The following is a 57,671-nucleotide window of genomic DNA, read 5'->3' as shown; positions in this document are numbered from 1 at the left end:
ATATGAAGATGGTCCGCTTTTAGTTTGTCCGGAATGCGGGCATGAGTGGACGTTAGAATCTGAAAGTGAAGATGTGAAAGTGTATAAAGATGCTAACGGGAATATTTTAAATGATGGTGACACTGTTACTGTTATCAAAGATTTAAAAGTAAAAGGAAGCTCCTCGGTTTTGAAACAAGGTACTAAGGTGAAGAATATTCGTCTCGTGGATGCTGATCATGACATTGATTGTAAAATCGATGGCTTCGGACCAATGAAATTAAAATCAGAATTTGTTAAGAAAATCTAAATAATCTTTTTAAAAAGGCGTTCAACAAAATATTTGTTGAACGCCTTTTTGCTGTGATTAATGTTGAAAAGTGAGAAAATAGTAGGTCTTTTAACACGTTATGTCATGTAAATGTAATATTCATAAAGATACTTATGAATTTAGTAGCAAAAAATGTAAATAAATATATAGATAACAAATTTTAACATAATCTTATATATTCTGTAACTTTATTCCAATAATTAACATGTATACTTTATAATAGTTAAACTATTTTAGGGAGTGGATGAATTGAAAGCGGTTAACAAAAAGGTTTTATCTGTATTTATAGCGCTATGTTTGCTTATTGGTTTAAGTACCGGTTTTCTATCTCTTGAAAAAAAAGAACATGCCGAAGCGGCAGGAAAGAAAAAAACAGAAGTTAAAAATATCATTTTTATGGTGGGGGATGGAATGGGAGTCCCATTTTTAGCTGCTCACAGATATATGAAAGATAATCCAACCACAAAAATAATCGAAAACACAACATTTGATTCATATTTGGTAGGCATGCAAACTACATATGCGGATGATGAGGAGCAAAACATTACTGACTCTGCTTCAGCAGCAACAGCGATGTCTTCGGGTGTTAAAACATACAATGCAGCAATCGCTGTAGATGTTCATCAAAATGAAGTTAAAACGGTCCTGGAAGAAGCTAAAGCGCTTGGGAAATCAACCGGACTTGTAGCTACATCCGAATTAACACATGCAACACCAGCATCTTTTGGTGCCCATGATATTTCCAGACATAATATGGATCAGATTGCCGATGATTATTTTGATGAAATGATTAATGGAAAACATAAAGTGGATGTTATGTTAGGTGGCGGACTAAAGAATTTTGTACGCACTGATCGTGATCTAACAGAAGAATTCCAAAATAAAGGATATAGTTACGTTACAAATAAAAACGAAATGAGTTCGGATAAAAATAAACAGATTCTAGGGTTGTTTGCGGATGGTGGCCTTCCAAAAATGATCGATCGTACTAAAGAAATCCCATCATTAAAAGAAATGACAAATGTTGCAATAAATAAATTAAATAAAAATAAAGATGGATTTTTCTTATTGGTAGAAGGGTCGCAAATTGACTGGGCTGCGCATGATAACGATATTGTAGGTACAATGAGCGAAATGGAGGATTTTGAACAAGCATTTAAAGCTGTAATAGAATTTGCTAAAAAAGATAAGGAAACTTTGGTTGTCCTTACTTCAGACCATTCAACTGGTGGATATACTATGGGAGCAAACGGAGAATATAATTGGTTTCCTGAACCGGTCCAAAGCGCAAAAAGAACCCCAGACTTCATGGCAGCAGAAATAGCAGCCGGTAAATCTGTTGAAGAAACACTAAATAAGTATAGTGGCTTAGAACTAACGAGTGAAGAGCTAGATACGGTAGTGATAGCCGCTGAACCGATTGACGGTGTAAAAGACGTTACAAAAATTGATAATGCGATTGAGAACATTTATAATACACGTTCAAATTCAGGTTGGACAACAAGCGGACACACTGGGGACGATGTGGCAGTCTTTGCATATGGACCTAAAAAAGATAGATTTAGTGGTTTAATAGATAACACAGACCAAGCAAAATTTATTTTTGATATTCTAGAAGAAAACAGTCCATACCTACCGCTGACAATCGAAGATGTATCCAGTAAGTCTACCAAAATAAAAGGAATGACTGCACCTGGAGCTACCATTTCTGTTAAAGTAGGAAAAGAGACAATTGGTTCTGGAAAAGCTAATGAAAATGGAGAATTTATAATTAATATCAAGAATCAAAAGGCTGGTAAAGAATTAACAGTATTAGCGAAGAATAAAGATAAAAGCAGCAAGGTTGTTAAATTACTCGTAAAATAATTACAAAAAAGACATTGCGATTTTGTGCAATGTCTTTCTTGTTTTTAGGAATGTTTTTATATTAGCGTTTAATTAGTTGGTTAAAAGAAAAATTATTAAAAGGAGAATTCTCAAAAGAAGATTAGAGTTTATATTTTACATTCAAAGAAATAGTCATTATAATCTAAATGGAATGCTAATTTTTTAAAAGCTGCAGAGCAAGTGTGTGGCAGGTGGATTTTTGAATGTTTTGTTTTCGCCACCCATCCCTTTATAAGGGGTGGGTGTTTTTTATTTTGGCCAGCTTCAGGGCCTAGGAGCTCGGGACATAGCAAAGCCACTACGGGGATGAAACTCCCTCTGTGCCTTTGTCTTATACTCCTCGCGGGCCTACAGGATGTAGGTCATGAAGACGTTGCCACAGGACGTGGCGTTCTTAGTCTTCGTTCCTTGAGTTTTAGCTTTATATGCAATCTAGCTTCAACGGCTAGAAACTCAGGACATAAGCATAGCCTCTACGGGGGATGAACCTCCCCTTCGAGTCTCTTTCTTATGCTCCTCGTTTCTGAGCGAGCCGTTTCAGCTTTTTATTTTAGGAGGTTTTTATGGGGATTTGGAGATATGCTTTACTTGTTTTTTTAGGCGGTTGTTCGTATGGGGTGGTTTCTACTTTTGTGAAACTTGCCTTTGGGGAAGGGTTCACTCAGGGTGAAATTACAGGTAGTCAGTATTTGTTGGGTGCTGTTATGCTGTGGATTGTAGCATTATTTGTACCTAAGGTTAAGTTGTCAGGTAAGCAAATAATAATTTTATTAATCAGCGGCTTCCCAATGGGACTGACGGGAATCTTTTATAATAAATCGCTGACCTATGTAGATGCATCGTTTGCCATCATTTTGCTTTTGCAATTTACATGGATTAGTTTTGTATTACAATATATTTTCGATAAAAAGGCTCCTGGTAAGAAAAATATTATTGCCACTGTGATCATTTTATTAGGATCCATTCTTGCATCAGGTATCTTGGCAAGTAATGGCGAAGTTTCATTAGTGGGTATAGTTTGGGGACTCCTATCTGCGACATCATTTGCCTCTTTCATTGTAGTAAGTGGACGCAGCAATATCGAAATTCATCCTATTTATAAGAGTGCATTTATGACAACGGGGGCAGCGTTACTCATTTTAATCGTATTCCCGCCAGTATTCCTTCTAAATGGTACATTGATGGATGGCTTATTTATATATAGTATAGTTGCAGGTTTATGTGCTTCCTTAATTCCTCCTATATTCTTTAATATAGGTATGCCTAAGATAGGAAGTGGGCTCGGGACTATCTTAAGTGCTTCAGAATTGCCTATGGCTGTATTAATGTCTGCTCTTGTGCTTAATGAAGTAGTAACTGGAGCACAATGGATAGGCGTAATTATTATTTTATGCGGAATTGCTTATCCGAATATGAGGATGCGGTGGAACCGTGAAATTCAAAATGAACCGATTGAATTGTAATATTAATTTTTTGTACAATAAAGATTTACTTAGTTCAATTTAGAGGCTGCCGACAATGTCGACAGTCTTTTTTTTTGTAGATATCGCTTAGCACGAAAACTTCCGGGACTTTAAAGCAGGAGAACTTCCTCGGTGTCGTCAATTAAAATATGGTTTCATCCTGATTGCTTAATTTAATAAAAAAAGGGAAAAAAATAATAATTAGTATAGCAATTGTTCCGCTTAAATAACCCAACCCCAATATAAAACCTCTATCTTTAAAAGATACATATTGCTTGTTTTTGCAGCTTGGACAATCCTTTCCTTCCTTAGTAAAGCCGAGTGACCAAATGTCTTTAACTTTCCACTTGAAATTACAGTGTGTACACCTTGCCAACAATCCATCAACCCCATCTCTATTCTTTGTTGGATTACAGGGAATTTCTGTATTTCATTTTACCATCAAATCAAAATTATTGGGAAAGTAGGAAGGTTAGAAAATAACCGTATAAGATTATACCTGCGAGAAAGTAAAGGAAATAGACTTTTGCTCAAATAATAAAATAACCCAAACCTTTTTCAATATTCAAACATATATTTGAATGATAAGTAGAAGGGATATATAATATAATCAAACGAAGGTTTGAATGAAGAGGGTGAAATAATGAGTAAAAAGGATACATGTGATGTATATGGGTTTGATCAAACTAAGGTTGATCGCATAAGGACAGATATACAAAGAGAAAATTTGTCCAGCGTTGCTCAATTATTCAAAGCGCTAGCTGATGAGAATAGGGCGAAAATAGCGTATGCTTTATGCCAGGATGAAGAGCTATGTGTTTGTGATATAGCGAATATTATTGGTTCATCAGTTGCGACTGCTTCTCACCACCTAAGAACCCTTTATAAACAAGATATTGTTAAATATCGAAAAGAGGGCAAATTAGCTCTATATTCATTAGATGATGAACATATTAAACAAATCATCATGATTGCCTTAACGCACAAGAAAGAGGTGAAATCAAATGAGTGAACATGTAAAAACAGATCAAAAAACATACCGAATTGAAGGGCTGAGTTGTGCTAATTGTGCCAATATATTTGAAAACAATGTGAAGAATCTGGATGGAGTCAAAGAAGCTAAGGTAAATTTCGGAGCATCCAAGATTTATGTGCAAGGCTCAGCTACAATTGAAGATATAGAAAAAGCGGGTGCTTTTGAGCATTTAAAAATACGAGATGAAAAAGAGAAAAAAATCGAAAAGACTCCGTTTTGGAAACAGAAAGAAACCTACAAAGTTTATATCTCAGCTATATTAATAGTGATTAGCTGGTTTTTAGGCCAGATATATGGTGAAGATCAGATAATTCCTACAATTGGATATGGAGCAGCGATTTTAATAGGTGGTTATACCCTTTTTATAAACGGCCTGAAAAATTTAGGGAAATTAACCTTTGACATGAATACCTTGATGACCATTGCCATTATTGGTGCAGCGTTGATTGGGGAGTGGAGTGAAGGAGCTACTGTAGTTGTCCTTTTTGCCATTAGTGAAGCATTGGAGCGTTATTCAATGGATAAAGCGCGACAATCGATTGAATCTTTAATGGATATTGCTCCGAAAGAAGCCTTGATTAGACGTGGGCATCATGAAATTATGGTGGATGTCGAAAATATTGTGATCGGTGACGTCATGATCGTAAAGCCGGGACAAAAAATAGCAATGGACGGTAAAGTGATAAAAGGAACGTCAACTTTAAATCAGGCAGCCATTACGGGCGAAAGTGTTCCAGTTTTTAAAGCCATCGATGATGATGTGTATGCAGGTACATTAAATGAAGAAGGATTGCTCGAAGTAGAGGTTACAAAACGGGTAGAAGATACAACATTATCTAAAATCATTCATTTAGTAGAAGAGGCTCAAGCGGAAAAAGCTCCTTCACAAGCTTTTGTAGATAAATTTGCAAAGTATTACACCCCTGCGATCATCGTGGTTGCGTTCTTAATTGCCATTGTGCCTCCACTATTTTTCGGTGCAGAGTGGAGTGCTTGGATTTATCAAGGGTTGGCTGCTTTAGTGGTAGGCTGTCCGTGTGCTTTGGTCGTATCCACGCCGGTTGCTATTGTAACAGCCATTGGGAACGCTGCTAAAAATGGTGTTTTGATTAAAGGTGGTATTCATCTTGAAGAAGCTGGCCATTTAAATGCAATAGCCTTCGATAAAACAGGTACCCTTACAAAAGGTATCCCTACTGTAACAGATTTTATCGCCTTAGCTGAAAATAAAAATGAGTTATTCATGATTGCTGCTGCAATAGAAAATGGTTCACAGCATCCATTGGCCTCAGCGATAACAAAAAAAGCTGAAGAGATGGGTCTGAGTTATAAAGATATAATCGTGGATGAATTTCAATCCATTACAGGTAAGGGAATAAAGGCCAGTGTTAATAAAGAAACGTATTATGTAGGAAGCTTGCACTTATTTGAAGATTTGTTAATGGATCAGATTAAAACAGAGCAAAGGAATCAGATTCAGACACTTCAAACCCAAGGTAAAACGATGATGATTCTTGGTACGGAAAAAGAAATATTAGCAATCATTGCAGTGGCTGATGAAGTGAGGGAATCCTCTAAAGAGGTTATTAAGAAGCTTCATCAAATTGGAATACAAAAAACGATTATGCTCACAGGAGATAATGAAGGAACAGCAGCAGCAATTGGTCATGAAGTTGGTGTTTCAGATATAAAGGCTGACTTACTACCAGAGGATAAATTAAACTATATTAAAAATCTCCGTAAAAGTAATCTACGTGTAGCTATGATTGGAGATGGAATTAATGATGCTCCTGCGCTGGCTGCAGCTAATCTTGGAGTTGCTATGGGCGGTGCTGGAACAGACACAGCCTTGGAAACAGCTGATATAGCTTTAATGTCTGATGATTTAAGTAAATTGCCATATACAATTAAGTTAAGTCGTAAGGCGCTGACCATCATCAAACAAAACATCACCTTCTCATTGGCAATTAAAGCGATCGCCCTATTGTTAGTCATTCCAGGTTGGTTAACATTATGGATTGCTATCTTTGCTGATATGGGTGCGACGTTAATCGTAACATTAAATAGTTTAAGATTGTTGAGGGTGAAAGAATAGAGATGATGCAGGAAGCAATTTGCTTCCTGTTTTTTTATATAAAAGGATTTTGTAATTGATGTAGAGAAATTGTAAGAAGAAGGGGATTATATATTATGAATCAGATAAATAAAATTGAAGCAGTTTTTATTGATCGAGACGGAACAATAGGTGGAGATGATACGATTCATTATCCGGGTAAATTTGAGTGTTTTCCCTTTACGCATTCTTGTATCGAGCAGTTAAAAAGAAATAATATAAAAGTTTTCTCATTTACAAATCAGCCAGGGGTTTCTAGAGGAATGGCAACCGAGCAAGATTTTATCGATGAGTTAAAAGGCTTTGGTTTCGATAATGTTTTAATATGTCCTCATTCTCCGGAAGATGGATGTAAGTGCAGAAAGCCAGGGATAGGAATGTTATTGAAGGCTGCTTCTAAACATCTATTAAACTTAGAAAATTGCATTGTGATTGGGGATAGATGGAGTGATATGGCAGCAGCTAAACAGGCAAATTGTTTAAAAATACTTGTAAAAACGGGATCAGGACATGCAACATTATTGAAACATCAGAAAAAAATTAAGAGAATGACAATAGAGTATATTGCTGAAGATTTAAAGGATGCTGTGCAATGGATTTTCCAATCACTAATTAATCAAGAGGAGGATAAAATAGTTGGAAATTTATCAGGCCACTCTAAAGAATCGTGAAGGGGTTAGCCAATTATTTAATTCGTATCGAGAATTTTATCATCAACCAAGTGATTTTGATGGTGTAATGACTTTTATTAGTGAGCGCTTAGAAAAGAGGGATTCAATTATTTTTGTGGCTGTGAATCATAAAAGGTATGTGGGATTTATACAGCTTTACCCGTCGTTCTCCTCTATTGCCATGAAACGAACTTGGATACTTAATGATTTGTATGTTATACAAGAAGCAAGACGAGAGGGAATTGGACAGCTGTTAATGGATGCAGCTATTAACTTATGCACGGAAACGGGGGCAAAATCATTATCCCTTCAAACAGCACCTGACAATGAACAAGCGCGAAGACTGTATAAAAATAATGGTTTTACTTTAGATAATGAGTATGACTCATTTATTAGGTATTTTAGATATTAATGAACAGAATGATTAATGTAAAGGAGGATATTTTAGGTGGGGAATAAATATGCCTATTATTATACGACGCTAATAGGTAAAGTAGGAATCGCAGAAGATGGGATCGGGATTACAGATGTGTTTTTAGGTGAAAAGCCAATAGAAGCTGAGGAGAAGGAAACTCAGTTAATCAAAGAAACCGCCAAGCAACTAGAGGAATATTTTAAAGGGGAGCGGGAGCAATTTTCTGTAAAACTGAATCCTCATGGTACTCCATTTCAACAGAGTGTATGGAAGGAATTATTGCAGATTCCTTATGGAGAGACAAGAAGCTATAAACAGGTGGCAGAGAGGATAGGGAATCCTAGTGCTTCTCGAGCAGTAGGGATGGCAAATAATAAGAATCCGATTTTCATTATCGTTCCATGCCACCGTGTCATCGGTGCTACTGGAAAATTGGTCGGTTATGGGGGTGGACTTGATATAAAAGAAAAGCTTTTGGGACTGGAGTTTGAACGGATTACAAATTAAAGGTGATTCGAGCAGATCGCATTGATTCGTTTAGAATCAGTTTTATTTTGGCTTATAAATGGTCTTTGATAGTCTATAATGAAGTATATCTAATTGCATGAAAGAGACAATAAGGAGTCAGAAATGGAGAAACAATATTTTTTGATTGGTGAAGTGTCAAAGCTTACAAATACATCCGTTCAAACACTACGGTTTTACGATAAGATTGGCTTATTTAAACCTTCCTATACCGATCCTGATAACCAATACCGATATTATAGCAATACGCAGCTGTTTTATTTGGATATCATTAAATCACTGAAGCATGTCGGAGTCCCGTTGAGTGAGATAAAATCTGTATTACAGTTATCAGCGGGGGAGATGGCTGAATTTTTAGATGCGCAGGAAAGTAAAATTGAGCAGCAGCTGCGTCGGCTGGAGGATGTTAAGGCCATTCTGCGTTATAAGAAGAAGCAAATACTAAATCAACCCTCTCCTGAACAATTAGAAAAAGTGTATATAAAAAAATATGATAAACAGCGTATTCTTACTTATAATCAGGCACCTTCATCTGCCACTATTATTCCAGTAAAAGAATACGGCCATTTAATGAAAGTATTAGAAGACCATGGGACGGTATTTGATAGTGTCTATTGTGCGACGTATCCATTAAAAAAATATGATTCTATGCTAGATTGGCAATATACATCTATCTTTACACCAGTTCTCACGGACGAGGAAATCACGGTCTCAAATAAATATATGGAGATTGGTGAATTACCTGCCGGTGAATACGTATGTATTGCCTTCCATTCAGCAGAAGGAGTATATGAATCCTCTTATGAGACGCTTTATTCTTATATTATAAACAGAAAAATACCAACTGAAAAAATCGTCTATGAGTTGTATATGCCTTTTACCGATACGGCAGTCAATGAAGATGATTTTATCGTTGAATTGAAAGTACGAATAAAATCTACTTGACCCTATAGTAACTATAGGGTTTATTTTTATTAGTAGGAATTATAAACTAGTATACAAGAAAAGGAGTAAAACGATGTCAGGCAGCAAGAATCAGAATAAAGTACTTATCCTTTTATTAAGTAATATGTTTATTGCATTTTTAGGGATTGGCCTTGTAATACCAGTTATGCCTACACTTATGCGAGAACTTAACCTCGATGGCACGATTATGGGCTACCTCGTTTCAGCGTTTGCGGTCGCACAGCTCATTTTCTCACCATTTGCAGGAAAATGGGTGGATTTATACGGACGTAAGCGTATGATTATAATCGGTATGTTTTTATTTGGCATATCAGAGTTGATATTCGGTTTGGGAGAACAGGTATGGGTACTGTTCCTGTCCAGAATTTTAGGTGGAGTTAGTGCGGCATTTATTATGCCTGCAGTAACAGCATTTATCGCAGATATTACCACAATGAAGGAACGTCCAAGAGCATTGGGGTATTTATCAGCAGCAATTAATACAGGCTTTATCATTGGACCGGGAATTGGTGGTTTCTTAGCGGATATAGGTACGCGAGTGCCTTTTTATTTCGCCGCTGGACTAGGGATTTTCGCGGGAATCTTCTCCATTTTAATGTTGAAGGAACCTGAGCGCACAGTAGAAACGAATTCTTTAAAAGAAGTACCTGGCAAGAAAGGATATCATAAGCTATTTACGATTATTTACCTTATTCCGTTCCTAATTATCTTATCATCTTCACTTGGTCTATCTACCTTTGAATCTATGTATAGCTTATTCGTTGATCAAAAATATGGCTTCACTGCTAAAGATATAGCGATGCTCATTACGGTTAGTGCCATATTAGGAGTCATCGCACAAGTATTTTTATTCGAGAGAATTACAAGAGTAATCGGGGAAATATGGCTGGTTAAGCTATGTTTACTGGTAGGAGCTGTTTTTGCGTTCCTTTTAACAAGAGCATCCGCTTATTGGAGCGTGTTGGCGGTAACGTTTATGGTATTCCTTGCTTTTGACTTAATCAGACCGGCAATAACGACTTATCTATCTCGTATAGCCGGAAAAGATCAGGGATTTGTCAGTGGTATGAACTCAGCATTCACGAGTGTTGGGAATATTATCGGACCGGCAATTGGTGGGATTTTATTTGATATTGATCTCATCTACCCATATATTTTTGCGGCTATATTATTGGGAATTAGCTTGCTGATTTCCTTTGTATGGCGTGAAAGGACAACGGAAGTCCAGTCATAGATTGATTGTATTAGAGGCAAACCAGCTGTGTTTTTTTGCGCGGCTGGTTTTATTTTTAAAGTACTTACGGGCAATATCATTGTATTGATTTTCTTAAAACTCATTTTTCTATCTCCTTCAGCATATAATCGTGTAGTGAAGGAGGTCCGTCCAATAATCGGACAAGCATTTTTGGGGTATTATAAAGAGACATAGATAGTAATCGACGTTTCAGTTCAATCGTAAGATTAAGATATAAACTTTTTCAAACGTGATTCACAGAGAGTTTGTCCCTGAATAAAAGCTATACCCTGTCTATTAACCTGTAACCAGATTTATTAAATTCGCAAAGGAGTAAGCGATAGATGAAACTACAAATTCGATTAGCCAAGGATTCAGAAACCATGGAGATTATCGAACTATTAAAAGGGGCTGCGTCATGGCTCAAATCTGAGGAAATTGATCAATGGTCTTATTTATTGTCCGGAGGAGAGGATCTCGATATAGAGCGTGCTATTCTCAACAATGAGACCTATGTAGCAAAGTATGAAAATAATCTGATAGGGACCTTTACTTTATCATCTGTTCAAAGTGAATGGGATCTCGATTTATGGGGGAATCAAGAGGATAGTTCCTTATATTTACATCGCCTTGCTGTAAATAATGAATATAGAGGGCAGGGACTGGGGTGTGAAATAATTCGGTGGATTGAAGAGATATTTTCCGGTCGATATATGTATTTAAGACTAGATTGTGTGTCCAATAACCCCAGACTTAACCAGTTTTATCAGGATTGTAGATTCAAATTGGCTGGATCCACCGAAGAATTTAATAAATATGAAAAATGTATTTAAAAAGGTAAATCAAGAGGAAGCAGTAAAAAGGATTGATAATAAAAGATATTTAGATTTAAAAAAGTTTAAGTATCAAATGTTTGAAGAAATGGTTACGGAATACAGAAATGTTAAGTAATGAGTGAACGTATTAATAAGACATTTTTCTGGAAACTAGCCAACTAAAAAAGGACACCCAAATAGGCATCCTTTGAAAAGTTATTACTACCACGGAAATATGAGATAACACAAACATGCAATTATAGCTAAAACTAAGTTATAGAATATGTATTTATATTTTTTTTGTAGTACAGATATAATTGTTGAAATAATAGCAACTACCACTGCCATAGGAATAGTGAATAAAAATACGCCAAGAAAAAAAGTATCGATATAAACTAGAACAGTAAGTATGGCAGTGATGCTTGTCCATAGGATTGGATTTTTAAGCATAATTTAATCCTCCTCGTATAACTTGGTAATTATTATTTCAATATAATATAATATCGAAAACATTACTTCAATAGATTTTTGAAACCAATTTAAAGCTATTTCGTTATATACTACATACAATAATCTATACATAAACAGATATAGAAAAAGAAGGGCACCAATAAATAATAGGATTGAAAACATAATTATTATGCCCCCTTAACAGCAGAATCACTTCTCTTCGATATTCCATAGATGATACCGACAAGTCAGGAAAGAAAGGGAGTCAAATACGTATCGTGATTTACTCATAGGTTGCATAAATTTATCTGCTGAGTTGAGACCCTATAATGATAATAATGATAGACACCACCAGTAATTTGGAAATATACATCTATATGTTTTTCTTCCTAGCCTATATTATAGGAGAGGCTAAGGGCATTTATTTTACTTTCTCCTAGCTTTATGTTGATATTGTATAATGGAGATTACTATGATTGTCCAAAGAAGGAATATTATGATAGTGCTTTAAAGGTATTTCTGATTGGTCATAACACATAACTGATACATAGAAAGGATGGTCCAATTGGAGTCTTGGATAATGGACTTGATGAATCAATTTGGTTATTGGGGAGTGTTTCTCCTAATTGCTTTAGAAAATGTATTTCCTCCTATTCCGTCTGAAGTGATTTTAACGTTTGGAGGATATATGACACATGAAACTCAGTTAACGGTAGTTGGTGTCATATTGGTATCTACAATAGGTTCAGTTTCCGGTGCAATCATTTTATATTTCATTGGCCGATTGCTTGATGTCAGTCGTTTGGAAAAAATAATTGATCGGTATGGGAAGATCCTTCGTCTTACAAAAGAAGACATTTATAAGGCTGATGCCTGGTTTGATAAGTATGGTATTTGGACAGTCTTATTCTGCCGTCTAATTCCCTTAATTCGGAGCCTAATTTCTATTCCTGCAGGGATGTCCAATATGAATTTTCCATTATTCATTTTGTTTACAACAATAGGGACAGTTGTCTGGAATACCATCCTGGTCAACCTGGGAGCAAGTGTGGGAGAAAATTGGCATGAGATTGTAAACTATATGGACACTTTCTCAAATGTAATCTATGTCATACTCATTGTGCTATTTATCCTGTGTATTGTTTGGTATATTCGAAAAAGAAAAGAACGGAAGTAAACTTGAAAAGCCCTTATTCTCCAGATGAAATGGAGGACAAGGGCTTTTATTATTTGTTTGGCATATAGTTTGTTAAAAATGAACTAACTTTTTCTTCATACAATGCTGGATTTATATCATAGGCATTGCCATGCTCTGCTTTCGGTACTGAATAGAGGTCTTTTTCTGATGGAGTAGCCTCATAAAGCTCATGTACCATTTCAACTGGAACAAAGGTATCAGCTTCACCATGGATATAGAGGATGGGTAAATTTGTCTTCTTGACCTGCTCGATAGCTGAAGCTTCTCCAAAAGAGTACCCTGCCCGGATTTTTGTTAACAAACTAGTAGTTTGGATAATTGGGAAGCTTGGAAGATGATACATTCTTTTCAATTGATAGGATAGAACATCTTTGGCAGACGTATATCCGCAATCGGCAATAATTGCTTTTACTTGATTTGTCAGCTCTTCGCCGCTTGTCATTAAGACAGTAGATGCCCCCATCGAAACACCATGCAGGGCGATGTTTGAATCTTCTCCATTACGATCGATTATATAATCAATCCATTGAAGATAATCCTTGCGCTCTGGCCAACCAAAACCAATATAATCCCCTTCGCTAGCACCATGTCCACGCGCATCCGGCATAAGCACATTATAATTTAAAGTTTCATGATAATATTTTGCGTAGGCAGCCATATTCTTAGCCTTGCCTGCGTATCCATGCGCAATAATAACGGTTTGATTGGTTGGTTCATTAGCTTCCAAATAATAGCCTTTTAATTTCAGACCATCCATAGAAGTGATTGATACAGTCTCAAAGTTTGATTTGCTCATCCATGAAAGTGCCTGTTCCAGTAGAGAGTTGTCGGTTGAAACATCTAAATCTGGATTATCATCTAGAAAATCCTTATCAGAACGATAAACGGCTACTTTATAAAAGTAGAAGCTGGCTGCAGTCAGAATGGCTAGTATGAGTATGGTGATAATCGCAATCCACTTTTTCATAGTCCACATCCTTCTTCTAAATTGTCATAACAACTATCATACATCGAAAGATGACTTTTTGGTATAAGGTTTCTTTATCTATAATTACCTCAATTATCTATAATGCAGTAAGGATTATGTACCAGTGCGCGACTGAATAAGTGGAAGACCTGTTTGAAGGAAAAAATTGAACGTTATCACAGATAGTAGATGTTAAATTTTCCATAAATAAAATGTACAAACAACCTGTTAAAATATAGATATACAATTTACAAGTCAAATAGGATTTTATAAAGGAACTGACAATGACTCATACAGATAAATACCAACTACGACTTAAAGAATACTTAAAGCAAGCTGGCAATCCTTTGCTTATCAAATTACTCATCAATGGTTTAACAGTAGAAATGACATATCAAAATGGACTTCTTAATAAGGTAATCATGGTTGATCAAAACCATTTTGAAGTGGATGTAACTCAAGTAGTTCGAATCAGTGTAGATGTCCCTGACAAGATTTTGTTTAAGGGATTATTAAAGGTGAGGGCACATGTCATTCACACCTTCTCGGATTTTGAAAAGTTGAATCGAAATGGCCTGTATTTACATCATAAAGATTTAACGAAAAAAATACTCCAGCAGCAGATGGATTATGAGCAAAGAAAGCTAAGGGTCATTGTTTCAAATATTGTTGATATATTCGGCTTGGATAATGACAGTGGTTATAATGAGATTGAACAGGTAGAGTTTCTAAAGAATCAAGGATTTCACGTGGTCTATTATGAGCAAATTGAAAATAGTATTGAAGGAATTCATTTATTTTACGAGACTTTCATGGAGTATCACCGTCAAGAGATAGGCTATTCCGTATCAGGTCTGCAAATACTTTCTGCTGATTCACATGACTGCAACGAAGGGTTCATATTACCTTTTACATCTGATAAAGCAATTTTAACAGTTGATGATATTTGTCCTGAGGTAATTCCATCTGGAAGGATTGAGCCTATTGTCAGAATAAAAGCGATTGATCTAGCAGGAGAACGTTATTATTCCCTTCGGATGCATGGATTCTCTTTAATCAAGTTAATGGATATTCGAATTGGCGACCAGGTTTTGATGTCGGATGTACAAACTATTATAGGGGTGGAAATAGAAAAACGGACAGGTACAGAAACTTGCTTTGTCCTACCTGAATTTTGCCCCAATTGTGGGGATAAAGTAAAGAATGATGGTGAGCAACTATATTGTACAAATAGCGATTGCAGGAATAAACCGGTATTCAATCGAGAGCAGCATGGAATAAAAGGTAAGACTGTGGTTATAACTGGTACACTTTCAATAAGAAGATATGATTTCAGGAAATTAATTGAACAAGCTGGTGGAGTACTGGCGGGAGCGGTTACGAACCAAACAGATTACTTATTAATGGGGTCAAAAGGGGTAGGGACAGTCAAATATAGAAAGGCAAAATCTCTTAAAGTGCCTATCATAACGGAAGAACAATTTAGATTGATGATTGAATAGGTGAGGGACCAATGAAGCTCATTGGTCTCCTTTATTAATTTATGCGAAGGTTTGAGTGATTTTTCTGGAATAACCAAGAGTGTAAACGCGGATATAGGATAATTCCAGCTATTGATAAAGGCAACCATAATAGAGCATAGGGTACACAAATTTGTCCATAAAGATTAAAAGGAAGGGCACTATAATCCCATATAGATAGCTTTAGCCATATATTTAAAATAAGACCGGCGCATAGCTCTAGGAAGGTCACTAAAAGAGTACCTGCCAAAGCTTTCAGATACAGCGGGATCTTAATTAGAGTCAGGAACCCAAACAGAGTGAAGCAAATACCACCAAGCACCCCCATTGTCCAATGAGTATGTCCCCTCCATATTAGCTCTACTAACAAATAAAGAGCGCCGCCAATAATCCCAAGGTGTAAGGTTTTCATGAGAGTAAAAAACATTTGGACGCCTCCTGTGAAGAAGTTTATATAAGCTACAAGATTATTGGTCTTTTCGTGCTTCATCAGCTGTGTCCAAACGCGTAGAACCATTATTATGTAGTGCTTGATCACGGTCAGATTCAACGCGCTTGCTGTTTCTCAGCTTCTTTTCTTGTCGGTCTTTACCCATATTACTCACTCCTTTTCGTGGATTAAGCTTAGGGTAACCTTTCTTTGGTTTTTCATTACTATTTTTAAAGGGAAAATATACAAGTACAAGTTAGGAGAAATTGTAGGAATAGGAATCGCTAATTTTTATAAAAAAAGATAGGATTCTTGGGTTATCTCCAAGAATCCTATCCGAGGTAATTATTAAATAAATAATCCTACAATTGTAGCAGACAAGATAGATGCCATTGTAGCTACGATGAATAGTTTGAAACCAAATGCGCTTACTTCTTTTGCTTTTGCACCATTGATCGCTTGGATAGATCCGCTAATGATACCAATAGAAGAGAAGTTAGCAAATGAAATTAAGAATGTGGAAATAACAGCAACTGCTTTCTCAGACATGTCAGCCATTAAAGGTTGGAATTGTAAAATCGCAGCAAATTCGTTTGCTAACAATTTTGTACCCATTACAGATCCAGCTGTGATCATTTCGCTTGCTGGAATACCCATAATGAAAGCGATTGGAGATAAGAGATATCCTACAATTGTAGTCAAATCAACTCCAACAATTCCGCCAACAATACCATTTAAAAGTCCTAGGATTGCTAAATATGCAACTAGCATTACAGCAACAATTACGACTACTTTTCCACCGTCTAATGCTCCGGCACCAATGGCTTCAAATACATTTTTTGTTTGAACCATATCGTTAATATCGATTTCAGTATCTTCCTTCGTTGCTTTAACTGGTGTCATGATGGAAGTAATGATTAATGCACTAAACATATTAAGGAAAATAGCGATTAATACAAATTTCGCAGGCAGCATTGTCATATAGGATGCAATCAACGCTGCAGATACGCTTGCCATTGCTGATGTTGAAACAATAAATAGTCTGTTTGAATTTAGCTTACCAATTTGACTTTTAATTGCAAGAATTGCTTCTGATTGACCGAAAAATATAGAGTTAACAGCATTGAAGCTTTCTACTTGAGGTAAACCAGTGATTTTTGAAATAAGTCCGCCAATATATTTGATAATATAAGGAAGAATTTTGTAATGTGTAAGTACAGATAATAATGCAGATGTAAAAATAACGGGCATTAAGACATTTACAAAGAATGGAGAACCTCCTTCAGGAATCCATCCACCAATTACGAATTCGATACCTTCCTGGGAGTAACTTAATAATTTATTGAACGCTCCAGCCACTGCATCAACTACCTTTAAACCGACAGTTGTACCTAGTAATAAGAAAGTTAGAACTAACTGGAAGCCAATCATGATGGCAACAGCTTTAAAATTGATATTCTTTTTATCATTGGAAAATAAATAGGAAATTCCTATTAGCAATGCGATTCCGAGAATACCGAGAATAATGCTCATTAAAAAAACCTCTCAATCTTTTTATTAATTTACAATCATTTTGCTCAATGGCAATAAAAATAACCATCAGCCTTGAAGAATTATACTTATATAACAAACTGACTTACAAGGACATATGTCCCAATAAAGGCTTTAAAATAAATATAAAAATTTTCTAAAAAGTGAGACCGATAATGGAAAATACTTTGAATCATGTAAAAGAGGTAGAAGTCATTTATAATAAATTTATAAATAGCATCGAGGAGAGAGGGCATTACATGATTAAATTAATAGCAACAGATATGGACGGCACATTTTTAGATGATCATAACCAATTCCCTGAGGATTTTTATGAAGTTTTTTATAAATTAAAAAAGAAAGGGATTATTTTTGGAGCAGCCAGTGGACGTCAATATTATAATCTTGTAGAGAGATTTCATGATATAAAAGAACAAATGCTATTTATTGCTGAGAATGGAACATATGTTGTATATAAAGGGGAAGAGTTATATTCTCATACATTAAACCTTGAAGAGGCAAGAAAATTTATAAAAATAGCAAGAACCATTGAGGGAGTACATATCGTCCTTTGTGGGAAAAAAGCAGCCTATATTGAAAGGTCGGAACCAGAGGCACTTGCAGAAGTAAATAAATATTATGCCCGATGTGATTTGGTTGAAGATTTAATGCTTGTAGAAGATGAGATTTTAAAGGTAAGCCTTCTTGATTTCAAGGGGGCTGAGCAAAACAGTGCAACCTTCTTTACTTCATATAAAAAGGATTATCAAGTGACGATCGGTGGCTATTTTTGGATGGATATTATGAATGCGGGTGCCAATAAAGGCATCGCCATAAAGCGAGTACAAGAGCTTTTAAATATACACCAGAATGAAACAATGGTATTCGGTGATTATTTAAATGACCTTGAAATGATGCAAAGTGCTTATTATAGCTTTGCGATGGGAAATGCCCATGATCAAATAAAGGACATAGCCAGATTTGAAACAAAAACAAATAATCAGTCAGGCGTGATCGAAACGATTAAAGAACATATACTGATTGCATAATAATTTGATAGATTTAAAGTAGAGTGACTTTGGTAGAAAAGGTCACTCTTATTTTGGTTGGAAATGATTATATATTTACCATTTCAAATATAAAAGCTATACTTCTACTCGTAATTCGTGATGGAATAGGGAAGATTACTGACAAACGAAGGTTAAATAATTGAAGGTGAAACATCTGATGCAAAAAGCTGAAAGAGAGAAGTTCATTTTAAAGTATCTAAAAAAATATGATATGTGTGAGATTTTTTCTGGCATTGATTTAAATGATATTGATGTTGTGCAAATAAAAAAAGGACATTTGATTTGTTCTAAAGGCGATGAAATCAATGATATGTATTTTCTCGTTGAAGGAAAAGTTAAAATATATACCATTACGCCTGATGATAAACGCTTAATATTGCGGTTCCAAAAATCATTAGGAATTATTGGTGATATTGAATATATACAAGGTACGCTTGTACTTCATACGATTGAAGCTAGTACTGATTGTCTGGTGTTGAAAATACCGTTTAAAACCATTAGACAAACTGTAGGTAATGATGCAAGGTTTCTGTCCTTTTTACTAGATGTGGTTACACGTAGATTCCGTGCTAAAACTGATGCAGCAACATTAAATCTTTTATATCCTGTTGAAGTAAGATTAGCTAGTTTTTTATTATCAACAACTACAGATGGTGAGCGTCAGGTTTATCATGAAGAAGCTGTAGGTTCAAGTTTAAAGGATATTGCGGATATGGTTGGAACAAGCTATCGACATTTAAACCGTGTAATAAAAACCCTTTGCAATGAGGATATAATCAGTAGATCGAATGGTAAATTATTTGTTAAGGATCTCAATAGGCTAAAGGAAATAGCAAAAAATAATATTTATGAATAATAAGTGAAGAGTATATTCAAATGAAATATACTCTTTTTTATTTTTGAAAAGCATACATAAACATAAACAGGGAAACCTTGAAGCTTTAGCGTTAAGTAAAGATCGTGTGTATAATACCGAACATTTTTCCAGGAAGCAATAGCAAAAAACGCCGTAATACTAACCGATTTAATGGAAGAGGAAGATTTAATAGGCCACAAATGAATACTCATATATTCGAACGGCTAATAAAGCCGGCCCTTCTGCATCAAGGACAGTATAGAAGAAATATTAGAGCACATACTAAAATAAAATGGGTAATTACCTTATGTAGTGGAGGTAGGAATGATGACTGTTAAAGCAACAGTAAGGATATGCCTGGCAAATCTTGAAGGAATTGAAGCTAGTCTATCAATTTTAGCGTTAAATACAGAACAAAAAGAGTCTGCTGCGGATTTGCATCAGGCAATGTTGCTTGTTGGAGAGATTGTTACAGATATTAAAAAAAGAGTCGAAATATTAACAAGCTAAACTCTTTATCATTCGGAGGATGTGTATTGGAAATGCCAGATTGGTTAGATGTCATAGTAAGATCCGTGCTTTTTTTACTAATTTTATTCATCATCACCAAAATACTCGGGAAAAAGCAGATAGCCCAGTTATCTATGTTTGAGTATGTCACAGGAATAACAATAGGGAATATTGGAGCTGAAGTTGTGACAGGCCTGGACCAAAAAATCCATCTGGGAATCATCGCGATTGTTGCAACAGCAGCTATTCCTTATGTATCAGGCCGGATCACTCTAAAAAGCAAGAAGTTGCGTGACTTTGTTGATGGCAATGGTACTGTTTTAATGCAGGATGGTAAGGTTTTGGAAGGTAATTTAAAGAAAGAGAAAGTTACTACTGATGAATTACTAGAGATGTGTCGTAAGAATGGTGTTTTTGATATTTCAGAAGTAGATTATGCTGTATTAGAGGCAAACGGAGTATTGAATGTCCTATTGAAAAAAGAAAATAGACCATTAACAGCAAAAGACTTGAATATGAAGGTTCCAAAAGAAAGAGAGCCACAAACGGTTATAATGGATGGAGTAATCTTATCTGAACCACTTATACGGATTGGCAAAAATCAGTCATGGCTGAACAATGAATTAGCTAAAATGAATGTGACATTGGATAATGTATTCATCGGACAAGTAAATACATATGGTGAACTAACAGTCGATTTGTTCGACGATAAGATTCGTGTTCCATCTCCTCAGGAAAGACCCCTATTATATGCCACGATGAAAAAATGCCAGGCAGATTTAGAATTATTAGCACTATCATCAGATGACAATGAAGCAAAACAGATGTATCTAAAAAATAGTAAAAAAATGCAGGAAGCAATTAAAAAGGTCGCCTATATATTAAAGCATTAAGGACAAGGGACATCCAAAATGGAAGTTCCTTGTTTTATTTTTGGTATATTTTACAATGAATGTAAAGAGGGAGGGTAATGATGCAAGTAGTAACTAACGAATTAGCAAAGTGGATTGAAGAAGTTGAAACTGACGCATTCTATTCGAGATTATCAAGAATAGAAAAAATTCCGGATAATCCTATGGGTAAAGAAATACGAAAGTTCGGTAATGCGATAGCTTTTGTGGCTCAAAATATCCCAGGTCTAGCATTTAACAAAATAAAAGGAATAATGGATAAAGATATTAATTTATTGAATTGATCCAATTATACAACGATAAAGGGGTTCCGACGAGATTTGAAATTACCCCTGCACATGCAACATCCATTCTCTACTCGGCCCTTGCAAACCTTGGCTATTTACACACCAATCTGTATGCTGATCCACAAAAGTTATTAATAGATGGAGATGAAAATTCATCAGTTTCAATACGCGAGTTTAAATCAAACGAATTTGATTTATTTGCAGAGCTGTATATAGATGCTTTCGATATGCCGTTATTTTTAAAAGAAAATATCGCCCGCAATAATGAAATACTGTATGGTATGCCTGGATGGAAATTTTATTTAGCTAATTATATAGATAAACCTGCGGGCATAGGTGTACTATTTATGGGAGAGAGGGGGGCATACTTAGCTGCAGCAGGAACTATACCGCAGTATAGAAATAAAGGGGTTCAGGGAGCTTTAATACAACGACGGATTATAGAGGCAAAACGAAATAATTGTAAGGTAATAGTTGGTCAGGCGAGCTTCGGCAGTATCAGTCAAAATAATATGGAAAGAGCAGGGTTGAAAATAGCCTATACAAAGTCAGTATGGACTCATCAATCATAAGCTATATTGGAGGCACAAATTTGAGCCTTCTTTTTTTATTACCCGGGAAATGTTATTATAATATTTTTTGAAGAATATGGAATGAATGTATGAATAAATAGTCTATAAGTTTAAATTTTAGGGTATAGGGTAATATGCTGTCTTTCCAGTGCAAACTGGAAAGAAAAAGGCAAAAGAGAAGATGGTGAGAGATGAAGAAAAACATTTATAATCATTTAAATGGCAGAAAAATCTTTATTACTCTTTTACTCCTATTTGCTATTTTCTTTTTTGTTCAAATACAGGAAAGTACCTTTTATAAGGCCATTATAAATGGTAATCACGAATATATAAAAACAGCTGTATTGGACTCCATTCTATATGTCTACGTTTTCATGCTGTTTATCATGATTATCCAGAACTCATTTACAATTATTCCCCTGATTCTCGTGATTACTATCAACATTACTGTATTTGGATTTTTTAAAGGCTTTATTTGGAGCTGGCTTACAAGTGTTCTGGCGGCAATGATCATTTTTATCTTCATTAGGTATCTATTCACTGATCGTTTTTCGTCGAAAATTTCTCCTAAACAATTACAAAAAATTGAAGATAAAGGTGTTTCTTATATATTGGTTGCTAGAGTTACTCCTTTTATACCAACCAGCATCATTAATATAATTGCAGGATTAAGTTCAATTACATTGCAAAAGTTTATATTAGGTACGGCCGTTGGAAACTTTATTTATTTTTTTATCTTGGCCCTTATTCCAGCAGGTTTATATTCTAGTGGAATCAATGAATACGTGATAGTGGCAATAATCATTTTACTCATGTCTGCATCCTACTTGTTCTCCAAGATAAGAAATAAAAGGAAAAATGATTATACTAAATTAATGCGTAATAAATGTTAAAAAGAGGGAAGATGATATACTATCCCTCTTTCTTATTACCTTTTTTTCGTTAATCATTATTAGTGTAAAAGGATTTGTTATTTAATCATAATTAATTGTTTTATGCAATGGCTCTAACTGATATTGTCTATTTTTCGTTGAACCAATTGAGGGGATATTTGGGTGGATACGGAAAAGTCGCAACAAATCCAGCCAATTACTACTCGCCGAGGGAAAAGAGAGAGTCCTTTTTTAAAGACAAATGAGGACATATAACATGCAAATATCTTTTACAAAGCAATAAGGAGGAACAAACGATGATATTAATTGTTAATCGAATAGAAGGTAATTTGGCAGTCTGTGAGAAAACTGATAAAAGTATGGTGGATGTTGAGTTGAGCAAATTGCCTGTTGATGTAAGGGAAGGAGATATCCTTATTGAAAAGGATGGTAACTATAAGCTTGATTTAACGCAGACTGAAAGAAGGAAAAAACGTGTACAAGATCTTTTGGAAGACTTATTTGAATAAATACCTATTTCACTATCTTACGCCGAAAAAAGCTCAAAGCATTTTGCTTTGAGCTTTATTTTCGTGTACAACTACATATTTACTCTGCTAAAGAGGATTCCCTAAACTCAATATAAAACAGATGAGGAATGGGGTTAATTCTCCATTTACCTTAAAACCAGCTTACTTCATCGATTAATCGGTTATGCTCATTGGAGTCTCAATCTCTGCCTCAGTTTCAGGATGTATCCTTCTGTCGAGAGCAGGAACGATCTTGATAAAAATAACAATCCCAGCTACACCGATACCAGTAATAAAAATGGATGTAGCTAAATTGGATAGATACGCACTTAATGTAATCGTTAGAGAACAAATTAAATTGGCCACATTATAGGTTAATCCGTTTACAGCTAAATAAGAGCTCCTCGCATGTTCAGGGGGCAAATTAGCCATATAATTTTGCTGGACGGGCACACGCAATACTTCAGCAACAGTTGCGATGAACATTGCTCCGAATAAGAACCAGATATTATTAGAGTAAGAAATCACAGCATAGCCGGCTACAAAGACAATGCAGCTGGTGATTAATACATTTCGGTCGTTCAAATTAGAAACAAGCTTTGTCGCAAACAGGGCTAAAATTACAACCAAAATCGTATTTTCTGTACGTAAGAACCCGACCATCTCAATCCCGCCAAATTCGATTCCTAATAGATTCTGAATGGATAGATCCTCTGACAGTCTAATACTCATATAGCTTGTTAATTGGAATTCCATTGATAGAACAAAGATTCCTGCTAATACGTATAAGACAAAGAGTTTATCTTTAAAAACAGAATGATAATTTGAAAATAATTGTTTGACATGTTGGGGTGGTGTTTTTTTCTCTGTTTTATTTGGTATGTAGCTTTCTTCAATAAAAAATGTAATTAAGGTCCATGCAATCAATGAAGTAATTGAAAGAGCGAGGAGTAATTCAAAGAAGTATTCTCTAAACATAAATCCGCCAATGGCACCGCCAAAAGCGATGGATAGATTATTTGCCCAATACATAATGGTATACATCGATTTTCGTTCCTCAGGACGGCTGACATCAATCAGCATTGCCTGATTTGCAGGCCCTGCTAAGCCCCAGCATATACTGTTAACAGTCATCATAAAGAATGTAATCAGCGGTTCTGTAAACCATGGTGAATTGCAAATCATCATGGTAACGAATGCTAAAAATCGAAGCGATTCAGCAAATACGATTAATTTTTTTCTGCCGAAGCTATCTGAAAAATATCCTCCAAAGAAATTTATCGCTATGCCGACAAACACATTAATCAGCAATAAAAGTCCCGCCATTTTTACCCCGAAATGTGAAGATAAATAAATCGCCATGAATGGAAATATCATACCTCCAATGGCGGAACTTAAAAATGACTCTATAATACGTATTTTAATTGTACGGTGAAACTGTTTAAAACCCATGGTTGACCCTCCCCTTTTCCCATTATGTAATTTTATAACATTCTGATAATATTTCAATATAAATTAAGAAAACATGGAATATTGTTTCTATTTCTTATTCTATTTTTAAAAATGGAAGATTACATCCGTAATTTTACGGATAGAATCTACAACTTTCGATGGAGCATAAAAAAGCCAAATTCACAAATAAGTGAACTTGGCATAAGCATTTTTTTACTTCCTTTTTTCAAGCAAAGTGCAGTTATTCATCCAATGAGTGTACATTTTCAGCTATATCTTTATAAAGCGGATAAACGTTAAAGGCTGGCGTTTTACTGCTAAGGCTGAGAATGCCGATAAAATCAATATGATCCCAATTGCTCATGATAGGGTAGTAGTTCCATTTCCCTTTTTCTGCCACCCCATTATAGGCTTTTGCTGGTTGTCCAAATGGCGAAAAAGATGAAACCGTACTGACTAATCCATCGTTTGGCCACCAGCTTTTATCTATAATGGGTCCATCTTGTGGATTAGTTCTACTAAATTTCCCTAAGAAACTGGTAGGTTGATGAAGAAATAAATGAGTGTAAGCAGATGGTATATGCTGACCTGTCAAAATACTCTTTTTGGAGGTTTGACCGGTGTAGGAGAAATAATAAACATCTGATTTTGTCTCTACCTTTTGATTAAGTACAGCAGCCCCTGGTGTACTTAAATCATATGCACTTATATCAGTACTCTCCCAAATCTTACTGTTAATGACTTTGGAGAGATACGATTTAAAAGACTCCCCGGGTTCTCTGCGAATTCCCCAATGGTCCAATTTAAAATCATATACTAAGTTTTCTTGGCTAATCCCTGTAACACTGGCGACATTAATGATTAGATCTTTAACAAAAGATATTATTCTATTTTCATCATCTGCATATGTTGTACCGTTATGTGGGGTAGCAATGCTGCTCACACTGTGCACCCACGATTTATTGCCTTCAAAAAGAGAGGACATACTTTCATTCGGGTGGACCTGATGATAGTCACGTTCTTCTGCACTGCCGTCTTCTAGAAGATCAACTAAACTGCGTGTTGTTAATCCTCCCATGCTGTGGCCTACAAGGTGAACCGGATGATCAGCATCCCACTCAGGGTAGACCCCTTCATAGGTGCGCCCATAACGTGAATGTCCATGCTGTTTGGCATGGGACGCTCCGTAATCTACCGTGCCGCCTTTAATATAATAATAGAGTTCTACTGAACGATCATAGTTGCTGGCTACTGGACTGACACTTGCTACAAATGTTTGATGGCCCATGCTTTCTAAGTACTCCGGAACATCCTTTAGTCCGCCCCAATAATTGTAACCTAAAAATTCGCCTTCTCCCCATCCACCTAAACCATGGACCAACACGATAGGATAATCATTGCCTTGGTTTTCAGCGGCACTCGCCTTTGTCTGTGGCAAAAAAGCAAAAAAGCTAATGATTAATCCTGTGACCAAAATAAGATTTGTTACTTTCAATCCCAAAACAATTCCTCCTTAAAATAAAAAGTAGCCCATGACAAAGCGACGGGTTTCGAGTTCTTACGAAGGAGTATTTTAATAATTCTGTCATTTATCACTATATGTTAGCGCTTACATATTAAGCAAGTGGAAAATTATGAATTAAATATAAATAGGAAATTCAGCCTAACGTTTCCGGATAGGTAAATAAGGGTATTTTACAGCCATATAAAAGTAAAAAGATTCTATAAGGGTAGAAAGTGGGATATGTATGTCGGGAATATTACTAGCATTATTAGCTGCTGTATGCTGGGGCAGCTTGGTATTAATTAGCGTAAAACTTGGTGGAAATGCTTATAGCCAAACATTGGGAATCACATTGGGTGCATTTCTCTTTGCTGTAATTATGTTGTTTTTTTCTGAACCTGTATTTAATCCTACAGTTTGGATTGTAGGTTGATTTCAGGAGGACTGTGGGCAATTGGGCAAACAGGGCAGTTTATTAGCGTCAAGTATATAGGTGTATCGAAAACAGTACCCATTTCAACGGGCATGCAATTAATCGGAACTTCTTTATTTGGTTTGATTGTTTTTAATGAATGGAGCACGAAGGCTCAAATTATTATGGGGATACTGGCTCTTTGCTGTTTGATTGCAGGCGTGATTCTTAATTCAGTCGGAAATGATAGCGATGAAGAAGGAAGTCAGTTAAAAAAAGGCTTAATCACTCTGACATTATCGTCATTAGGGTATATAGGCTATGTTGTTATTATCAGATGGTATGAAATTGATGGCTGGTCAGCTATTCTTCCGCAGGCTACCGGAATGCTAATTGTTGGTCTTGTAATAGGCTTTTGGAAGCATGCGTTTGATAAATATACAGTGAGAAATATGCTTTCGGGGCTTGTTTGGGCAACGGGTAATATTGCACTTCTTCTGTCAGTTCCAAAAATCGGAGTAGCCACAAGTTATTCTCTTTCTCAAACAGGTATTGTGATTTCCACGCTTGGGGGGATTTTCTTATTGGGTGAGAAAAAGGATAAGAAAAGGTTGATAATGGTCATCGCAGGCTGTCTCCTTGTTATTGCCGGAGGCGTTATATTGGGATATACCAAGAAATAAATAGTCGAGAGGAGAAACGTACTATGTATAAAGATTTAGAAGGTAAAGTTGTTGTTATAACTGGAGCAAGTAAAGGGCTTGGAAAGGCCATGGCCCTTCGTTTTGGGGAAGAGAAAGCAAAAGTAGTTATTAATTATCGTTCAACTGAAAAAGATCTAGATGAGATTGTTCGAATCATTAAAGCCTGTGGTGGGGACGCCATCACTGTTCAGGCGGATATTTCGAAAGAAGAGGACGTTAAAAGGTTAATAAATGAGGCAGTTGAGACATTTGGTACACTTGATGTCATGGTTAATAATGCTGGAGTTGAAAATGAAATGCCTTCACACGAATTAAGCCTTGAAGATTGGAATAAGGTTATTTCCACGAATTTAACAGGATGTTTTTTAGGAAGCAGAGAAGCCATTAAGTATATGGTTGAACATAAGATAAAAGGTTCCGTCATTAATATGTCATCTGTACATGAGCAAATTCCATGGCCCCATTTTGTCCACTATGCGGCAAGTAAAGGTGGGGTTAAACTAATGAGTGAAACGCTTGCCTTGGAGTATGCTCCGAAAGGAATTCGCGTAAATAATATATGTCCGGGCGCAATCAATACACCTATCAATGAAGAAAAATTCAATGATCCTGAAGCGAAGAAGCAAGTTCTTGATCTTATTCCGATGGGATATATCGGTAAGCCTGAAGAGGTTGCGGCGTGTGCAGTTTGGCTTGCTTCGAAGGAATCAAGCTATGTGACAGGATTAAGCTTATTTGTAGATGGTGGAATGACACAATATCCAGGTTTCCAGGCAGGCAGAGGATAAACATCCCTAAAAAGTCCAAGCCCTTTGGATAATTATTAGACATTCGTACATACATTATGATGGTATGTACATAGTCTACTGTATCTGAATATACAAGGGTGGAGTTTTATGCCGACAAGATCTGGATCGGAATACATCGAAAAAATAGATAATCTTCATTCATCGATATGGATAGATGGACAAAAAGTGAATGGTAAAATTTCTGAACATCAAGCTTTTAAAGGAGTCATAAAGAGTCAGGCTGCATTATATGATTTGCAATTAAAGGAATCCAACCGAGATATCATGACATTTCGTTCACCTGTTACTGGCAATCTGGTTGGGACCTCTTTTTTGGAACCAAAAACAAAAGAGGATCTAGAAAAAAGAAGACTAATGACACAAGTATGGGCTAAATCGAGCGGGGGGTTTTTGGGCAGATCACCCGATTACATGAATACTGTGATGATGTCCTTTGCTTCTGCAGCGGCTGTTTTTTCTGAGCAGGATGAACGTTTCACTAAAAACATGCTGACGATATTTGAGAATGCCCGCGAGCAAGATTTATCTTTCACCCATACTTTTATCAATCCACAGGTAAATCGCTCATCCTATTATGTTGAAAATTTTACCCAGACAATATCTGCGCAGACGACAGAAATAAAGGATGATGGGATTGTTATTAATGGAGCTAGGCTTTTAGCCACACAGGGAGGAATTACGGATGAATTACTGGTATTTCCTTCTAATGGTGCTAGCCATAATAAAGATTTTGCGTATGGATTTTCCATTCCAAGCAACACGCCGGGACTGAAATTTATATGCAGAGAACCATTTAGCTACCGTGATTCAGCATTTGATCATCCGCTTGGTTCCCGTTTTGATGAGGTGGATTCCATTGTCGTGTTTGATCAGGTATTGGTTCCCTGGGATAGAGTGCTCTTTTATGAGAATCCTCTTATAGCTCAGAAAATTTATCAGGAAAGCAGCTTCCATTTACTGGCTGCGCATCAGGTTACAAGCAGGAGAATCGTCAAGCTGAAGATGATTTTGGGGCTTGCTCAAAAGCTAATTGATTCCATTCAGGTGGGTGAGTATCAGCATATACATGATAAAATCAGTGAAATATATGTTGGTTTGGAATCATTAAAGGCGTTGCTGCTTGCATCTGAAGTAAATGCCAAGGCGGATAAGTGGGGAACGATGGTACCGGATGTAAATCCGTTACAGGCATCCATTTTATTGTTTGCTCGTTTGTATCCAAGATGTACAGAAATACTTCAATTAATCGGAGCGAGTGGGCTTATGGCCATTCCAACAGAAGCTGATTTTTCATCAGAAATCGGTGCGGATCTTGATTTGTATTTGCAGGGAGCTATCGTTGGAGCAGAAGAAAAAGTGAAGATTTTTCGGTTGGCATGGGATATATCCATGAGTGCTTTCGGATCGCGGCAATCCCTGTATGAACGATTCTTTTTTGGCGACGCAGTCAGATTGGCTTCAGGGCTCTATATGAGTTACCCAAAAGAAAAATATGTTAAATTAATTGATCAATTTTTAACTGAATACTAAGAGGGAGGACAGTTATCGGATAATGATAGCTGTCTTTATTTTTTGTGTTTTTGCACATCAACAAGTCTACATTAATCCATACATGGAATAAAATTGATGATTTTGTGGAAAATAGCTGATTTTTGTAACATTTAGTAATTAGTGGGATGACTTGCAAATCGATTAGAAACTAAATTAGTTATTATCTTAATATTATAGTAGGTATTGTAAATTATCTGTTTTTAATTAATAATTAGAGTATAATTTGTAACGACTTTTTATCGGAAGGGAACCAAATGAAAGTGAGCATTAAAGAGGAATATGAGAAGCTAGATGTTTCCATGGGACAGATAAAGTATGCAAAGAGAATACAAAAATTGTTATGCGAAAGATTGGATATGGAATTGCCAAGCGAGTATGAGCTATCTGAAATTGTGGTGGAACAGGCTTTGTTTACTTATATAGATATATTAGAAAAATATTATCGCTTGGATGGAAAACCGTGGGAAGAGTTTTATGCAATATATCATGGAGTAACTAATGTTCCTAGACAATTAGAGGACTTTAAAGAACAGAAAAAAGGGACTTTGCAACTTTTAAGAAAAAGGGAGAGCTAATCCTCAGCTGAAGTAAAACTTTGAGGAAAAAGAAGCACTTAGCTAATGCTACCTCTCTTTGTGAAAGAATAAACTGAAACTATCGGGAGTACCCGCTCCAATATCAGAGCTGTGATGTAGTGACCCCAATAAGTTAGAAATCTGACTTTTGGGGTGTAATACTGATCAGCTCTTTTTTTGCTATGCAGCTAGGGGCAGTATATTTCAATGGAGTATGGATATTTATGTTAAAGTGAACATGTAGGGAGGAGAGATAGTTGGTTTATTTCGCAAAGACTCAAAGAGTAGCATTATGGTATATAGTGCTATTAATGATATTGACAATTTCAATAATTGACTTTTTCGATTGGTTATTATACTTCCAAATGATATTTTCTTTAGTTATTCTTGTTTTATTATGTATCAGATATAAATTTGTGATAAATAATGACTATTTGACGTATCAAATATTGTTTTTTAAATGGCCTTTATATAAAACAAGTATATTTCCCCATCAAATAAAACAGATTAAATTTAAACGAGTCAATTGGTATACCAAAGGTGCTTTTATGCAAGTTAAAAAAGGACTTACCATCCGAATTGTAAATTTCAATCCCAACGACGTTTTCAAAGAATTAGTTGATTTTGCTAACAAACATGGTATTCCATATTCTAAAACGAAAGATTATATAATTATAGAAAAATAGTCTTATTCCCTAACGAGGGTATTACTTTCATATTAAGGGCTGGTTGATCAGCTCTTTTTTGCTATTCGGTTAAAGGAACAGATTAGTACAAGATGACCAAAGCTAATAAGTTATAAAATATGAGGTGGTAAAATGAAATTCCATCTATTGGGAGAAAAAGCTAAAGTAGAAATAGATATCATAGCTCGTGAATATCCGAATAGCTTTGATTATTGGGATGGAAACTGGGTTATTTCAAACGTGAAAGTTGAAATCCCTGGATATTATGTTGATTTTATTGCTAGTTTAAGAACTGATGACATTAGGGATTTTTTAAATGATTTGAAGTTAATGAATAAGGATTTATCGGGTAAAGCTATATTGAAAAATTTAGATAGCTTTATTTATTTTGAATGTGAAATGGATAAGTTGGGGCATATAGAATGGTCTGGAGAGACTTGTTATCCGACAGGAAGTGGTGCTGTATTATCCTTTGAATTTGTATCAAATCAATCATATTTAGATGATTTGATTAAAGAATTAGAGAATATAATCTCTCTATATCCAGTTATAAGTAAACCGTAGCTATTGTATTAACAGGTCAATAGCAGAAAATCAAGGCTGTCATGTTGACGGTCTTTTTTTATGCTCCCCATTAGGTAAGACAGTTTGAAAAATCTGGCTTACCTAATGGGGAGTTTTTCTGTGCTCAAAAAAAAGAACGCTGTATTGATCACATGGGGCGATTCATTTTGGGGCACAGTAAAATAGAATAGTATTATTAAAAAAACGAATTTTAAAAGAGGCGTTAATAGCATCTGTAACAACGTTATCAATAGAGATTGAGCGGCAGAACCCCTTAGAATTCAGGGTTCTGCTTTTATTATATTCATTGTTTACTAGACAGGGAGCAGTTCAATACCGCAGTTGTTTAAGTGAATATTCCTAGCTTTCCAATACGTTCAATAGCTTCTATTAGCCGGTCTTCGTCTACTAATAAGCCGACACGAATGTAGCCTTCTCCGTATTCACCAAAGCCTTTTCCTGCTGCAACGGCTACATCTGCTTTTTCAAGCAAATAATCAGCAAAGCTCTCGCTCTTGAAACCGGCAGGGACAGGAAGCCAAGCAAAGAATGAACCAGTTGGGGCTTCGACTTTCCAGCCGATTTTATTGCAAGCGCCAATGAGGGAATTTCGTCGTCGTTCATAGCGTTCGATAAGCTCTTCTACGCAGGATTGCTCCCCTGTCAAGGCTGCGATTGCCGCTTTTTGTACAGCAGGGAAGAGGCTGACGTAAAGATGATCTTGAATGAGATTGAGTGCTTCGATGATAGCTGGGTTTCCGATAGCAAAGCCAACACGCCAGCCTGCCATATTGTAAGTTTTCGAGAGTGTGTACATTTCAATGCCGACTTCTTTTGCACCCTCCGTTTCAAGAAAACTGATAGGTTTTTGTCCATCAAAGCCAATAGCTCCATAGGCAAAATCATGAAGTACGGTAATGTTATTTTCTTTTGCAAATGATACTGTTTTTTCAAAAAAAGCATGATCTGCGGTAGCTCCGGTAGGATTATTTGGGTAGTTTAAATACATTAGCTTTGCATGGGTCCTTTGTTCTAAAGGGATGCTTTCATAATCCGGCAAAAATTGATTATCTTTTGTTAGTGGAAAAGTTTCATAGTTTACGTTTGCTAATACAGCTCCAGATAAATAGTCGGGATAGCCTGGGTCTGGCAAGAGCATTAGCTCTCCATCGTTGAGCAAGCACATTGGTAGCTCAACTAGTCCGGCCTTCGTTCCAAAAAGGATGGCAACTTCAGTTTTAGGGTCAACCTCGACGCCATATTGCTTGTGATAAAATTGTGCTGCCGCTTCTTTCAACTCTTCCAAACCCCGAAATGGAGAATATTTATGAGTTTGTGCATCTTCAGCCGCCACTTGCAGGGCTTTGACGATATGCGCAGGAGTAGGTTGATCAGGATTTCCTTGTCCGAGATTAATAATGTCTCTGCCTTCAGCTATAGCGCTGTTAACTTTTAGGACAAGTGTTGCAAAAAATTGGACTGGCAGTTTTTTTAAGCGTTCTGAATATGTCATATAATTCACCTTTACGAAGAGAATATAGTTTTGAATATTTAAATAATAGATAAAATTCTATAACCTTTATTTAGAAATGTCTATAGTGAGCTGAAAGAATTTGAATATAGCGGTAGTAAATGGTTATTAGATTTGCTGAGTCATAGATTATAGGGGAACGTTTGATGAAGTGGGTGTGGTAGCTTTTTCAGAAATGATTGTTTTTCGGAAAATGTGAAATGTGGAGACTATACATTAAATGAGCTTGTTTGGCAGATGAAAATAGTGAGCGATGAAAGTGTTATTCAGTCGGCTTGCGAAAATGTAGAGTTTTACATTATCGTCAGTTCAGCCCTACGAAGAAGAATGGGGAGTTTTTTAATCCGATGTATGTGGATTGGAATATTTTATTGAAATTGCAATGATGAAAGCGGTTCAACAGTTTACGTCAAAAAGGTTTTTGTTGACAGACTATTCTGAAGTCTGTAATATCATAAACAAATCAAATAAAGCTATAGCTTATCGAGAGCGACCGAGGGACTAGGCCCTATGACGTCCGGCAACCCCCTTAATAGGGAAGGTGCCAATTCCTGCAGAATGTATTACATTCTGAAAGATAAGTCGAGATAGATGTATTTCGATGCCCCTTTCAGATGAGAGGGGCATTTTTGTTTCAAAAAATGTGTAGAGATAGAGGTTGGCATATGATAAAAATTCAGAATGTTAATAAGATTTACAAAACTAAAAGCGGTATAGTAAATGGAGTTGACAACGTTTCCTTAACAATTAAAAAAGGCGAGATATTCGGGATTGTCGGGTACTCAGGAGCAGGTAAAAGCTCGCTGCTACGCTGTATTAATTTGTTGGAGCGTCCAACATCGGGAAATATCACAGTTGATGGAATTGATCTGGCTAAGTTGAGAAGCAAGCAATTGCGTCATGCACGCTTAAAAATCGGGATGATTTTTCAGCACTTTTATCTTATTAGCCAGAAAACAGTTTTTGAAAATATAGCTTTTTCTTTAAAGGCAGCAAAAGTGCCGCAGACTCAAATACAAGACCGAGTAGAAGAACTGTTGAAAATGGTCGGATTAGCTGAAAAGCGTGAAGTGTATCCTTCGCAGCTAAGTGGGGGACAGAAGCAGCGTGTAGCGATTGCAAGGGCGTTGGCGAATAACCCGACAGTACTCCTTTGTGATGAGGCGACTTCAGCACTAGATCCGACGACAACGAAATCAATATTGAATTTGTTGAAAAAAATCAATAAGGAGCTCAATATTACGATTGTGTTGATTACACATGAGATGAATGTAGTAAAGGAAATTTGTAATCGAATGGCGATTATGCAGGATGGCAAGGTCATTGAGGAAGGCTCGGTGTATGATATTTTTGCTAAACCCCATGCCGATCTTACGAAGGAATTCATTAACAGTGTTGTTTCGTTCGATATACCTGACGCTATTTACCAAAGTTGCAAGGGTCCGATTGTCAAGGTGACGTTTAGGGGAACGGTTGCCGGTGAGGGAGTCATATCGGATACGCTTCAGCAATTTAATGTAAAAGGCAATTTTCTTCATGGCTCAATTGAATATATTCAGGAATTGCCTTTAGGTATTTTTATCATGGAGCTTCGCGGACAGAAGGAAGAGATTAATAAAGCGATATCTTATATAGAAAGTCGAGAGGCAGAAGTGGAGGTGTTCCAACATGGGCTTTGATTTCAACCACTTTATAGAGCTTATTCCTGAAATTAACACAGCATTTTTGCAGACGATTTACATGATTTCCATTTCTTTAGCTGTCGCAATCGTGATTGGTTTACCAGTTGGAATTCTATTATATGTGACAGAAAAGGGTTTATTTTGGGAAAACAAAACGGTTCAGAGGATATTAGGATTTGTCGTCAATTTGGTCCGATCAATACCATTTATTATTTTATTGGTTGCTCTTATGCCATTGACCGAATTTGTTGTAAAGACAACGATTGGACCAACAGCTGCTAGCGTATCGCTGTCAGTCGCAGCTATTCCGTTTTTTGCGAGAATCGTTGAAACGTCTTTACGAGAAATTGATAAAGGTGTTATTGAAGCCGCGATAGCAGCTGGTGCGACACCGTGGATGATTATTAAGGAAGTACTATTGCTCGAAGCGAGATCAGGTATCATTTCGGGTATTACACTTACATTAATTAGCTTGATTGGGTTTTCTGCTATGGCAGGAACGGTCGGTGGTGGCGGTATTGGTGATTTAGCGATTCGCTATGGGTATTATCGCTATGATAATACCATTATGATTGCAACTGTTATTATTTTAATCGTATTGGTTCAGGTTATCCAACTTGCCGGTGATTTCATCGCAAAAGTTATAGATAAAAGATAATAGAAAAGGGGAATTATTTCATGAAAAAGGGGTTAACAGCATTTATTTTATTCTTAGTGGTAGGTACATTGGCAGCTTGCAGCGGCAATGAAAGCATTGAGGATGCAAGCTCAGAGTCAAAGGATATTAAAATTGGAGCTACTTCTGGTCCTTATAGTGATATGGCAACGAAAGCAATCAAGCCAGGCTTGGAAGAATTGGGATACAAAGTAGAAGTGGTGGAGTTCAGTGATTATATTCAACCGAATAAAGCGTTAGATGGTGGAGATATTGATGCGAACCTTTTTCAGCATACTATTTACTTGGAAAACTTTGAAAAAGAGAACAGCATGGATTTGACAGGGTTAATTAAAGTACCGACTGCGCCGATGGGTATTTATTCAAACACGTATAAATCTTTGGATGAAGTGAAGGACGGAGCGACGATTACAATTCCGAATGATCCGGTAAATGCAGCTCGCGCATTCAATACACTTCAAGATGAAGGATTAATTGTAGTAGATGAAAATGCAGAACCCCTTAAAGTTTCTGAAAAGGACATAATCGAAAACAAGAAAAACTTAAAATTCCAGCCGCTAGAGTCAGGACAGCTACCTCGATCTATTGACAGTGCAGATTTATCAGCAGTACCAGGAAACTTCGCATTAGCTGCAGATATGGACTTATTAAGTGCATTAGCGCTTGAGAATATGCTTGATCCATATCGAAATTTAGTGGCTGTAAAGGCTAATAATGATGATTCACAGCTAGCTAAGGATATTTTATCAGTGGTAGAATCTGATGAATTCGAAAAAATAATCGATGAAGAATTTGTCGGCTTCGGCAAGCCTGAATGGATGAAATAATAAGAAAAAATGTCCTCAGTTCTCTCTTTGTTTTATGTATAAATACTAAGGCTGTATATCCCTTAGATTAAACAACTAATTCGTAAACAATACAAAACCATAGAAGGAGCATGGCGGGTGTAAGGTTAGACATACAGAATATATAAAGATAACACTTCCCACTTTATTAATGTTTTTAACAGCAAATAGAAATGAGTGATGAAAATGACTGTTTTTTCAGTTCATGGTGCTCCAAGTGAATATATTTTGAAAGATAACGCTTTAGATTTATTGGAAGCTAAGCTGCTGGAACGCAATCTCTGCAGAGTTCTTGTGGTTCGTGGCAAAAAGTCCTGGGAGGCAGTAAAGCCGTATTGGCCGCAAATGGCAGAGGTAGAATTGGAAGAATATACGTACGGAGGCGAGTGCTCATTTGCCGAAATCGAGGCGGTTACTAAGCTGGTCAAGCATCATTCATTGGATGCGGTAATAGGTGTCGGAGGCGGAAAGATACTCGATCTTGTTAAGGCGGTTTGCGATGCGACTGAAAGGCAGTCCATTCTCATTCCGACATTGGCATCTAATTGTTCGCCATGGACGCCTTTAAGCGTTATATATGATGATTCCGGAGCTTTCATTCGTTATGATATATATCCGGTTTGTACCAGTCTGGTGCTAGTGGAGCCGCAAATTTTAGTTGATGCTCCAATAGAAATGTTAATTGCCGGTATTGGAGATACTCTTGCGAAATGGTACGAAGCGGATGTACAGATGGCTGTAATTGATAATAAGACTGTTCCACTGCAAATTGCTCATTTTGCTGCAAGAGAATGTAAGGATTTATTGCTAAAATTCGCCCGTGGAGCTGTTGAAGCTGCAAAGGCTGGGGAAGTAAATGATGATTTCGTCAAAGTAGTGGAAACGATTATTATGTTTGGTGGCATGGTTGGGGGCTATGGTGATTATTACGGTCGAATTGCTGGCGCTCATTCGATTCACAATGGTTTAACGGTACTTGAAGAAACTCATCACGCCTTGCATGGTGATAAGGTGGCATATGGCATTTTAGTTCAGCTAGTGCTGGAAGACAAATGGACAGAAATTGAAGAGCTTCGACTGTTTTATGAGGAGTTGGGCCTTCCATTATCCTTAACAGATTTAGGTGTGGAAGATATAACGGAAGCGCTGATTGCTGAGGTTGCTGAAAAAGCAACAGTTACGGGTGAGTCGATTCATGTAATGTCAATTGGATTGGTTACAGCTGAGAGGGTAGTGGAAGCAATTCAGAAGTTGGAGCAATTTGTTTGTGAGAGTGAGAAATCTTGCTAAAGTTGTTTACATAAACGGTCATCATCCACTCTAGGAATTAGAAGGTGTTTTAGGATTAGTTGATTGTGCAGGTTTCTTAGTAGACAGTTAAAAAGCTGTCTACTTTTTTTATTAGTCGTTAGCAATAATGTTTATGAAAACAGCCTTATCTTTACATGTAAATAAAGTTGTTTTTTCCTAATTAAAATGCTTATCTGGCTGCATAGTTTATTACCAAAATTATAAACTTGTTTATTTGTATAAATGAACCCTAAAATGGATAGGGAAATTTACTATTAAACGAAGGAAGTTGATTATGGAATTCACCAAGTATGCGAGTAAGAAACACACCGTACAGCAAATTGCAGAAGATCTGCTACATGTTACTCAACAGGCAGCTATTGCTTCATATCCCTGGATAGGAAAGGGAAATAAGATTGAAGCAGATGGTGCAGGGACAAGGGCTATGAGGCATCATTTAAATACAATCGATATGTGTGGAAGAGTCGTAATTGGTGAAGGAGAAATGGATGAAGCGCCAATGCTTTATATCAATGAAATGCTGGGGAATGGGAACGGTCCGGCAATTGATATAGCTGTTGATCCGGTGGAAGGTACGACGTTAATGTCTAAAGGGAAAAATCATTCAATGGCTGTGTTGGCTGCTGCGAAAAGTGGAAGCATGCTTCATGCTCCTGATATGTATATGAAAAAGATCGCAGTTGGGCCAAATGCAAAAGGATGTATTAATATAAATGCCTCCTTAAAAGAGAATATGCAATCAGTTGCGAAGGCCCTTGGAAAAGATGTAAGAGAATTGACCATTATGATTCAGGACCGCGACAGGCATAGTACTTTAATGGCACAGGTTCTCGAACTGGGAGCGAAGTTGAAGTTATTCTCTGATGTTGATATAACGGGCGCTATAGCAACTGGAATCGATGGAATGGATATTGATATGCTTGTCGGTACAGGCGGAGCTCCAGAGGGTGTCATCACTGCAACTGCACTAAAATGTCTGGGAGGAGATTTTCAGGGGCAGCTAGTTCCTATGAATCATGAAGAATATAACCGATGTGTACAAATGGGTATTGAAAATCCAACTAAAATTTTCGAGCTGGATGAAATTATTCGTACAGATGATTGTTTATTTTCTGCAACGGCAATCACCGACGGTATGTTTTTGAATGGAGTCAGGAAGTTACCAAGCGGGAAAATGAGTACCCACTCCTTGTTACTGGTAGGCGCAAATACAAGAAATACAAAATTTATCCATACACACCACCATTAATGCTTTCTAAAAATAAAATCCTATAAAAGCAGTGATGATATGCTTTTATAGGATTTTTTTATTTCAAGGTTGATCAATACTTTCAAATCTTAATCCCGAATTAAATTAATCCTTTGCAAGAATCATTTTTGAGAGTAAAAAGGTAAAAGGAATCGCAATAATAGTAGCGATTATAGGTGCTATATTATCATGTATGGAAAGCAACTGGACTAAAATATAAATGGCAAGCGTGGACACTAAGATATTAACGACATAGGTTAATGGGAATTGAAGGAATTTTTTTAAAGTTGGTTTCGTTCGATAGGTAAAATAGGAATTCAGATAAAAGGAGCCAATCATACTGATAAAAAAACCAAGTAAATGGGCAGTCATATAGTTCATCTGAAACACTTCTTTAAAAAGTAAATACAAAATATAATAGTTGATTGTATTTACAATGCCAACCATATTAAATTTCCAAAATTCCTTTTCAAATAAAATCATCGAGTACAACCAGCTTTCTTCGCTTTTTTTCTAGGTTCTCTTATTATACTCAATTTAACAGTCAGCTAAAATATTCCATAAAAATGGATAAGGGTTATTAGTGATAGATGCGAAGTAAATGACTGATTACTATATGGATATAAAAAGAAGTAAGACCGGAAATGGTCATTCGCGGTCTTACTTAGTTACTGGTTAAATAGATGAAACTCTTTCCACCAATCCATTCCAATATCCCGATAAAAATTTAATTTTGTTAAGTTATAGGAGTTAGGTTGATTCAGTAAATATTTTTGAAACTCATCAGCTTGCTTTTTTTGTTCCTCCGTAACAGAACGATGGTTATCGAGTAATACGTGACCTAGTTGATGCAATAAATGGGAGTGGACATTTTTTATCGCATCTTTAGGTGTGTACTTAGCGGCATAGTGCAGGGACTTAAGATAATGGCTTGCTGATTTTTCAAAATCATTAAGTAAGTAATTCATCTTCCCGATTGATTCATGAACACGCATTTTATCCATGTCTGTTTTAGCCAGTGATAAGGCTGCTTCATATGTATCTCTAGCTTTTTGCAGGTTATTCACTTTTATATATTGATCAGCCAAAAGGATTGTAGCAGGAAACACCATTTTACTGACCCTCTTTGGCATTTTACCCGAGATGGATTGCAGGGCGGTTTCTAAAAGCTTAATAATTGTATCCGTTTCTGTGTTTTCATCAGCATTAAGTGCTTTATATAAAAGTTCTTCAGTTGGGTTGGTATGGTGAAACTTATTCAAGATACTCATATAGCATCACCTTTCAGAAAATTTATTATATTAATATAATTATAACATGTTATTCCTGTTTTCATCTTTCCTAATTTAATTAAAAATGCGAACTTCATTGTGCTGGAATGTAAGAAACACGATTTTAAAATAGCTATACTTAGAGCCATATGAATCGTTTCACAGCCAAACCGACAAGCAGGATAAGTTAGACACGATTCAATCTATTAACAAGGATACTGAAAAAAGAAAGGATACTGATAAAGAGTAAGGAATTAATGGAGATTACTCTACCCATTGCTATAGAACGGGTTTGCTCAAGAATAATGACAGGTAAAATTACGGAAGTTATAACACCTCCTATGTGGGAGAGGAGTTGTCCCGAAAATAAGGACTTAAAAACGTGATTGTAAAGGGATTGAAGTGCGTATTTTTTGGAAGCAATTTATGGATTAGAGACTATGAAAATATTCCCTTTACTTTAAATTACCATATAATTCAAATGAATAGGGGATAAAACAAAAAAAGCCCAATAGACTTTTCTATTGGGCTACTAATTTGCTATTCTTCTATTTTCCACCAAACATATCGAAAAGACCTTTTGCTACACTGCCTTCATCGCTTGACCCGCCTCTAGACGGCATAGCGGAAAACACTCTGCTTGCAAGGCGGCTGAAGGGGAGTGATTGAACCCAGACTGTTCCAGGACCCTGCAATGTAGCAAAAAACAGACCCTCTCCGCCAAATAACGCGGTTTTAATACCTTTGGCAAATTCAATATCGTAATCGACATTTCTGGTCATTGCAACGATACAGCCGGTATCTACTCGTATTTTTTCTCCTGGAGCTAATACTTTTTGATGTAATGTCCCTCCGGCATGCACGAAAGCCATCCCATCACCCTCGAGTTTTTGCATGATAAATCCCTCACCGCCAAAAAAGCCAGCCCCAATTTTTTTCTGGAATTCTATACCTACTGATACACCCTTCGCAGCTGCTAAAAAGGAGTCCTTCTGGCAGATTACCTTTCCATCCAATTCACTTAAATCCAAAGGAACGATCTTTCCCGGATATGGAGAAGCAAAAGATACATGCTTTTTTTGAGTTCCTTCATTTGTAAAGGTGGTCATAAATAAACTTTCTCCAGTCAGGACTCTTTTTCCGGCACTGAATAATTTGCCCATCATTCCAGATTGGGAAGAAGAACCGTCACCGAAAATGGTTTCCATTTGAATCTGCTCATCCATCATTTATAGGTATAACTATGTCCTAAATAACAAATGAAGAGGAATAAGACCAAATAATAACTTGGTATTATTGCTTTTGTTAGGGATATATAGAATAGCCCATAATGTTCATTATTGGACTAAATAAATAATATATTGATACAATAAATATAGAGATATTTAGTAGTTGTTTATAGGGGACATAGCCTCGGTCTGAGGTAAGACAACAGAGAATTTAGAATATAGTTTCAAGTCTTTAAAGGATTTTAATTGATAGAAATAGATATTAAGATATTGGGGTGCTTCTCAGCCAACACAAGAGTTAAGGAGGTCTTACTTATGAGTACGATGCAAGAGGACTTGTTAATGAGTGAGCATAACACTCTTTCAAGATATAAGTTTGTTAGCAGAGAAATAGCAATAAATGAAGTGATTAGAGGGGAAATGAGGGATATAAAGGTTGTTACGATTGGGATTTTAGATAAAGAAACAAATATAGTATATCCACATCCATTATCTAATTTTATAAGGACAATCTATGAATATTATGGTGGTGCAATAAATACACAAGCAGTACCAGCACAAATTGTTTGCAGGTTTCTAAATTTTATTTTTGATAAGATTCAAGCTGGAGACGAGCTCTTTACTGACCTTAAAGAATCAGGTATTAGTGGCTTAAAAAGAATTCACGGTAGCAAGTATATAACTAGTTTAACTCTTAGTAGTGGGTTACAAAGAAGCACTGTACATCAATACGAACAGTATCTTACTCGGTTCTATGTTTATCTAAAGGAAATGGGGTTAACCAATGAGGAATTTAATATAGTGGAAGTCAACTTTACCTTTAAGGGCAAGCGTTTTAAAGGATACAAGTCTATTTTTAGAGACCCTAAACTGTCTACTCGCCTCCCTTCGCGAGAAACAATAAAAGAAAGGCCTCCGAAACTAAAGGACTTCGGGGACAGAAGAAGAGAATTGACGGCGCATTTTATAGGTTTAGCTAGAGATGTTGCTCCTGAAATAGCTCTTGGATTATGCTTTCAGTTTTATGGTGGTTTAAGAACAGGAGAAGTTGTCAACCTTACGAGAGCTGAATTAATCATTAACTATAGAGAATCAATGTGTGTTCAAGTAAAGGATAATCGAAATAAGTTATTCTCTCGACTTAAAGATACAAAGTTTGAAAACCCGAAGAGATTAGCCTATCTTAATCGAGAATTAGCACAACAAACAATATTGGATGATAATTTGGTGTGGGATGTTTATGATCAACATATGAAAACATTAGATATACTGAACCGCAAGGGAAAGCTTGAAAATACAAGTGCCCTCTTCGTTGATGGGAACGGATTTCCAATGTCAGGAAAGGTATACGAAAGGCGATTCTCAAAGGTTAAAAAAGCCTTTCTTAAATCGTTAATTGGCCAACCGGAGTATAAAGATATATCAAGTGCTATTTGGAGCACTCATATCGGAAGAGGAGTTTTTACCAATACTCTAATAGATATGGGATTAAGCGTTACTCAAATAGCCATCGCTAGGGGCGATAGGAATATTAATTCCGCATTGGCTTATGTGGATGAGCGCCTTTCTGCTAAACAGATACAAGAAGCTGTGAACGAATTTAAAAAGTATCCCGTTGAAAAATTAGGTATTATCCCAGAAGAATTTACAAAACAATTTAGAAAGGGACGCAAGTGATGAATAGCTTAAAAAAATACCTTACTATTGATCCCAATATAGATGACTGGATGACTCTCAATCAAGTTTTGACAAGTGGTAAATATGGAGCTATTGCTCTTTCAAGATCAGGGTTTAAAAACTTTTTAGCTGAAGGATACCTTGATACGAGGACCAAACAGATTGGTCAAACAATAACATATGTAAAAAAGGAACAGTTAGATGGGTTTCTGAATTATCTATCCGAATTAGAGTGCAACTACATCAAAGACAAGGAAGCTCTAATTTTAATCGGATTTAAGGGTTCTAACCCTTTAGCTGGTAAAAAACGAAAAAACGAAGTTCTTAACAGCCTTATCGCGTTTTGTAATGCCGAAGGTATTGACTTCGAGTATTTTGAAAAGCCATTCAAAGGAACTCAGATATACATAAATAAGAAACAGCTCAACCAATTCCTTGAAACTCATATAGATATTTCTGAAGTATATAAAAAATATAATCTCAATTATGATGACATAGCTTCAATTGTAAAAAAGAATAACATTGTTCGAAAAGACTTTTGCAAAAATGTTGGACATTTCTTTTTAAAAGAGGACGCAGAAAAATTCTTCAATCCCCTTCCCAGGTCGGAGGTTTATACGTTCACGGAAACGCTTGAGAAATTAAGGACAACAGATTACAGTCTTCGTAAGATAAGAAAAGAAGAAAACCTAACCCCAATCTATATAAAAGTCAGAATTCACTTTTTAAAAAGTGAAATCGATGCTTTGTTAGTAAGAATGCAAAAAATTAGAGATGAATTTTGCTCATTGGAAGATGCTTTAAAAATCCTGGAGTTGGCGCAGTTACCTGAAAAAATAAAAGCTGTTCAATCGACAACATTAATGTTGGTCGCAGTCGAAGGTTCAAAAACATCTGTCTACTCCATCAAAGAAGTATATGAATACAAAAACAAGAGAACGGAGCAACAATTAATCGACCAAGCTTTCGAAAACGAACCAATCGAAGCATTTTATGAAATATTAGGCATAAAACAATTAGAATTCTCGAAGAAGAGCCCAGTGACCGCAAAAAAATGGTATGAATATTGCCATACCAAGATAAAATTGGCTGAAGGTTCAAGATTACACAAAAGAGATATCGTAAATCGTTTGGTTAGATGTACGGAATTACTAACTCAATTTACTAGGGAAAAAGAGTTATATTCTTTTTATTCAAATGAAATCAATTTAAATTGCTTCTCCAATCTAGTTACTAACGGCGACCAACAATTTCTTTATAGCTTTTTAATTGAGTTCGCCGGAACGATGCAATATATCGCCACTATCAAAGGTGGTAAACATAAAATTTATGATACCACTAAGTTGACTAATCCGAATGAACGCGAAGTTAAGGTTAGACCTAAAGAAGTTTACTCCTACGATGAGTATATTAACCTTTACGACTACGCCGCAGATATGAAACATAAAAACAAAGCCATCTTGGAAGCTGAAAAACTATTGAAAAACAGAAAGACAGGATACCATTACTCTTCTGCTTGGTTATACGTATTGATACATTTGACCAATGCCTGGCGGCATACCGATATACTCAACATCTCTACAATTGACTTGAATGAAATTAACACCAATACGTTAGAAGCACTAAGAGAAAGCGATTTATCTTTTGAAGAAGCCAATAGTATTGTTAACCAATTAATTAAAAAGAGTTATATCGCTAATAAAACCGGTGCTAACATCGACTTTCGCATAGCAGATGATTTAATACTCCCGGTAGCAACAGCTGCCGTAATATGCGCAATAATAGCTGAAAATAAGCCATTGGTTGTTGAACAATCACCTCTAATCGATTTCGGCACAGCGGTAAACCATTTTAAACCTAAAACTAAAGCATACACGTGCTTTTTCAAAGAATTCGAGACTTCAGAATCCTTCATTTTTCAAAATCTTAAGATGTGTCGTACCGTATTAGTATTGATTTATTCCGTCCTTGTTCAGAAAGGAAAAGGAAGCGCAGCTTTGAAACTAGCTCAAAAATTAAGAGCTCATTCAGACATAGAGGTAACAAACATTTATCTACAAGTTCCTCAAGAGGAACTAGACAAATTATGCAAGAACCTATTTAGCCGAAAGCAGTTCGGTTACATCCCTAGTTTATTATCGAGCATCCTAATGGGGCAACCTGAAAATTACGAAGAGGAGACCCAGAACATAATAAAACTCAGCAAAAAATTCGGTGATATATACAAGATTGAGTCGAGTGCTGGTTTTATTAATAAAGTTATGGCTGAAAGACAACTTGTGGCAGACAAAATATTCAAGATGGGGATCGACGAAGTATCTGATTTAATGTTTGATTTAAACGTTAATTCCTTACCTAGCTGTGAAGAACATATACAGTGTCTTGTTTCAGAACAAGGTTGCCAAAAGCCTGAACTCGATAGTTGTAAGTCTTGTCCTTATGCAATCCCTAACTTTTATGCGTTAACTGCAATGGCCGAAAGTATAAAAACAACCATTAAAGAATTCGTTGACGAATATGATCCGACTTGTTTTGAAGGTGAAAAGACACGACTTCTGAACTTTTTATACATTGAGATGGATAATTTTGAACGAGCAATCCAAAAGTTTGGTAAAGATGAAGTATTCAAGTTTTTTGCAGGTGGAAAAGACGAATATAACAGTTTATTAGATCTGTTAGACAATATGGACGCCGAAGAAGATTTCGAAAAATACTTAACATACACCCCACTATTCTTAAGTTAGGAGAACAAAATGAATTTATATGCTAATGATTTGGATATCGAACAAATTGATTTAGATGTTTTTTCAAACGAGCAATTCAACCCAGAAGTCAGCGTTAGCGAGGCAAAAGAACAATTCAGCGACCTTAAAAACAAAGGAAGAATATTAAATGATTTTGATGAAGATATTTGGACTGTAACTAAGACTGATTACCAATCCCTTCAGCGAAAATTGGACTTTACGATATTTGATTCTTCAATTTTCAACAGTGTATTGACGATTGAATTTAAAGTGATGGTTAAGTGTTGGATCATCGGTCATATATCAAACTCTCAAACTGCTTGGTCAAATCATTTCTCGTACTTTTCAATCGCATACAAGCAATCAAAAGGTTTCCAAAAAACTGAAATGGATGCCTTATTAAACTATATTGAATACAGTGATTTCTCGACCAAAACTAAGTGTGACTACATTATCTCCATATGTAACTTTTTTGATTTTACTGAATTGAAGATTTCCGAAGTATATGTTCCCAGACTTGCTGAATTACGAGAAAAGATCTCTAGAGAAGCAAACATAAGAACATTGCCACCCTTTTCGGCTATTCTATCTTTTTCTTATTATCTTGAGCAACATTTCGAGAAGTTATTGACACTCTCACGAGCAGGAGAAACGGAAAAGGAATTGTTCGTTATATACCCTTTGGTTATATGGTGGCGATTAACAAATATAATTCCAATGAGACCAACTGAATTTTGCTTGATAGAACGTGATTGTTTTATTGAAAAAACACGTTATCTTAAACTAACAAGAAGAAAAAACAATAATAATAGTAATCGAGTTCAAGTTCCCGATAAACTACTTCTTGATGAAGAAATGTATGATTTGATTAATGATTATAAAGAAATCACAGAGTCATTTGGTAAAACAAATACATTAATCTCGTATAAAACACTTATTTATGTCAGACCACAAAAGGCAATAAAGCGAGATCATAACGAATTTTCTATTAGTGCGTTAAAAAGCCTAATCCATTACTTTTATAGGGTAATGGAACAAGAGTACCATTGTTACATCCCGGTGGAAGACAGAGTCCGGCCTAACGACACTCGACACTTGGCATTTGTTTCACTAATGATGCAAGGGTACACACCTTTAGAAATCGCTAGATTAGGTGGGCACCAAACGATTAGCGCACAGTACCATTACAGTGGGCATACAGAACATTGGGTTGATTGTGAAGTCTTTAAGTTGATGACGAAAGCAAAGCAATCAACGAAGCGTTCAACATCGCCTAGTTTTATCCCTAACGACGTTAAGCTTAAAGTCTACAATTCCGAAGGAGATTGCAAGATAAAACTTAAGATTGGATACTGCAAAGATAAATTACAGCGCTGCGAGTCTAAGGAATGTTATTTTTGTTCTCATTGGGGCATTACACCAGAAGAATTTATAGAGAGACAAGAAGAAATTAAAGCCGACATTGCCTCTAGAAAGAGCAAGATAAACGAGCTAACGGCGCTTACCTATAATATAAACAGACTTATTATGGACAATGAAATGCCCGTTAAGGATGCCAGTCTATTTACAGATATAAAAACGACAACCAATAAACTACAAAATGAAATAAAAAATTTAGCTCTTCTGTATTCCAAAATTGGGGAAGGAATGTTGATTAATGAAAAAAACAGCTGGTCGTAAGAGCAAACTTACCCTAGACGAAGTTAGAAAGGTTATCAAGCTTTTTAAAGAGCAAGAGCAGCCCTCAGGGCTTATTAAATACGCAGATATACACCGTTTCGCTAACGAATTATATGAAAAGAACATTATATCTGCTTCAACTTCTGACGCCTTCTGGAGGAAAGAAGGACGCCTTGGACGTGTAGAAGTAGACCAGGCCAACGTCGTGTTTAGCGAATCCTTTATAACATCCAAAGGAGATAAAATAAGCGTACCTAACGTAGTTGATCTGGTAGAGAAAAAGTATAAAAACAAAGATGATTTATTGTTGCATTTAGTGGAGATGGAGAAACAATTCCATTTAACATTAGATAGAGAAAAGAAGTTACAAAAGAAAGTAGCCTTATTAGAGGGAAATTTGAATGATGAAAAAGCTGCCAAGCAAAAGCTTATGAAAAACAATGATGAGCTGCAAGGTTTAGTACATAGACTCTACAGAATCCTATCTGAAACGCCTAATCAGGACATTAAGGACAAAACAGAGTACGCAATGAAGACCGTCTTCGACGCTCCTGTGGAGTTTTTAAAACAAAAAGACGAACCCCTTCGCAAAGAAGAAAATGTCGTTCCTATCGTGAAGAGATCAAGCAGATTTAGAAAGTGAATTAAAATCAAACACCTAGAGGCGTCAATACAGCAGGAGGTAATACCAGATGGATAAAAAGAAATTGAATGAGAAGAAATTAATTTATCTTTATGGAGACAAAGAGGAACCAACAGGTTATGAAATTGGGTGGGTAACTTTTCTCTATCTCAAAAAAGCAAGATATGTAGCAACTATAGATAAATATAGCTTAGAATGTGATGTTGATTGTCTCTGTGAAAAAGACGTAGATGTATATAGAATAAAATTGAGTCAAGCTTGTACCGATGTTCCAAGAGAAAAGTGGAATTGTGAAGATGGAAGAGAATTGACGATTCACATTTGCAAGGGATGTGAATCTTGGGCTTTGACAGATTGTATTTAATTTAGCTCCCTATTCTAGGGTCGGATTTTTGGACTTAGGATAGAAAAGTTGGGTAAAATGATAATGACAGTAGCTCCATTAGTGGTTGTCACCACAGGCGACGTATAAATAACATCTATACGTCGTTTTTTTTAGTTTATTTTTTTACGATAACGGATAAAATATAAGTAGGTTCTTTAGAAAATTCATTGGAGGTTCGCTTCCAGAAGCGACGCATTAATTTGTGTCGCTTTTTTTATTGTTAAAACGGCTCATTTTCGCGTTTTTCAGGAAAGGGTAAGGTGTTTGCACCTGATAGAGAATCAACCTCTAAAATGGCTTGTTTGAGAGGTTATTTTGGATTTTGGTTTCGCTCATTACTCTAGCAAACAAAAAAGTAAACTAGTTTTTATAGGCTGTTTTCGTTAGATTGTTGTTTTTGAATAATAAGGGAAAAATCAAATATATGACAATGAAAAATGAAGAAATCCAAAATTTATCCATCATTTTAAAAATATTGACTGGGTTAGATTAATCTAAAAAGATCTTTTTTACACTTCCTAATTCTTCTCGAAGAGATTTTTTCATTTCTTTTAACATTTCTCTCATTCTTTTATTGTAGAATTTTACATTTTCATCATTAGACTTAAATTCATCAATAAGAACAGGAATTAATTTATCTTGAAACTTAATAGAATCTTCTACAAGTTTGTAACACTCTTTTTCAGTTCTCGGATCAGGAAAATCTTCTCCTTCAACCGTGACAATATGCTCAAAAATTTTTGTGAAAACAAACAATACAAAAAATCTAACAAGTAATGGGTAATTTTCTTTTTCAATTGTAAAACTTAAATGTTCATCTAAGTAATAGTTAACAATACCAAAATTACTATGAGTAAAAGGAGATAGAAAACCATAAAACTTATAATAATATAATTTATCTTTTCCAGTCTTAAAACCACTAGGATTTATTAATTCTCCAACTTTTTCGCCAGATCGGTCAATTATTTCTCCATTTTCATTCACATTATATATCGCAGTAAAAAGATTTAAAGGAAACGTAATCAATTGATCAATGAAAACCTCATTCTCGTTAAGATATCGGCTGCTCAAATAATTTTCAAACATACTTCTTATTAATATTAATACATCTTCGTTATTCCCTATCTTTAATAATTCTCTAATACTAATTAATGTTTTAGTGCTCTTTGTAAAGTTAAAATACTCGTGATCATATGTGAATTTAGTGTTCTTTTCACCAGTCATCATTAATTCTGTAAATCCATAAAGGTGGGCGGCATACCCAACAAAGTCACGAGATCTAAATATGAATTTATTAATAAACTTATCAAGTTGCTCTTTATACTCAATGTTTTCCACTATTAGTCATCCCCAATGCATTCTTTAGTATAGGTTCTTATTATCGCTTCCGTATTGATGGGCAAATCCTTATTATTAGGCTGATTTCGCCAAGTTTGTTGCTTTTGAATAATAAGAGAGAAATATCAATTTTATGATACCATTAAATGGATATGGTTTCTTCAATTAACGGGGCAGGTTAGTGGAATAAGAGAAAGATAACTTACTTCAAAAAACTAGGAAATAAGACCACACATATTAGACATATCTAATATGTGTGGTCTTATTTTATTTCTTCTTAAACTAACATCCACGCTAGTTTAAATCTTACTAGAGATGTAGTGATAAATTTCAGAAGTGGCTAATAAATCTGGTCTATTACTTAATCAGAATAAAGGAAATGGACAGTTTAATTGATAATAAACCACCCCTTTTTATGGTAATTTTTGTAATAAAGGGATATAATTTAACTAATTACATTACTTCAAAAAATCAATTTTTACTTCAATTCTATATATTAGTCCTTTTATCGTACAACCTCTTTATCATCACATTATCATAGATTAAAGATATTGCAGTCAGTTCCAGTAAAAAATCATCTTCTTAAATCAAAAAGATGTTTTCGCATAGTCAATTTAAAGAAGATATAGTCAAGGAGAGATATAAAATGGAGTATTATACATCCGTTTCAAAATCAAGTGATGAGGATAACTGTGTATCATTTAGTTGTCCGCATTGTCGTGAACGGTTTAAATTGGAAATGAATGAGTTTGAAGAATTTGAAGGCGATATAATGTATTGTCCAAGTTGTGGATTAAACGATAACATTGGTGAATTTTATTCTAACAATTTAATTGAAGCAGCAGAAATTGAAGCAATAAACCTAGTTAAAGATAGTATTAATGATATGTTCAAAGGGATAAGTAAAAAAGGTTCAAAAAACTTTCGTGTGAAAACCACGCCATTGAAAAAAGATAGTTTACCAACCCTGTATGAGAAAGATGATCTTGAACTACTTAAAACGGACTGCTGTAATAGGGTTATAAAAATAAACCCAATTTCGTATTCAATAAAACCATATTGTCCTTATTGCGGAGGTGTCTCCTAACTATGATTATTGACCATAAAGCCTTTAATATTACTAGCTTAAAATATAGAGAAGTTTCATCTACTTTATTAAATGCAACAAATAATGTAGAGGCTGATAGAGCTTTAAAGAAGTTTTTACAATTCATAAATAACGAACCTTTAATTTATGATTTTATTGTTAAACATAATAATGTAACTTTTGTTATAAAAGAATTATTGAACGGTAGGGATTTTAATACAAAATTTGATATCCCAATTGATGATAGCGAAGAAGTGGCTTTTATTTATCAACTTCTACAATATGTTAGTGAAAACAACATCACTTATTCAACCGTTGCATTTGGATATGGAACGTCAAATAAATATCGTGATATGATCCGAGAATTCAATCGTGAAGTTACTCAAATTCTCTATACTCGTATAAATAGGTATTTAAGGGAGCTGGAAATCGAAATGGGATTAAATGAGAAGCAAGGTGGTATTGTAATTAACCAAGGTCCAAATGGGCAATTAATTATGGCTAAACACGGAGATGTACAAGCAACTCAAAATAACACTACAACTAGCAATAATGAAATACTAGAAGTAATTCAAACGCTTATTGCTGAGTTAAAGGCGAATCCAATTGGAGAAGTTGAATTACAAGAAGATATTCTAGATGATCTAACTGACATTGCTGATGCCACGCAAAATGGGGAGCAGCCAAGAAAAAGCCTGATTCGCAGAACTTTAGAGAAACTCAAATCTGTTAATGAACTTTCAGCAGAAGGTACAATATTTGCTCTTAATGTCCAACGCCTAATCTCATATTTAGGTCAATTACCAATGCCTGTGTAAAAAAAATTTGTAGTTTTATTGAAAAGGCTGCTTTTCGCATAAAATGATATCCATCACTATATTTATCATTTAAAAGATTCTTCTCTGAAGAATTATACTTCAGAGGATAATCTGAGCATTGATCCTAAGAAGGATTAATGCCTTTTTGTGTGTTGGATTTCTTATAGTAGAAACGGGGCAGCTTAGCTGAAGAAGGATTAATCTTGTCTAACATCGAATTATCAATATTTGAGAATTGATTTTATGTTGTCCCATACAGTTTTGAACCCTTATCTGTTTAGCTGTTTATACGTAGGAAAAGGACGCAACAAGGTTCGTCCTTACTTTTTTTGATTATCATCTAATCTAAAAAATTGAAAGTACGGGCTAACAGCAGAAATAGCGAATTCACTAGGGAGAAAATCAGCGTCTTCCTGAAATTCAGGCTCTGCATAATAAAGTAGTGCCTTGTAGTCGAACTGTACTTTATATACCTCATCTTTTTTGAAGAGTATTATATCTGTTCCTTCTAACAGAACATCTTTTAGGCATTTTGCGTGAGTGCATTTATTCATAAAAACTTGTCTCCTCGCTATGTGGTTTGTTTAGGGAGCTCTTCTGAGTAATTGATATTATACCAGTTATCCATCCAATAAATGATATTTAACTTTCTTCAACTACGAGGGCAATAGCAGAAGTTCAAGGTTTTCATATTAATATTTTTCCTTATGCAGCTAACGGGGCAGGTTAGCTCAATAAGGATTAATTTGGTGAAATTAGTATGGTATTCATATCTTTAGGAATACCTGTAGAAAATTTGAGAGGAGAGTGTTTATGAAACATACATTAATTGTTTTGCTCTTTTCGATTGCAGTATATATAATTCTTATCCTTATTAGCAATTCCATATTTCCTGTTACAGATGATGTTATTATAAATAGAACTGTCTCTGGAGTTTTAGCTGTTATTAGTGTGTCTGTTGCACTGTTAGTTACGAGGAAAATAATAATTAAGAATCCTAAGTAGTTAATCAATCTCATATTTAAACTTACTTTACTAGGGAGGCATTAGTCTAATAAGGATTAATGCCTTTTGAATTGAAGTTCTTATTGTAGAAACGGGGCAGGTTAGTTACATATAGTATAATAAATATTAGAGAAATACTTATGAGGTGGTAAATTGATGCCTATAGGAATAGCAAATTATATCTCAATAGCGAGGATATTCTTGTCTATCACAATATTATTCATAAGACCATTGAGTATGTTATTTTTGCTAGTATATATTTTATGTGGGATTACGGATGTTCTAGATGGCTATATCGCAAGGAAAACGCATACAGAAAGCAGTTTAGGAAGTAAAATTGATTCTATTGCTGACCTAATAATGACTATCGTATTGATGTTGGTCCTATTTCCATTTTTTCATCTAAACCATAAAATTATTGTTTGGGTGGTTATTATAGGAGTAACAAAAGTCATTTCAATAATAATAGTCTTCATAAAGTATCGTACTTTTGAAATAATCCATACATATGGCAATAAAATTGTAGGTTTCGTCCTATTTATGTGTCCAATATCGTTGTATTTCATTCAATCGAATATATTGGTATATATTATCTGTACTATTGCTAGTCTTGCAGCGTTTGAGGAGATACTAATTAATGTTTCATCAAATGTGTTAAGAGCAAATAAGAGAAGTATTTTTTATAAGTAATATACATATTTGTGAAGGAATATACTTAAACAAACGGGGGCGTTGATCCAGGAAGGGTTAATGCCTTTTAGTGTTGAATTCCTTATTGTAGAAACGGGGCAGTTTAGCTTAATAGTGTTTAATGTGAATTTATTAAATTTTGGTAAAATCAATATAGCAATGCTTTGCTACTAGAAAAAGAAGAAAGAGGTTAGGGGATTATGTTAATACATAAGGTGGATGATGAAGTTTCTTTGAGATTGTTTAATAAAGATGATGCTGGTGAGTTCTATGATTTAACGATAAATTCTAAGTCCTATTTAAAAGAGTGGCTCGGTTGGCTCGATTATACAAAGAGTGTAGAAGATACTGCACAAAATATTCAATCAAGATGTAAAGAACTTATGGAGAATGGTGGTTACCCCCAATCGTTCGCAATTATATATAATGGCAAAATTGCAGGTACAATCGGTTTCAATGAAATATATAAAGCTAATAAAATTGGTGTTGTGGGTTATTGGTTAGGTGAAGAATTCCAAGGCAACGGTATAATGTCGAAAGCATTCAAAGCATTAATAGATTACGGATTTAATGACCTTAAACTTAATCGAATTGAAGTTAGAGTCGCAGTTGAAAATAAAAAGAGTAGAGCACTTCCAGAAAGATTTGGTTTTAAGGAAGAAGGACGTATAAGACAAGCAGAGTGGTTATATGACCATTATGTAGATCACGTAATTTATGGTCTTTTGGCTAGTGAATGGGAGTAGCTTAAAACACAACTTTATTCCACTAACGGGGGCATTCGTTTAAGTAAATTGTAGTATTACTTCCTTTCTATTTGTCTATACTGATAAAAATAGATGAGGAGAGTAATAGGATGATACTATCTGAAGCGTGGGATTTATATAAAGCTGATAAACAGATTCAAGGATATTCAGCTCAGACTTTAAAGGCATATAATATCCAATTAAACTTGCTAATCCGGAATCTTGGTGATCGATCACTTGATGAAATTACCACTGATTCATTAAAGCTCTATCTTGGAAATGTGGCTGATCAATTAAAGGCTGCTAGTTTGAGTCATAGGATACGTTTTATAAAATCGCTGTTTAGATGGGCCCAAGATGAAAATGTCCTAAATGGTAATCCAGCCGCGAAAATCAAGGAACCAAAATCGGAGATTCGAATACCAAAGTTTTTATCTGAAGTAGAAATTGAGCATTTAAGAGAAGCTTGTCATACAACATTGGAAAATGCTTTATTCGAATTTATGTATTCAACCGGTTGTAGGATTGGAGAAGCCGTTCATTTGAATCGACAGTCCATCAATTTTTCTAATCAGTCCGTAATTGTCTTAGGCAAAGGAAATAAAGAAAGAGAAGTTTACTTTAACACTAGATGTGATATCTGGTTGAAGAGGTATTTGGATGAGAGAACTGATAATCAAGAAGCACTGTTCGTAACCATCCGTTCTCCCCATCGGATGAGTATATCTCAAATGAGATATATCATAAAACAGATTTCGAAAAGATCTGGCATTAATAAAAGCATTCACCCCCATCAATTGAGACATAGTTATGCCACTACTTTATTGAATAATGGTGCACCACTAGAAGTTATTCAAAATTTGATGGGACACGAAAAAAGCGAAACGACTAAAATCTACGCTTATTTAAGCGGGACACTGCGACGTGAATTATATAAAAAGTTTTTCTGATACGAATAGAGGCATTGGTCCAAGAAGGATTAATGTCTTTTTGTGTTGAATTTCTTATAGAAGTAAAGGGGCAGGTTAGTTGAATAACAATTTACCCTTAAAGTAAGCTGGTGTTATAATTTACCTATAAATCATATTTTTAGAGATAAACATTTACTAGTCACGAGCTAAACCGGGTTCTGTGAAGAATTTAAAACATATGATCCTGTTTATTTCCAACAGTAGAAATAAACAAGTCGTTAAGAACAGCAACTTTTGCTGTATAAAATTTTGAGGTGATTATATGTCGGAAATTATTTTTCAAGAAGCCGAAAACTTCATTGAAAAAGCTAAAAAATTAGGTGAAAAATATTTAGGAAGAACAGCTACAAGAGAAGAAATCCAACTTTTGAATGACAAATTTGGGGATAAGATTCCAAGTTGGTATTGTAAATTAATTTCCGAACTTCCATTAATTCATATGGAAATTGGTTGGCAAGCATATGAACCTGAAGAAGATTATGATGGGATAGAATATGTAGAAATATATCAGCCGATTCATATGATAGATAACTCTTTTGAAGCATATCAAGGTATACAAATTTTAGAAAGAGGTTATGTCTGCATAGGCGGAGATCCAACGGGTTCTGGAGACCCCTATTTTATTAATTTTGATTCTGAAAACCCACCTGTATTTCAAATATATCACGATGTAGGAAACAATCCAGATGAAATTCTTAAGCACGGTAAAGCAAAAGTAGCTGACTCTTTTGTGGAGTTCTTTAGAAATGGCATAATCTTGGAATATTAAAATCAAGTGAATTACAAAATATTTCTTCAGTACATATGGAACAATTCGGGCGTTAATCCAGGAAGGGATAAACGATATATTTTGTAGAATCGAAGGAATAGATATAACATTATAAGGTCAAGAAGGTGCGATATGTCTGATATTGAAAAAGTGGATGAATTGTTACAATCTTTAATAAAAGAAATCCCAACTTTAAAAAATGGGTATGACATACTCGAAAAGTATGCAAGAAATATAGATAATACAGTAGATTTAAGTAACTTTAAAAATCAACTATCTACTGGCTATAAACAATTTGAGAATTGGCTTAACAAATTATTTGAGCAAGAGAAAGCACAAGAGAGTATTCAAGCCTTTAATTTTGGTCTTTTTGAAAATGAGACCGGTATTCAACTCTATATTACAGGTTCAACAGAATGGGAATTTGATGATGATGATTGGACAAGTAATAATGATTATTTTCCTGAAGATAGATACCCTAGTATAATGCTGTATAATGACCTATATGATTTTTGGGATGATAAGTTTTATTTAGGTTTATTTCTAACGATTTCTTCAACTATTACTTTTGCAAATACATATTTGGTCGATAACCCTTCAAAATTTCCTAAAGAAATCGTATTTGCAACAGGATTTGATGACGGGGATTTATATAATTTCTCTAGAAAGACTGAAGAAAAAGTAACCTGTTTATTGAACTAACGGGGGAATTACTCCATATCAAGGGCTGTGATCAGCTCTTTTTTCTTATGCTACTAAAGGGCAGGTTAGCTCAATAGTAAATCGTTTATTTTAGCTAATTGAAATGGTGGTGGGGGTTTGAGAAAAGTTCATATCTTGTTTTGTGTTGGCTTAATCATATTAATGTTAGGAATTTATTTATCCACTTTTTTATCCACGCTTTGGGTTATGGTCGGCACTACACTTGCGATAGTCGGTGGCGGCCTAATGGGTACTAGCTCATATTTTGTATCCAAGTCTAACAAATAACATATTCCTAATTGAACCAACGAGGGTATTGATCAAGGAAAGATTGATGCTCTTTTCTGTTGAACTTCTTATGCAGCTAATGAGGCAGGTTAGTTTAAGAAGGATAATATGAATAATATATAGAATTAATAAAAAATGTGTATCTTTGAGCTGTTATAGAGGGGTGAAGAGATGTTATTTTGGAAATCTAATCCTATTGTTTTGGTTATTTATACAGTTGCTGTCTTAATATCGGTATTTGTCATTTGGGCTTTTGACCTTGAGAAAAAATACTTTTCTCTTTTCCTTATCTTTATTCTACTTTTAATGCCAATAGTAAGGGCAGTAGTAGATGAGAGAAAGGAAAAGAAAAAGATATAGCCTCATTATTTTAATGGTAAAAATAAACAAATAATTAGGGTTTTAACAATACATCACCTTACTTTAGTGCTGCTAAGACATTGGGTAAGGGAGTAACCCTCCTCATTACCAAAGCTATAATTGCTGGGTTATCCACTTTGTTAGGCGGTTGGATAGGAAGTAAGTTTTTCCTAAAATAAATCGTGAAGAATTGCACTTAAACTAAAAGGGGCATTGATCAAGGAGGATTAATGCTCTTTTTTGTTGAATTCCTTATTGTAGAAACGGGGCAGTTAAGCTCTATAAGGGATTTAAATGGTAAACTGTTACAAAAAGGGTTGGGATGGAGGAGATTGGATTGGTCTTTGTTGGAATAGCAATTCTAATTGTGATAGTTATCTCTACAAGTACAATTGAAAAGAGCTTAAAGTCGATTGAAAAACAAAATGCTATAGTCATAGAACTTTTAAAGGAAAATCGTGATAGACATTAATATGTCTTTTTACTAACGGGGCAGTTTAGTGGAAGAAGGAAAGTAATGCTTTAAGGGGGATTATTATGCAAGATTTAGAAGTCAGGAAAAAGTTCTTTTTGTCGCTT

56 protein-coding genes, 2 pseudogenes and 1 riboswitch (1 of these 59 running past the window's edge) are annotated in these 57,671 nt (G+C 35.5%); of the genes and pseudogenes, 46 read left to right on the top strand and 12 right to left on the bottom strand.

All coding sequences use genetic code 11. From position 1 onward, the window contains the following. The 12 genes from AC4BHA_RS17705 to AC4BHA_RS17650 all read left to right on the top strand — a co-directional run. Positions 1-289: the 3' portion of a zinc ribbon domain-containing protein YjdM gene (locus AC4BHA_RS17705; RefSeq protein WP_066102117.1), read on the top strand. It extends 44 nt beyond the left edge of the window; 289 of the gene's 333 nt are visible here — the last part of the coding sequence; its start codon lies beyond the left edge, outside the window; the stop codon is at positions 287-289. A gap of 270 nt (positions 290-559) precedes the next feature. Beyond that, entirely contained in the window at positions 560-2,176 is a 1,617-nt protein-coding gene (locus AC4BHA_RS17700) for an alkaline phosphatase (RefSeq protein ID WP_490559006.1), read from the top strand. A gap of 584 nt (positions 2,177-2,760) precedes the next feature. Then, positions 2,761-3,660: an EamA family transporter gene (locus tag AC4BHA_RS17695; protein WP_490559005.1), complete on the top strand. Its 900-nt coding sequence runs from the start codon at positions 2,761-2,763 to the stop codon at positions 3,658-3,660. Between the two features lie 643 nt (positions 3,661-4,303). Next, positions 4,304-4,672, top strand: coding sequence for an ArsR/SmtB family transcription factor (locus tag AC4BHA_RS17690; protein ID WP_490559004.1), 369 nt, complete (start codon positions 4,304-4,306; stop codon positions 4,670-4,672). Beyond that, positions 4,665-6,791: a heavy metal translocating P-type ATPase gene (locus AC4BHA_RS17685; RefSeq protein ID WP_490559003.1), complete on the top strand. Its 2,127-nt coding sequence runs from the start codon at positions 4,665-4,667 to the stop codon at positions 6,789-6,791. Before AC4BHA_RS17690 ends, AC4BHA_RS17685 begins: the two co-directional genes overlap by 8 nt. 104 nt (positions 6,792-6,895) lie before the next feature. Then, on the top strand, positions 6,896-7,480 hold the full coding sequence (locus tag AC4BHA_RS17680; RefSeq protein WP_490559016.1) for an HAD-IIIA family hydrolase: 585 nt from the start codon (positions 6,896-6,898) through the stop codon (positions 7,478-7,480). Next, complete coding sequence (locus AC4BHA_RS17675; RefSeq protein WP_490559002.1) at positions 7,446-7,892, top strand: GNAT family N-acetyltransferase; 447 nt, start codon at positions 7,446-7,448, stop codon at positions 7,890-7,892. Before AC4BHA_RS17680 ends, AC4BHA_RS17675 begins: the two co-directional genes overlap by 35 nt. A 36-nt stretch (positions 7,893-7,928) precedes the next feature. Continuing rightward, positions 7,929-8,402 (top strand): methylated-DNA--[protein]-cysteine S-methyltransferase, encoded by a 474-nt coding sequence (locus tag AC4BHA_RS17670; protein WP_490559001.1) that lies wholly within the window; start codon positions 7,929-7,931, stop codon positions 8,400-8,402. Positions 8,403-8,525: 123 nt separating this feature from the next. Beyond that, complete coding sequence (locus AC4BHA_RS17665; RefSeq protein ID WP_066102093.1) at positions 8,526-9,365, top strand: MerR family transcriptional regulator; 840 nt, start codon at positions 8,526-8,528, stop codon at positions 9,363-9,365. A gap of 73 nt (positions 9,366-9,438) precedes the next feature. Further along, on the top strand, positions 9,439-10,620 hold the full coding sequence (locus AC4BHA_RS17660) for an MFS transporter (protein WP_490552191.1): 1,182 nt from the start codon (positions 9,439-9,441) through the stop codon (positions 10,618-10,620). A 344-nt stretch (positions 10,621-10,964) separates the two neighbouring features. After that, entirely contained in the window at positions 10,965-11,453 is a 489-nt protein-coding gene (locus AC4BHA_RS17655) for a GNAT family N-acetyltransferase (protein WP_490559000.1), read from the top strand. A 997-nt stretch (positions 11,454-12,450) separates the two neighbouring features. After that, the gene (locus AC4BHA_RS17650) at positions 12,451-13,062 is read left to right on the top strand and encodes a DedA family protein (protein ID WP_066102076.1); all 612 of its coding nucleotides are present in this window, start codon (positions 12,451-12,453) and stop codon (positions 13,060-13,062) included. A 49-nt stretch (positions 13,063-13,111) separates the two neighbouring features. On the opposite strand, the gene AC4BHA_RS17645 is transcribed toward AC4BHA_RS17650, so the two are convergent. Next, complete coding sequence (locus tag AC4BHA_RS17645; RefSeq protein WP_490552188.1) at positions 13,112-14,050, bottom strand: alpha/beta hydrolase; 939 nt, start codon at positions 14,048-14,050, stop codon at positions 13,112-13,114. 284 nt (positions 14,051-14,334) lie between these two features. Between AC4BHA_RS17645 and AC4BHA_RS17640 the strand changes: the two genes are divergently transcribed. After that, complete coding sequence (locus tag AC4BHA_RS17640; protein ID WP_490552185.1) at positions 14,335-15,552, top strand: BRCT domain-containing protein; 1,218 nt, start codon at positions 14,335-14,337, stop codon at positions 15,550-15,552. A gap of 34 nt (positions 15,553-15,586) precedes the next feature. Here AC4BHA_RS17640 and AC4BHA_RS17635 read toward each other — a convergent pair whose 3' ends face one another. From AC4BHA_RS17635 to AC4BHA_RS17625, 3 genes are all read right to left on the bottom strand, one after another. Then, entirely contained in the window at positions 15,587-15,997 is a 411-nt protein-coding gene (locus tag AC4BHA_RS17635) for a putative ABC transporter permease (RefSeq protein ID WP_066102067.1), read from the bottom strand. 40 nt (positions 15,998-16,037) lie between these two features. Further along, positions 16,038-16,166 (bottom strand): YpzI family protein, encoded by a 129-nt coding sequence (locus AC4BHA_RS17630; RefSeq protein ID WP_066102064.1) that lies wholly within the window; start codon positions 16,164-16,166, stop codon positions 16,038-16,040. Between the two features lie 182 nt (positions 16,167-16,348). Continuing rightward, positions 16,349-17,533 (bottom strand): NupC/NupG family nucleoside CNT transporter, encoded by a 1,185-nt coding sequence (locus AC4BHA_RS17625; protein WP_066102060.1) that lies wholly within the window; start codon positions 17,531-17,533, stop codon positions 16,349-16,351. Positions 17,534-17,790: 257 nt separating this feature from the next. On the opposite strand from AC4BHA_RS17625, the gene AC4BHA_RS17620 reads away from it, so the two are divergent. The 8 genes from AC4BHA_RS17620 (at position 17,791) to AC4BHA_RS17585 (ending at position 23,138) form a co-directional block, all read left to right on the top strand. After that, positions 17,791-18,579 (top strand): HAD family hydrolase, encoded by a 789-nt coding sequence (locus AC4BHA_RS17620; protein ID WP_490558999.1) that lies wholly within the window; start codon positions 17,791-17,793, stop codon positions 18,577-18,579. 178 nt (positions 18,580-18,757) lie between these two features. Further along, positions 18,758-19,456 carry a Crp/Fnr family transcriptional regulator gene (locus tag AC4BHA_RS17615; RefSeq protein ID WP_490558998.1) on the top strand — a complete coding sequence of 233 codons (699 nt, stop codon included), beginning with the start codon at positions 18,758-18,760 and terminating at the stop codon, positions 19,454-19,456. 324 nt (positions 19,457-19,780) lie between these two features. Beyond that, the gene (locus AC4BHA_RS17610; protein WP_490558997.1) at positions 19,781-19,966 is read left to right on the top strand and encodes a DUF1657 domain-containing protein; all 186 of its coding nucleotides are present in this window, start codon (positions 19,781-19,783) and stop codon (positions 19,964-19,966) included. Positions 19,967-19,998: 32 nt separating this feature from the next. Further along, on the top strand, positions 19,999-20,859 hold the full coding sequence (locus AC4BHA_RS17605) for a DUF421 domain-containing protein (RefSeq protein ID WP_490552181.1): 861 nt from the start codon (positions 19,999-20,001) through the stop codon (positions 20,857-20,859). Positions 20,860-20,936: 77 nt separating this feature from the next. Continuing rightward, positions 20,937-21,161 (top strand): hypothetical protein, encoded by a 225-nt coding sequence (locus AC4BHA_RS17600; protein ID WP_490558996.1) that lies wholly within the window; start codon positions 20,937-20,939, stop codon positions 21,159-21,161. After that, positions 21,158-21,736 (top strand): GNAT family N-acetyltransferase, encoded by a 579-nt coding sequence (locus AC4BHA_RS17595; protein ID WP_490558995.1) that lies wholly within the window; start codon positions 21,158-21,160, stop codon positions 21,734-21,736. Before AC4BHA_RS17600 ends, AC4BHA_RS17595 begins: the two co-directional genes overlap by 4 nt. 191 nt (positions 21,737-21,927) lie before the next feature. Continuing rightward, on the top strand, positions 21,928-22,629 hold the full coding sequence (locus tag AC4BHA_RS17590; protein WP_490552177.1) for a TVP38/TMEM64 family protein: 702 nt from the start codon (positions 21,928-21,930) through the stop codon (positions 22,627-22,629). A 296-nt stretch (positions 22,630-22,925) separates the two neighbouring features. Then, entirely contained in the window at positions 22,926-23,138 is a 213-nt protein-coding gene (locus AC4BHA_RS17585; RefSeq protein ID WP_066102047.1) for a DUF3006 domain-containing protein, read from the top strand. Between the two features lie 174 nt (positions 23,139-23,312). On the opposite strand, the gene AC4BHA_RS17580 is transcribed toward AC4BHA_RS17585, so the two are convergent. Further along, positions 23,313-24,590, bottom strand: coding sequence for an MDR family MFS transporter (locus AC4BHA_RS17580; protein ID WP_139891521.1), 1,278 nt, complete (start codon positions 24,588-24,590; stop codon positions 23,313-23,315). 241 nt (positions 24,591-24,831) lie between these two features. After that, complete coding sequence (locus tag AC4BHA_RS17575) at positions 24,832-26,091, bottom strand: esterase/lipase family protein (RefSeq protein WP_490558994.1); 1,260 nt, start codon at positions 26,089-26,091, stop codon at positions 24,832-24,834. Positions 26,092-26,338: 247 nt separating this feature from the next. Between AC4BHA_RS17575 and AC4BHA_RS17570 the strand changes: the two are divergent. The 5 genes and pseudogenes from AC4BHA_RS17570 (at position 26,339) to AC4BHA_RS17550 (ending at position 31,395) form a co-directional block, all read left to right on the top strand. Continuing rightward, positions 26,339-27,189: pseudogene (locus AC4BHA_RS17570) on the top strand (GRP family sugar transporter). Between the two features lie 23 nt (positions 27,190-27,212). Further along, on the top strand, positions 27,213-27,998 hold the full coding sequence (locus AC4BHA_RS17565; protein WP_139891519.1) for a glucose 1-dehydrogenase: 786 nt from the start codon (positions 27,213-27,215) through the stop codon (positions 27,996-27,998). Between the two features lie 108 nt (positions 27,999-28,106). Then, on the top strand, positions 28,107-29,549 hold the full coding sequence (gene hpaB, locus AC4BHA_RS17560; RefSeq protein ID WP_490552170.1) for a 4-hydroxyphenylacetate 3-monooxygenase, oxygenase component: 1,443 nt from the start codon (positions 28,107-28,109) through the stop codon (positions 29,547-29,549). 275 nt (positions 29,550-29,824) lie between these two features. Then, positions 29,825-30,145: a hypothetical protein gene (locus AC4BHA_RS17555; protein ID WP_066102026.1), complete on the top strand. Its 321-nt coding sequence runs from the start codon at positions 29,825-29,827 to the stop codon at positions 30,143-30,145. An 818-nt stretch (positions 30,146-30,963) separates the two neighbouring features. After that, positions 30,964-31,395 (top strand): WapI family immunity protein, encoded by a 432-nt coding sequence (locus AC4BHA_RS17550; protein WP_490558993.1) that lies wholly within the window; start codon positions 30,964-30,966, stop codon positions 31,393-31,395. 346 nt (positions 31,396-31,741) lie between these two features. Here the strand turns inward: AC4BHA_RS17550 and AC4BHA_RS17545 are convergent, their stop codons facing one another. Then, positions 31,742-32,908, bottom strand: a complete 1,167-nt coding sequence (locus tag AC4BHA_RS17545; protein ID WP_139891515.1) for a pyridoxal phosphate-dependent aminotransferase — start codon at positions 32,906-32,908, stop codon at positions 31,742-31,744. Between the two features lie 495 nt (positions 32,909-33,403). Next, a riboswitch (SAM riboswitch) is annotated at positions 33,404-33,510 on the top strand. Between the two features lie 81 nt (positions 33,511-33,591). Between AC4BHA_RS17545 and AC4BHA_RS17540 the strand changes: the two genes are divergently transcribed. The 5 genes from AC4BHA_RS17540 (at position 33,592) to glpX (ending at position 38,689) form a co-directional block, all read left to right on the top strand. Next, entirely contained in the window at positions 33,592-34,605 is a 1,014-nt protein-coding gene (locus tag AC4BHA_RS17540; RefSeq protein WP_139891514.1) for a methionine ABC transporter ATP-binding protein, read from the top strand. After that, a complete protein-coding gene (locus tag AC4BHA_RS17535) occupies positions 34,595-35,266 on the top strand; it encodes a methionine ABC transporter permease (RefSeq protein WP_066102014.1) in 672 nt (223 codons plus the stop codon). Before AC4BHA_RS17540 ends, AC4BHA_RS17535 begins: the two co-directional genes overlap by 11 nt. 20 nt (positions 35,267-35,286) lie before the next feature. Beyond that, positions 35,287-36,111, top strand: a complete 825-nt coding sequence (locus tag AC4BHA_RS17530) for a MetQ/NlpA family ABC transporter substrate-binding protein (RefSeq protein WP_077247973.1) — start codon at positions 35,287-35,289, stop codon at positions 36,109-36,111. A 204-nt stretch (positions 36,112-36,315) separates the two neighbouring features. Beyond that, positions 36,316-37,419: an iron-containing alcohol dehydrogenase family protein gene (locus AC4BHA_RS17525; RefSeq protein ID WP_490558992.1), complete on the top strand. Its 1,104-nt coding sequence runs from the start codon at positions 36,316-36,318 to the stop codon at positions 37,417-37,419. 295 nt (positions 37,420-37,714) lie between these two features. Further along, positions 37,715-38,689, top strand: coding sequence for a class II fructose-bisphosphatase (gene glpX, locus AC4BHA_RS17520; protein ID WP_139891512.1), 975 nt, complete (start codon positions 37,715-37,717; stop codon positions 38,687-38,689). Between the two features lie 105 nt (positions 38,690-38,794). On the opposite strand, the gene AC4BHA_RS17515 is transcribed toward glpX, so the two are convergent. The 3 genes and pseudogenes from AC4BHA_RS17515 to AC4BHA_RS17505 all read right to left on the bottom strand — a co-directional run. Next, positions 38,795-39,172, bottom strand: coding sequence for a GtrA family protein (locus AC4BHA_RS17515; protein ID WP_066102005.1), 378 nt, complete (start codon positions 39,170-39,172; stop codon positions 38,795-38,797). Positions 39,173-39,357: 185 nt separating this feature from the next. Beyond that, positions 39,358-39,960, bottom strand: a complete 603-nt coding sequence (locus AC4BHA_RS17510; protein WP_066102001.1) for a tetratricopeptide repeat protein — start codon at positions 39,958-39,960, stop codon at positions 39,358-39,360. Positions 39,961-40,508: 548 nt separating this feature from the next. Beyond that, positions 40,509-41,189: pseudogene (locus AC4BHA_RS17505) on the bottom strand (TIGR00266 family protein); the annotation flags it as partial. Between the two features lie 315 nt (positions 41,190-41,504). Between AC4BHA_RS17505 and AC4BHA_RS17500 the strand changes: the two are divergent. Genes AC4BHA_RS17500 through AC4BHA_RS17480 form a run of 5 tightly spaced genes read left to right on the top strand, consistent with a single transcriptional unit; the run spans position 41,505 to position 48,297 of the window. Continuing rightward, entirely contained in the window at positions 41,505-42,866 is a 1,362-nt protein-coding gene (locus AC4BHA_RS17500) for a site-specific integrase (RefSeq protein ID WP_490558991.1), read from the top strand. After that, a complete protein-coding gene (locus tag AC4BHA_RS17495; protein ID WP_490558990.1) occupies positions 42,866-45,610 on the top strand; it encodes a hypothetical protein in 2,745 nt (914 codons plus the stop codon). Before AC4BHA_RS17500 ends, AC4BHA_RS17495 begins: the two co-directional genes overlap by 1 nt. A gap of 9 nt (positions 45,611-45,619) precedes the next feature. Then, entirely contained in the window at positions 45,620-47,290 is a 1,671-nt protein-coding gene (locus tag AC4BHA_RS17490; protein WP_490558989.1) for a site-specific integrase, read from the top strand. Further along, on the top strand, positions 47,268-47,933 hold the full coding sequence (locus AC4BHA_RS17485; RefSeq protein WP_490558988.1) for a hypothetical protein: 666 nt from the start codon (positions 47,268-47,270) through the stop codon (positions 47,931-47,933). The genes AC4BHA_RS17490 and AC4BHA_RS17485 overlap by 23 nt, the downstream gene beginning before the upstream one ends. A 49-nt stretch (positions 47,934-47,982) precedes the next feature. Beyond that, positions 47,983-48,297 (top strand): hypothetical protein, encoded by a 315-nt coding sequence (locus AC4BHA_RS17480; protein ID WP_490558987.1) that lies wholly within the window; start codon positions 47,983-47,985, stop codon positions 48,295-48,297. A gap of 510 nt (positions 48,298-48,807) precedes the next feature. Here AC4BHA_RS17480 and AC4BHA_RS17475 read toward each other — a convergent pair. Next, the gene (locus AC4BHA_RS17475; RefSeq protein ID WP_490558986.1) at positions 48,808-49,656 is read right to left on the bottom strand and encodes a DUF5677 domain-containing protein; all 849 of its coding nucleotides are present in this window, start codon (positions 49,654-49,656) and stop codon (positions 48,808-48,810) included. Between the two features lie 646 nt (positions 49,657-50,302). Here AC4BHA_RS17475 and AC4BHA_RS17470 point away from each other — a divergent pair. Continuing rightward, positions 50,303-50,743, top strand: a complete 441-nt coding sequence (locus AC4BHA_RS17470; RefSeq protein ID WP_490558985.1) for a hypothetical protein — start codon at positions 50,303-50,305, stop codon at positions 50,741-50,743. 2 nt (positions 50,744-50,745) lie between these two features. Next, entirely contained in the window at positions 50,746-51,561 is an 816-nt protein-coding gene (locus AC4BHA_RS17465) for a hypothetical protein (RefSeq protein ID WP_490558984.1), read from the top strand. A gap of 320 nt (positions 51,562-51,881) precedes the next feature. Here AC4BHA_RS17465 and AC4BHA_RS17460 read toward each other — a convergent pair whose 3' ends face one another. Next, positions 51,882-52,115: a hypothetical protein gene (locus AC4BHA_RS17460; RefSeq protein ID WP_490558983.1), complete on the bottom strand. Its 234-nt coding sequence runs from the start codon at positions 52,113-52,115 to the stop codon at positions 51,882-51,884. Positions 52,116-52,722: 607 nt separating this feature from the next. Between AC4BHA_RS17460 and AC4BHA_RS17455 the strand changes: the two genes are divergently transcribed. From AC4BHA_RS17455 to AC4BHA_RS17420, 8 genes are all read left to right on the top strand, one after another. Beyond that, entirely contained in the window at positions 52,723-53,256 is a 534-nt protein-coding gene (locus tag AC4BHA_RS17455) for a CDP-alcohol phosphatidyltransferase family protein (protein WP_490558982.1), read from the top strand. 200 nt (positions 53,257-53,456) lie between these two features. Further along, positions 53,457-54,002 (top strand): GNAT family N-acetyltransferase, encoded by a 546-nt coding sequence (locus AC4BHA_RS17450; RefSeq protein ID WP_490558981.1) that lies wholly within the window; start codon positions 53,457-53,459, stop codon positions 54,000-54,002. Positions 54,003-54,112: 110 nt separating this feature from the next. Further along, on the top strand, positions 54,113-54,952 hold the full coding sequence (locus AC4BHA_RS17445; RefSeq protein WP_490558980.1) for a tyrosine-type recombinase/integrase: 840 nt from the start codon (positions 54,113-54,115) through the stop codon (positions 54,950-54,952). A gap of 283 nt (positions 54,953-55,235) precedes the next feature. Beyond that, positions 55,236-55,742, top strand: coding sequence for an SMI1/KNR4 family protein (locus AC4BHA_RS17440; RefSeq protein WP_148630928.1), 507 nt, complete (start codon positions 55,236-55,238; stop codon positions 55,740-55,742). Positions 55,743-55,874: 132 nt separating this feature from the next. Next, a complete protein-coding gene (locus AC4BHA_RS17435) occupies positions 55,875-56,444 on the top strand; it encodes a hypothetical protein (protein ID WP_490558979.1) in 570 nt (189 codons plus the stop codon). A 117-nt stretch (positions 56,445-56,561) separates the two neighbouring features. Next, positions 56,562-56,732: a hypothetical protein gene (locus AC4BHA_RS17430; RefSeq protein WP_490558978.1), complete on the top strand. Its 171-nt coding sequence runs from the start codon at positions 56,562-56,564 to the stop codon at positions 56,730-56,732. Between the two features lie 171 nt (positions 56,733-56,903). Further along, entirely contained in the window at positions 56,904-57,092 is a 189-nt protein-coding gene (locus AC4BHA_RS17425; protein WP_490558977.1) for a hypothetical protein, read from the top strand. A gap of 322 nt (positions 57,093-57,414) precedes the next feature. Beyond that, on the top strand, positions 57,415-57,564 hold the full coding sequence (locus tag AC4BHA_RS17420; protein ID WP_490558976.1) for a hypothetical protein: 150 nt from the start codon (positions 57,415-57,417) through the stop codon (positions 57,562-57,564). Positions 57,565-57,671 lie beyond the last annotated feature (107 nt).

This window comes from Pradoshia sp. Z3_51 (assembly GCF_058215915.1).
The sequence above is the reverse complement of the archived record's forward strand: the minus strand, read 5'-3'. Positions and strand labels throughout refer to the sequence as shown.

Coding starts and splice junctions, on each gene's coding strand:
- AC4BHA_RS17695 (WP_490559005.1), top strand. CDS start 2,761: ATGGGGATTTGGAGATATGCTTTACTTGTTTTTTTAGGCGGTTGTTCG.
- AC4BHA_RS17690 (WP_490559004.1), top strand. CDS start 4,304: ATGAGTAAAAAGGATACATGTGATGTATATGGGTTTGATCAAACTAAG.
- AC4BHA_RS17685 (WP_490559003.1), top strand. CDS start 4,665: ATGAGTGAACATGTAAAAACAGATCAAAAAACATACCGAATTGAAGGG.
- AC4BHA_RS17665 (WP_066102093.1), top strand. CDS start 8,526: ATGGAGAAACAATATTTTTTGATTGGTGAAGTGTCAAAGCTTACAAAT.
- AC4BHA_RS17660 (WP_490552191.1), top strand. CDS start 9,439: ATGTCAGGCAGCAAGAATCAGAATAAAGTACTTATCCTTTTATTAAGT.
- AC4BHA_RS17655 (WP_490559000.1), top strand. CDS start 10,965: ATGAAACTACAAATTCGATTAGCCAAGGATTCAGAAACCATGGAGATT.
- AC4BHA_RS17645 (WP_490552188.1), bottom strand. CDS start 14,050: ATGAAAAAGTGGATTGCGATTATCACCATACTCATACTAGCCATTCTG.
- AC4BHA_RS17640 (WP_490552185.1), top strand. CDS start 14,335: ATGACTCATACAGATAAATACCAACTACGACTTAAAGAATACTTAAAG.
- AC4BHA_RS17635 (WP_066102067.1), bottom strand. CDS start 15,997: ATGTTTTTTACTCTCATGAAAACCTTACACCTTGGGATTATTGGCGGC.
- AC4BHA_RS17630 (WP_066102064.1), bottom strand. CDS start 16,166: ATGGGTAAAGACCGACAAGAAAAGAAGCTGAGAAACAGCAAGCGCGTT.
- AC4BHA_RS17625 (WP_066102060.1), bottom strand. CDS start 17,533: ATGAGCATTATTCTCGGTATTCTCGGAATCGCATTGCTAATAGGAATT.
- AC4BHA_RS17620 (WP_490558999.1), top strand. CDS start 17,791: ATGATTAAATTAATAGCAACAGATATGGACGGCACATTTTTAGATGAT.
- AC4BHA_RS17615 (WP_490558998.1), top strand. CDS start 18,758: ATGCAAAAAGCTGAAAGAGAGAAGTTCATTTTAAAGTATCTAAAAAAA.
- AC4BHA_RS17610 (WP_490558997.1), top strand. CDS start 19,781: ATGATGACTGTTAAAGCAACAGTAAGGATATGCCTGGCAAATCTTGAA.
- AC4BHA_RS17605 (WP_490552181.1), top strand. CDS start 19,999: ATGCCAGATTGGTTAGATGTCATAGTAAGATCCGTGCTTTTTTTACTA.
- AC4BHA_RS17600 (WP_490558996.1), top strand. CDS start 20,937: ATGATGCAAGTAGTAACTAACGAATTAGCAAAGTGGATTGAAGAAGTT.
- AC4BHA_RS17590 (WP_490552177.1), top strand. CDS start 21,928: ATGAAGAAAAACATTTATAATCATTTAAATGGCAGAAAAATCTTTATT.
- AC4BHA_RS17585 (WP_066102047.1), top strand. CDS start 22,926: ATGATATTAATTGTTAATCGAATAGAAGGTAATTTGGCAGTCTGTGAG.
- AC4BHA_RS17580 (WP_139891521.1), bottom strand. CDS start 24,590: ATGGGTTTTAAACAGTTTCACCGTACAATTAAAATACGTATTATAGAG.
- AC4BHA_RS17565 (WP_139891519.1), top strand. CDS start 27,213: ATGTATAAAGATTTAGAAGGTAAAGTTGTTGTTATAACTGGAGCAAGT.
- hpaB (WP_490552170.1), top strand. CDS start 28,107: ATGCCGACAAGATCTGGATCGGAATACATCGAAAAAATAGATAATCTT.
- AC4BHA_RS17555 (WP_066102026.1), top strand. CDS start 29,825: ATGAAAGTGAGCATTAAAGAGGAATATGAGAAGCTAGATGTTTCCATG.
- AC4BHA_RS17550 (WP_490558993.1), top strand. CDS start 30,964: ATGAAATTCCATCTATTGGGAGAAAAAGCTAAAGTAGAAATAGATATC.
- AC4BHA_RS17545 (WP_139891515.1), bottom strand. CDS start 32,908: ATGACATATTCAGAACGCTTAAAAAAACTGCCAGTCCAATTTTTTGCA.
- AC4BHA_RS17540 (WP_139891514.1), top strand. CDS start 33,592: ATGATAAAAATTCAGAATGTTAATAAGATTTACAAAACTAAAAGCGGT.
- AC4BHA_RS17535 (WP_066102014.1), top strand. CDS start 34,595: ATGGGCTTTGATTTCAACCACTTTATAGAGCTTATTCCTGAAATTAAC.
- AC4BHA_RS17530 (WP_077247973.1), top strand. CDS start 35,287: ATGAAAAAGGGGTTAACAGCATTTATTTTATTCTTAGTGGTAGGTACA.
- AC4BHA_RS17525 (WP_490558992.1), top strand. CDS start 36,316: ATGACTGTTTTTTCAGTTCATGGTGCTCCAAGTGAATATATTTTGAAA.
- glpX (WP_139891512.1), top strand. CDS start 37,715: ATGGAATTCACCAAGTATGCGAGTAAGAAACACACCGTACAGCAAATT.
- AC4BHA_RS17515 (WP_066102005.1), bottom strand. CDS start 39,172: ATGATTTTATTTGAAAAGGAATTTTGGAAATTTAATATGGTTGGCATT.
- AC4BHA_RS17510 (WP_066102001.1), bottom strand. CDS start 39,960: ATGAGTATCTTGAATAAGTTTCACCATACCAACCCAACTGAAGAACTT.
- AC4BHA_RS17500 (WP_490558991.1), top strand. CDS start 41,505: ATGAGTACGATGCAAGAGGACTTGTTAATGAGTGAGCATAACACTCTT.
- AC4BHA_RS17495 (WP_490558990.1), top strand. CDS start 42,866: ATGAATAGCTTAAAAAAATACCTTACTATTGATCCCAATATAGATGAC.
- AC4BHA_RS17490 (WP_490558989.1), top strand. CDS start 45,620: ATGAATTTATATGCTAATGATTTGGATATCGAACAAATTGATTTAGAT.
- AC4BHA_RS17485 (WP_490558988.1), top strand. CDS start 47,268: ATGAAAAAAACAGCTGGTCGTAAGAGCAAACTTACCCTAGACGAAGTT.
- AC4BHA_RS17480 (WP_490558987.1), top strand. CDS start 47,983: ATGGATAAAAAGAAATTGAATGAGAAGAAATTAATTTATCTTTATGGA.
- AC4BHA_RS17470 (WP_490558985.1), top strand. CDS start 50,303: ATGGAGTATTATACATCCGTTTCAAAATCAAGTGATGAGGATAACTGT.
- AC4BHA_RS17465 (WP_490558984.1), top strand. CDS start 50,746: ATGATTATTGACCATAAAGCCTTTAATATTACTAGCTTAAAATATAGA.
- AC4BHA_RS17460 (WP_490558983.1), bottom strand. CDS start 52,115: ATGAATAAATGCACTCACGCAAAATGCCTAAAAGATGTTCTGTTAGAA.
- AC4BHA_RS17455 (WP_490558982.1), top strand. CDS start 52,723: ATGCCTATAGGAATAGCAAATTATATCTCAATAGCGAGGATATTCTTG.
- AC4BHA_RS17450 (WP_490558981.1), top strand. CDS start 53,457: ATGTTAATACATAAGGTGGATGATGAAGTTTCTTTGAGATTGTTTAAT.
- AC4BHA_RS17445 (WP_490558980.1), top strand. CDS start 54,113: ATGATACTATCTGAAGCGTGGGATTTATATAAAGCTGATAAACAGATT.
- AC4BHA_RS17440 (WP_148630928.1), top strand. CDS start 55,236: ATGTCGGAAATTATTTTTCAAGAAGCCGAAAACTTCATTGAAAAAGCT.
- AC4BHA_RS17435 (WP_490558979.1), top strand. CDS start 55,875: ATGTCTGATATTGAAAAAGTGGATGAATTGTTACAATCTTTAATAAAA.
- AC4BHA_RS17425 (WP_490558977.1), top strand. CDS start 56,904: ATGTTATTTTGGAAATCTAATCCTATTGTTTTGGTTATTTATACAGTT.
- AC4BHA_RS17420 (WP_490558976.1), top strand. CDS start 57,415: ATGGAGGAGATTGGATTGGTCTTTGTTGGAATAGCAATTCTAATTGTG.